Below are 55668 nucleotides of genomic sequence, written 5' to 3' on the forward strand. Positions count from 1 at the left end.
CGGCTACGACGTGGCCACCCTCGGTAATCACGAATTCGATCTCGGCCCGGAGGGACTGGCCGCGGCGATGCGCGGCGATGCCGTGGAGATCGCCGGGGTCGGTTACGCGACCGAGTCCATCGGCCTCCCCATCGTGGCCACCAACCTGGATTACGCCGCCGAGCCGGAGCTGGCCGGCGCCAGCTGGCTGCAGGACAGCGTCGTGTTCGAGCGCGGCGGCCGCCGCTTCGGCGTGCTCGGCATCATCACCGACACCACCAGCAACATCGCGAGTCCTGGCCCCAACATCCAGTTCCTCGACTACGTGTCCACTGTCCAGGCCGAGGTGGACCGACTGGAGGCCGAGGGCGTCAACCACATCATCCTGCTGTCGCACATCGGCCACGCCAACGACATCGACCTGGCCACCGCCCTGCAGGGCGTGGATGTCATCGTCTCGGGCCACGACCACCGCCTGGTAGGCGACGCGGCCGCCATCGCCGCGGACCCGCTGACGGCGGATTTCGCCGACGACGTGGCCGGCCCGTACCCGTCGCGGGTGGCCGGGGCCGACAACTCCCCGGTCCTCGTGGTCTCGGCCTGGGAGTGGACCCGCGTGCTGGGCCGGCTGGACGTGACTTTCGACGACCAGGGCCGGGTCAAGGGCTGGTCCGGTGCGCCGATCTTCATCAACGAGAGCATCGCCGAGGACGCCGACGTGGCCGCCAAGGTGGCCGAGTACCGGGCGCCGGTAGACGACCTGGCGGACGTCGAAATCGGCACCGCGGCCGTGCTGTTCGACGGCGGTCGTATCCCGGGGGTGCGTACCCAGGAAACGCCCCTCGGCAACCTGGTGACCGACATCCTGCTGGACTACGCCGGTCCCGCGCTCGGCGCCGACGTGGCGCTGACCAACGGCGGCGGCATCCGCGCCACCATCGAGGCGGGGACCGTGACCTTCGGTGACGCCCTGTCCGTGCTGCCCTTCGGCAACACCATTGCGGTAGTGGAAATCACCGGCGCCGAGCTGGTGGCCGCGCTGGACAACGGCCTGAGCTGGGCCTACGACGCCGCCGCCAACGCGACCCGCTCCAGCGGGTCCTTCCCGCAGGTGGCGGGCATGACCGTGACCTACTGCGGCCAGACGGTGAGCGATATCCAGGCCGGCACCCTGCCGCCGACGCCCTGCGCCGGCGCCCTGCTCACCGGCGGCATCGTCACCTCGGTCGCGATCGACGGCACGGCGATCGACCTGCAGGCGAACTACCGGGTGGCCAGCAATAATTTCCTGGTCAACGGCGGCGATTTCTACGCCATGTTCGCCGAGGCCTGCGCGCGCCCGAACGGGTTCTGCCAGGACAGCTTCGTGCTCATGCTCGACCAGCTGGTGCAGGAGTTCGAGCAGAACTCGCCAGTGAGCCGCACCGTCGAGGGCCGGCTGACGGCACAGTAATCGACGGTCAGCCGGGGCCAGGGACGGCCTCGGCTAGCCGTTTTCGGGCTCCGCCTCGACGCTGGGCCGGCCGTCGGGCCCGACGTTGACGTGGAGCAGGATGGGCCGGCAGCACACGGCGCAATCCTCGACGTAGTCCTGCGCGTCCACGGAGCAGTCCACCAGGACCTCGATCGGCTCCCAGCAGTAAGGGCACTGGACGGTGCAGGTTTCGAGCAAGGGCGGCCTCAGCTGTCGCCGGAGGCAAGCCTGGCTTCGGCCCGGAGCGCAGCCGCCTCAGCCTCCTCCAGGTCGGCCTCGTCCTGCTCTGCGACGATCTGCGCGAGCTCCTCGCGGCGGCGCTCGGCCTCGAGGTCGCTGTCCGCCAGCGGCGCCTTGACGAGGATTTCGTACAAATCCTTGCGCCGGTCCTTGAGGTTGCGGACGCTGCCGATCTCGTGCAGTTCCTTGAGCAGGTCCATGTCGAGGTCGGCGATGATGGTCATCTCCGTATTCGGCGTGGCCTCGGCCTTGATGGAGTTGGTCGGGAAAGCGAAGTCGGCCGGGGTGAAGATGGCGGACTGGCCGTACTGCACGTCCATGTTGTGGACCTGCGGCAGGTTGCCGACCGAGCCGGCAATGGCCACGTAGCACTCGTTCTCCACGGCCCGTGCCTGGGAGCAGATGCGCACGCGCATGTAGGCGCTCTGGGTGTCGGTGAGGAACGGCACGAACAGGATGTGCATGTTCTGGTCGGCGCAGATGCGCGCCAGCTCCGGGAACTCGGAGTCGTAGCAGATCAGGATGCCGATGCGGCCGCAGTCGGTGTCGAACACCGGCACGCGGTCCCAGCCCGACATGCCCCAGATCGAGATCTCGTCCGGCGTCGGGTGGATTTTGCGCGACTGGTCCCAGGTGCCGTCCCGGCGCAACAGGAAGCTGACGTTGTAGAGCCGCTCGTTCTCCACCAGCGGCATGCTGCCGGCGATGATGTTGATGTTGTAGGACACCGCGAGCTCGAGGAAGCGCTGGCGGATCCAGTCGGTGTGCCGGGAGACCTCGCGGATCGCCTTGGGCTCGTCGAGGGCGTTGTACTCCGCCATCAGCGGGGCGTTGAAGAACTCGGGGAACAGGATGAAGTCGGCCTTGTAGGCGGAGATCGCATCGACGAAGAACTCTACCTGGTCCATCAGCGCCTCGCGGTCCTTGAACAGGCGCATCTGCCATTGCACCAGCCCGACGCGCACCACGCTGCGCGGCCGGTTGATCAGCTTCGGCTTTTCCTCGTAGTAGATGTTGTTCCACTCGAGCAGCGTGGCGTAGCCCAGCGACTGCGTGTCGCGCGCCAGGTAGTTGCGCAGCAGCTTCTTGACGTGAAAGCCGTTGGACAGCTGGAAGGTCAGGGTCGGGTCGTAGATGTTCTTGAGGTGAACCTGCTCGATGTACTCGCGCGGCGTCATGCGCTCGGCGTATTTCTCGTAGTTCGGGATGCGGCCGCCGGCCATGATGGCGCGCAGATTGAGGTTCTCGCACAGCTCCTTGCGGGCGTCGTACAGCCGCCGCGCCAGGCGCATGCCGCGGTACTCCGGGTGCACGAAGACCTCGATTCCGTACAGCACGTCGCCCTCGGGATCATGCGTGCTGAAGCTATGGTTGCCCGTGACCTCGCGAAAGGTGTGGAGATCGCCGTACTTGTCATAGTCGATGATGAGCGACAGGGCGGAGGCCACGACCTTGCCGTTGACCTTCACGCACAGCTGGCCTTCGGGGAACAGCTCCAGCAGGCGGGCGATGGACTCGTGCGGCCAGTAGTCGCCGCCGATCCCGGCATAGGCCTCTTCCATGGCCTTGCGCAGTTCCTGGTAGTCCTCGAGCTTCAGGTGCCCGAGTTCGATTTTCATGCCGGATTCTTCGCTCACGCGATAGGTTCTCTTTTCGCCAGGTTGCCTACAAGGGTAGTGCCGGCGGCAACGGGCCGCCAGTAGGGGCGCTGGTCAGACCAGGTGATCGGCGACATAGCGGGCCATGGCCTCTTCGGCGAACAGCACTTCGACCTTGCCGAGCTTGCGCAGGATCTTGGCGTGCAGGGCGTCGATGCCCTTCACCAAGACCCGCTTCGCGCCCAGCTCCAGCACGAACATGGTCGCCACGATGCTGCGGTTGGCATGGTCGCCCAGCGAGATGAACACCGCATCCGCGTTCGGCAGGTCGAGGGCCTTCAGCACCTCCTCGTCCGCGCCGTCGGCTACCAGAGCGTCGGCCAGGCAGTCCTCGATCGCCTGCACGGCTTCCTCGTCCACGTCGACCCCCGTCACCCGATGGCCGTTCGAGGCCAGTCGCCTCGCCAGCGCCGAGCCGAAGCGGCCGAGGCCGATGACTACGAACCTGGAATGTTTTTCAGCCAACGATCACCTCGCTTTGCGGATACCGGATTTTCGGCCCCTCCGGCCGGCGGAGCAACAAGGAGGCCAGCGCCAGCGGGCCGACCCGGCCGACCAGCATCAACACGACCAGGACGAGCCGCGAGCCTGTGCCCAGGTCGCCGGTGATACCCGTCGACAGACCCACCGTGCCCAGCGCCGAGGTCGCCTCGAAGGCCAGGTCCATGAACAGCCCGGTGTCCGCTGCGTGCGCCTGGTTGCGGGACTCGAAGACCAGCAGCAGCAACAGGCCGCCGACCAGCGCCAGGGTATAGACCGACAGCACGGCGGTCGCCGTGCTCAGCACGCGCTCCGGCACCCGGCGGCCGAAAGCGGCGGCCTGCCACTTGTGCCGGGCCAGGGCCAGGCCCTGCAGCGTCAGCACGCCGAAGGTAGTGACCTTGATCCCGCCCGCCGTCGAGCAGGGGCCGCCCCCGACGAACATCAGCAGCAGCAGCACGAACAGCGACGGGTAGGCCAGCTCGCTCATCGGCAAGGTCGAGAAGCCCGCCGTGCGGGCGGTGACGCTTTGGAACAGGGCGGCCAGGGCCGTCTCGCCCCAGCCCATGCCGGCGAAGGCACCGTTGCGCTCGACCAGCCACAGGAACAGCATGCCGCCGACGATGAGCACGGCCGAGACCAGCAGCACCAGCCGGGTATGGAAGCGGAGGCTCCGCCGGTCCCGCGCTGCGCGGCGCAGGTGGAACAGGTCCAGCAGGACCGGGAAACCCAGCCCGCCGGCCACGACCAGCGCGGTCATGGTGAGGATCACGGCCGGGTCCCCGGCCCAGGGCGCCAGGCTCGCGTCCTGCAGGGAGATGCCGGAGTTGCAGAAGCCGGAGACGGAGTGGAAAACCGCCCACCACAAAACCTCGAGCATTGGCCCGTCGCCGAGGCGCGCCAGGAACAGGGCCAGCGCCCCCAGCGCTTCCAGCGCCAGCGTCAGCCCGATGACCAGCATGATGAGCCGGCTGATGTCGGCGCCGAGCGGCGCGCCGAGCGTCTCCTGGGTCAGCACGTGATAGCGCACCGGCTGGCGGCCGGTGAGGCTGACGAACAGCAGCGTGCCGATGGACATGATGCCCAGGCCGCCCAGCTGAATCAGCAGGAGCACCACGGCCTGGCCGGCGAAGCTCAGCTGGGTCTCGGCGGAGATCACCATCAGGCCGGTGACCGTGCCGGCGCTGGTGGCAGTGAACAGCGCCTCGGACCAGGTGAACGAATCGACGCCGGCGGCGCGGCAGGCCGGCAGCATCAGCAGCAGCGTGCCGACCGCCACCAGCACTGCGTACCAGGCGAACAGGGTGCGCGCCGGGTAGGCGGCCAGCGTGCCGGCGAACTTCACGAAATGGCGCTGCATGGCGCCCTAAGTGTAGTCCCTGCTGCGGTTCACCGGGCGGCGCTTAAGGCGTGATGACCTCTGCGACGCGGTACAGGTCGACCGGCACGCACCGGTCGCCTTCGGGCCGCGCGTAATCGACGCCGCGCGCGAAGGCGGGCGTGACCAGTTCCAGCCGCAACCGCAGCGTGCCGAGCACTTCGTCGACATGCTTGGGCAGGGCGGCTTCGAGTTCCCCGCGGAAATCGGCCGGCAGCGCCAGGCGGCTGGTGCGGAGGGTCATCTCCAGGGCCTGGTCGGCCAGGCGAACCGTCGAGGCCTCCAGGATGATCGGCGCAAAAGGATCTGGCGTGCTGGTCATAGCCAGGATCTCCTGTTCCGGGAGACCGAGCAGCGTGTCGGGTTCCTCGACCGCCAGCCGCGCCCCCTCGGCGCCGGGGAAACGGCAAAGGTTGGCCCAGCGGTAGCGCATGTCGTCGGCCCGCGCCCCGCAAGCCGGATCGCCGCCCAGTGCTTGTCGATAGCGGTTGTCCAGGGTGGCAGCCCAGAAGACCAGTCCGGGCTGTTCTGCGGCGAGGCCGCTGAGGAGGGCCCGGAATTCGGGGTTGGCCGCGAGGTCGATGGTGAAGTAAATCGGATCGACGGTCGCCGGCGGGTGTTGCAGGTCTGCCGCATCCGGCGCCCGCGGTGAAGATGGGGCGCCAGGCCCGGCGCACCCGGCGCACAGCAGCACGGTGAGGAGCCAGGCCGGCCTCATTCGGCAGCCGGAGTGATCGCCTCGTCGGCCAGCATGATGGGGATGCCGTCGTGCACCGGGTAGATGCGGGCGCCATCCTCGGTCTCGAGCGCCTCGCTGAGCGGCGCCTCGACCTTGCGGCCGTCGGCGTGCTTGAGTTCGCCGGCCTCGATGGCGGCGTTCAGTTCCCGCAGCCGGTCGCGGCTGGCCACGTGCACCGCTTCCCGGCTCACGGGGCAGCGCAGGATTTCAACGAGCTTGCGATCGATCATGCTTGGTCTCCGCTTGGGTTCAGCGTGCGCCGCGCCGGAAGAACGCGGCCGCGAGATAGCTCAGCCCGGCGAGCAGGATGATAACCGGTCCGGAAGGCAGGTCCGGGGCGTAGGACAGCGCCAGCCCGCCAGCAGTGAAGGCCATGCCCAGCAGCACGGCGATGCCCATCATGGCGGCGAGGGAATTGATGAAGCGCCCGGCGATGGCGGCCGGCAGGGTCATCAGCGCGATGACCAGGATCAGGCCGACCACCTGGATCAGCATCACCACCGTCAGCGCCACCAGCACCAGCAGCAGCAGGTAATAGCGCTCGACGTGCAGCCCGCGCACGCGCGCGAACTCGGGGTCGAAGCACACGGCGAGGAACTGGCGGTAGAACAGCCCGACCAGGGCGATGATCACCAGGTCCAGGGCGAGGATCAGCCTGATGTCGCTGCTCGACATCATCAGCAGGTTGCCGAACAGGTAGCCCATCAGGTCCACGCTGTAGCCCGGTGTGCGGGCGATGAACAGGATGCCGATCGCCATGCCCAGCGCCCAGATGGCGGAAATGGCGGTGTCCTCGCGTTCGGCGAAGCGCAGCTTCACCCAGCCGATGATCAGCGCCGCGATCACGGCGGCCACCAGTGCGCCGATGATCGGCTCGGCGCCGAAATACCAGGCGATGCCCATGCCGCCCAGCACGGCATGCGCGATGGCGCCGGCCAGCAGGCTGATCCGCTGCACCACCACGTAGCTGCCGACGATGCCGCAGCCGATCACGGCCAGCAGCCCGCCCGCCAGCGCGCGCTGCAGGAAGTCGTGCTCGACCAGGGCGGCGAAGAACTCCATCACTTCACGTCCCGGCGCGAGTGGCCGTGCCCGTGTTCGTGCGCATGCTCGTGCTGCACGGCTCGGACGGGGTGGCCGTAGAGCTCGTTCATCACCTCGCCGCTCAGCTCGGCGGTGCCGTGGCAGATCAGGGTGCGGTTGATGCAGGCGACGCGATGGACGAAATCGGTGACGAAGCCGACGTCGTGCGACACCAGCACCACTGCCATCCGGTCGCTGAGCCGGCCGAGCAGGGTGAACATGTCCTCCTCGGCGCGCTGGTCGAGGTTCGAGGTCGGCTCGTCGAGCAGCAGCAGGCGCGGCTCGGCGGCCAGCGCGCGCGCGATCAGCACCCGCTGCAGCTCGCCGCCTGACAGGGCCCGGATCGGGCGCTCCGCCAGCCCGTCGAGCTCGGTTTCCTCGATGGCGCGCGCGGCGGCCGCCCGGTCGGCGGCATTCCAGCGCAGGCGTGAGCCGCTGCCGATCCGGCCGAGCAGCACCGCCTGGGCGACGGTGATGGGAAAGTCGCGGGAGAAATGGGCGAACTGGGGGACATAGCCGATCTCGTCGCGGGCCTCGTGCGGCGGGCGGCCGAATACCCGGACCTGGCCCCGGCCAGGCTTAAGCAGGCCGGCGGCGAGCTTGAGCAGGGTGCTCTTGCCACCGCCGTTCGGGCCGATCAGGCCGATGACTTCGTGTTCGCCGATCTCGAGATCGACATCCTGCACCACGTCGGGCCCATCGCCGAAAGCGAAACTGACGCCCTTGAAGGACAGCGCGGTCGTCACGGCGCTGCCTCCGGGGCCAGCGCCTCGGCCACGCGGATCGAGACTTCCCGGAGGTTCTCGATGTAGTCCAGCGCCAGCGGGTCGGCTTCGACGATCTCGGCGCCGAGCGCGTCGGCGACCGCGCGGGCGGTCCGCTGGCTGAACTGCCGCTGCACGAACACGGCGCGCGCATCCGTCTCGCGGCCGAGCTCGATCAGTTCGGCCAGCCCGCGCGGGCCGGGCTCCCGGCCGCCGATCTCGATCGGCAGCTGCTGCAGGCCGTAGGCGTCGGCGAAATAGCCCCAGGAGGGGTGAAAAACGATGAAGGCCTGGCCGCGCACGGGCGCCAGCCGGGCCGCGATCTCCTCGTGCAGCTCGAGCAGCTCTTGCTGCAGGGTGTCGCTGCGGGCCCGGTAGCCGTCCGCGCCGGCCGGGTCCAGGCGCGCCAGCGTGTCGGCGATGGTTGCCGCCATGCGGGCCGCCAGCCGCGGGTCGGTCCAGGTGTGCGGGTCCGGCATCCCGGCATGGCCATGATCGTGATCATGGCCGTGCCCGAGGCTGGCCCAGCTCTGCTCGACCTGCCGGCGCTGCAGGCCCGCGGCGAGATCGACCACCTCGAGCTCCGGCCGGTCGCGGGTGATCCGCTCCCGCCAGACTTGCTCGAAATGCACGCCGAGCGTGAACCAGACCTGTCCGTCGTCCAGCGCTGCCAGCGTGGCGGGGCCGGGCGAATAGGTTGCCGGGTTGTCGCCCGGCTGGACCAGCGTGAGGATATCCGCGCGGGGACCGGCGACGCGCTCCACCAGGAACTGCTCGGGGAGGATGCTGACCACCACCTGCAGCGGCGCCTCCTCCGCCCGCAACGAACCGGGCAGGGCCAGCAGGGCATAGAGCAGGAAAAGGAGCTTGCCGGGCATCACGCTATTCTACCCTGCAGCCGGCAGCCCGGGCCCCCGGGCATCCGGTACAATGCGCGCCCCCGACTGGAGTGCCACATGAGCGCCGTGCCCGAACTGTCCGCCACCGCCCGCCGCCTGGAGTCGCGCCTGCGCACGCAGGTGGGCCGGGCGATCGAGGACTACGGCATGATCGTGGCGGGGGATCGCGTCATGGTGTGCCTGTCGGGCGGCAAGGACAGCTACGCCATGCTCAGCCTGCTGCTGGCGCTGCAGCGGGCCGCGCCGGTGTCGTTCGAGCTGGTGGCGGTGAACCTGGACCAGAAACAGCCGGGGTTTCCGGCGCACGTGCTGCCCGACTATCTCGCTGCGCTGGGCGTGCCGTTCCACGTCCTCGAGCAGGACACCTACAGCGTGGTGAAACGGGTGATCCCCGAGGGCAAGACCACCTGCGGCCTGTGCTCGCGGCTCCGGCGCGGCGCCCTCTACACCTTCGCGGCGGAGCAGGGCTTCACCAAGATCGCGCTGGGCCACCATCTGGACGACATCATCGAGACGCTGTTCCTGAACCTGTTTTTCGGCGGCAGCCTGAAGGCCATGCCGCCGAAGCTGAAGAGCGACGACGGCCGCAACGTGGTGATCCGCCCGCTGGCCTATTGCCGCGAGCGCGAGCTGGCGCGCTACGCGACGGCGAAGGATTTCCCGCTCATCCCCTGCAACCTGTGCGGCAGCCAGGAGAACCTGCAGCGCAAGGAGATCAAGGCCATGCTGGCGGCCTGGGAACAGGCCAACCCGCGCCGCATCGAGTCGATCGCCGCGGCGCTCAGGAACGTGGCGCCCTCGCAGCTGATGGATCCGGGCCTGTTCGATTTCGCCTCGCTCGCGGGCCTGCCGGCTGCCGGCAAGGACGGCGCGGCATGAAAGGAACCCTGGCCGCCCGTGTCACGAGGCGGCGGGTTCGCTGAGGTGCGACGCGGGAGGCCCGGGCGGGCCTCCGGTGCGATCAGAACCGCGGGGGCCGGGGCGCCCGCGGGCGAGCCTCGTTGATCTTCAGCGCACGACCGCCCATCTGGTGGCCCTCGAGGGCCTTGATGGCGTTGTCCGCTCCCTCATCGGCCATGTCGACGAAGGCAAAGCCGCGCGGCCGCCCGGTCTCGCGGTCGGTGATGATCTTCACCGACTCCACATCGCCAAAGGGAGAAAAGAGGCCGCGCACTTCTTCTTCAGTGGCGGAGAAGGGCAGGTTGCCCACGTAGATCGACTTCATCTGGACAGGCTCTCAGGATGCTAGGGTTACCGGCCGCCATCCGGCGGCACTGTGCCAAAGCATACGACAGCAGGACGAAGCCGCAAAGCGCCGCCTGCGCCCGGCGCTTCAGGCCGGCCTGGGCCCGTCCTCTTGCTGCGCCGCCGCATCGCTCGCCGCGGCCGCGGCGCCCTCTTCCCCGTCGCCGACCGGCCGCGCCTGCACGGCGCCGATACGGGCCACGGCCGCGGAATCCACGGAGCGGAGGTGCAGGTCGCGCTGCGGGAAGGGAATCTCGATGCCGGCGGCGTAGATCGCGTCGTGCACGGCGAGCGTCAGCTTGCTCTTGGTGCTCAGGTACTCGTCGAAGTTGTCGGTCCAGGCGCGCAGCGAGAAATCCAGCGAGCTGTCGCCGAAGCCGAGGAACAGGGCGTTCGGCGCGGGATCCTCGAGCAGGTTCGGGCTCCGCCGCACGACCTCCAGCAGGAGCTCGAGCACCTGGTGCGGATTCGTGCCGTAGGCCACGCCGACCAGGATCTCGATGCGCCGCCGCTGGTCCGACAAGGTCCAGTTGGTTACCTCGTTGGCAATGAGGTTGGCGTTGGGCACGATCACCTCGGCGCCGTCGAAGGTCCGCACCGTGCTGGAGCGCACGCCGATGCGCGAGACCTGGCCGAACATCGTGCCGAATTCCACCGTGTCGCCGGACTGCACCGGCCGTTCGAAGGCGAGGATCAGGCCGGACACGAAATTGTTGACCACGTTCTGCAGGCCGAAGCCGATGCCGACCGAGAGGGCGCCGACGATCAGCGCCAGCCGGTCCAGCTGGAATCCCGCCGCGGCCACGGCAAGCAGCACGGCGATGCCGATGATGGTGTAGTTCACCAGCATCGAGATCGTGGCCGGGACCCCGCGCGGCAGCGTCACGCGCGGGAACACGTCCGTCTGCAGCACGAAGCGGACCAGGCGCGACAACAGCAGGCCGAGCCAGATCGCCAGCGCGAAGCCGAGAATGTCCCCGAGCGAAATCTGGACCGAGCCGATCGTGGCGTTGCTGAACAGCACGACATTCAGCCACTCGCCCAGCGTGTCCTCCAGGCGAAAGGCCCGCGCGCATGTAACCAGCCAGGTTACGAGCGCAGCCAGCGGCAGGACGCGCATCAGCCAGCGGTCCACCGCGGCCTCGTGCCAGCGCACCAGGTTGAGCCGCCGCACCGGCCCGGTCTGGAGCAGGGCGATGATGGTGGCGCGCGCCACCGTCACGCCGGCGAACAGCACCAGGCTCACCAGCGCCATGGTGATCACGCCGTTGGTCAACAGGCTGGCAAGGCCGACCAGGCCGGCGATGTTGCCGAGAATGGCCACGCCCAGCACCACCACCGAGGCCCGGCCGGCGAAGCGCGCCGCGCGCCACCATGGCCCCGCGTCCAGGCGGCCGCCGACGCCGCTGGGCCGGAACACCAAGACGACGATGGCGGCGGTGGCCGCCGCGAGCAACAACAGGGCGAGCCGCTGGAACTCCGGCCCCGGGCTCAGCAGGCTGCTCAGGCGGACCAGCACGTACAGCACTGCCACGGCGTAGATCGGCAGCCGCAAGGGCGACGCGACCACCACCTGCATCACCCGCAACAGCGGCAGCAGCAACAGCACCGCGAACAGCTCGTCCAGCGACTGCGGGGCGTTCGGATAGAACCAACCGGCCGCGAGGATGGCGAGCAACAGGGCCGCCGCCACCGGCTGCCGGAAGACCCGCAGGTCGTCCTCCAACTGTGGTTTGTGCTCGATCCAGCGATTGACCCGGCGGGAAAGCATGGCGAAGGCGCCCAGCAGGATCAGCAGCAGCAGGACATGGGCAATGACGCCGCCCCGTTCAGCGGCGAGATACTCGATGACCGAGGCCCACTCCTGTGCCCAGGCGGCCCGGGAGACCGAGAAATCGGGTATTGCCGCCTCGATCTGCCACAACGGCGGCAGGTCGGCCCGGAACAGCTCCTCCCTGGCCTGCGCCAGCAGCGTATCCACCTCGGCGGCCTGCTCGTCCAGCAGCGAGACCCACGCGCTGATCGTGGTCTGCAGTTCCAGCACCGCGTCCTGCCGGTTGGACAGGTCGTCCCGGGTAGCGCGCAGGAGCGCCTGCACCTCGGTAATGCTGCGCGAAAGTTCCGCCGGTACCGAGCGGTCGCCCAGCTCGGTCCGGGTGAGTTCCCAGGAGGCCAGGGCGCGGGCCACGCCGGCGGCGCTCTCGGCGAGCTGGTTGCTGCGCCGGTTCAGTTGCAGTTGCCACCCGGCGATCGTGCTCCGCAGCGCGCGGAGCTGCTCCCGCTCGCGCTCCAGGCTGCGCAGGTCGGCGGAGCTCGCCCGCTCGGCCGGCGTGCTCTGCCCCAGGGCGTCGAGCCGGGGCCGGAGCGCATCGGCCTGCCGGCGGACCTGTTCGATATCCTCGCTCAGGCGGGCGGTCTCGCCGGCCCGGCGCGCCAGCGCCCGCGACCGCTCCAGCTCCAGCGGGACCTGCTCGAGGGCGAAGGCCGCCGGCTCCTGGGGCTGCTCCGGCTGCGCCGACGCCGCCGCCGGGGGCGTTTCCGCCGGGCGGGGCGGCACCAGCTGGGCCTGCGCCGTGGACGCTGCCAGGAAGCCGGCTATCAGTAGCCCCAGTGTCGCCAGGGTGGAACGCATCTCGTCACAAGTCCTTAACAATTGCTCGCCAGGTTATCGCTCCGACCCGTGCCGTCGCTGACATCCGAAGCCGCGCCGGCCGCGAAAACCTCTCTGAACGCTGCCGACAATCCTACTCCTTTCCATGGCCGACGCCTCCCACTGCACCCCTGCGCTCGCCCGTTTCGAGCGGCCCGTCACCGCCCTCGTCTCCGGTGCGAGCCGCGGGATCGGCCTGGCTTTCGTGCGCCGCCTGCTCGCCGAAGACGGGTTGCGCCGGGTCTGGGCCGGCTGCCGCCGGCCGGAGCAGGCAGCCGAGCTGCAGGCGCTCGCGCGCGAAGACGAACGCGTTCGTCTGCTTGTCCTGGACGTGACCGACGAGGGTGTCCTGGCGACCGCCGCGCGGGTCATGGCGGAGGAAGCGGAGCCCCTCGATCTCGTCATCAATTGTGCGGGGTTGCTCCACGCGCCCGGCGGCCCGCAGCCGGAGCGGCGCCTGGCCGACATTCGCGCCGACTGGCTGGCGGAATCCTTCGCGGTGAACGGCGCCGGGCCGCTGTTGCTGGCAAAGCATGTCGAGGGGCTGCTGCCGCGACGCGAGCGTGCGGTCTTCGCCAGCCTTTCCGCCCGGGTCGGCAGCATCGGAGACAACCGGCTGGGCGGCTGGTACGCCTACCGGGGGGCGAAAGCCGCGCAGAACATGTTCCTCAAGACGCTCGCCATCGAGCTGGCGCGCCGGTCGCGGGGGATCGTCTGCGTGGCCCTGCACCCGGGCACTACCGACACCGGCCTGTCGGCGCCCTTCCAGGGCGGCGTCCCGCCGGAGAAGCTGTTCAGCGTAGAGCGGGCCGCGGAGCAGCTGCTGCGGGTGATCGACGGCCTGGGCCCCCGCGACAACGGCGGTTTTTTCGCCTGGAACGGGGAACGCATTCCCTGGTAGCGACCTAGCCGAGGAGCCAGACCAGCAGCAGCCCGAGTGCGGCCGCGAAGCCCATGCCGAGCGCGACCGCGAGGTACGGCCGCCCTTCGACGATGGCCGCCAGGAGGCTGCGCCGGCCGGCGGCGCCGGTGGGTTCGCCGTAACGGGCCAGCTCCGTCTCCGCCGCCAGGACCCGCCGCGCCTGGTCCGCCGCTTCCAGCGCGCCTTCGACCGTCATCTCGGGAAACAGCCCGAGGGTGCGGCGCCGCAGGAAGCCGTCCACGGTGTAAGTCAGCACCCAGCACTTGGTGCCGTTGGGAAACACCGAGAACAGCAGGCCGTCTTCGACGCTGGTGTCGTAGCGCCGGGCCTGCGGTGGCAGGTCGCGGCAGTGATCGTCCGTGAGTCGCATCGGTAGTCCCTGGCAATGGCATGGCGTCGAGTCGATTATTATGCAGGGACCATGGACTACGACAACGCACGGCGACCCGAACCCTGGCTGCTGGCCCTCGCCGGCCTGGCCTGGCTCGGCTATGGCGCGGATAGCGGGCTGGCGGGCCTGCTCGCCGCGGCGCTGCCGGGCGCGCTGTTGCTGGCGGGCGCCGTCGGAACGCTGTTTTTCCCCGGCGACCGGCTGATCTCCCGTACGGCGGCCATCGGCGCGCTGCTCGGGCTGGTGTTCGCGGTGCTGATGTTCCTGTTTGCGCCGCTGGCGGCCCTGCTGCTGGGCGCCCTGTCGGCGCTGGGCGGCCTGGCGGCCGGGCGGCTGGCGGACGAGGACCTGGCACCGCCGGCGGGCTACGAGACGCCGCCCCTGGACGCTGCCCTGGCGGCCGAGATTGCGTTCGACGAGTCGGTGGTCGGCATCCTCGGCGCCTCGATGGGCGTCTATAACCGCTCGATCCAGGCGCGGGTGGGCCGGGAACTGGACGAGACGCTGGACTGGCTGCGCGCCCGTGGCTGGACGGAGGCGCCGGCCGGCTTCCACGAGGATCCGCCGCCGCTGGGGCCGGTGGCCATCGGCTCGGCGCGTACCGCCGGGCTCGACTACGAGGTGCTGCGCTTCGACAGCGAGTTCGAGCCACGCGCCGGGGCGCCCGGCCGCGACCGCTGGCTGGCGGCTGTCAACAACCGCCAGGCCGAGCTGCGCATCGTCCGCTCCCCGGGCAGCCGCGACTGGCTGATCTGCATCCATGGCCTGGCCATGGGCCGGACCTGGTTCGACCTGCGGGCGATGGGCGCCGGCTGGCTGCACCGCCTGGGCGTGAACCTGGCCTTCCCGGTGCTGCCCCTGCACGGCTCGAGGTCCAACGGGATAATGAGCGGCGCCGGTTTCGTCGTCGGCGATGTCGCGAATACGCTGCACGCCCTGACCCAGACGGTTTGGGACGTCCGACGCGCCATCGGCTGGCTGCGGGAGGGGGGCGCGGAGCGGATCGGTGTTTCGGGCCTGTCGCTGGGCGGTTACTCGACCGCGCTGGTGGCTTCGCTGGAAGACGGCCTGGACTGCGCCATCGCCGGCATTCCGCCAGCGGAGCTTGGCGAGCTCACCCTCTACCACGCCACCGGCCGGGCATTACGGCTGGCGGAGGCGGAGAACATCACGCCCGAGCGCATCAGCGCGGCCCTGCGGCCGGTATCGCCGCTGGCGCTGCAGCCGCGCGTGCCGCTCGAGCGCCGCTTCATGTTCGGCGGGCTGGCCGATCGCTTCGTGCCGCCCTCCCAGGTCGAGACGCTCTGGCACCATTGGGAGCGGCCGGAGATTCACTGGTACCCGGGCGGTCACCTCGGCTTCCGCTTCCACTCCAGCGTGCGCGGATTCGTCCGCGAGGCGCTGCAGCGGACGGTGCTGGCCGGCCGCTGAGGAAGGAAAGAATGAACGCCGCCACCGAAGCACTGGAACTCACTGTCAAGGGCGCGCTGCGGCTGGGCCAGACGGGCCGCGTGCTGGCCGGGACCGGCGTGGGCTGGCTGCTCGGCGACCGCCCGCCGACCCCGCAGCTGGCGCGCCGCACCTTCGAGCGCCTCGGCGCGACTTACATCAAGCTCGGCCAGTTCATCGCCAGCTCGCCGTCCATGTTCCCGGACGACTGGGTGGAGGAGTTCCAGCATTGCCTGGACCGCACCACGCCGCTGCCCTGGAAGACCGTCCGCCGGGCGCTGCAGGAAGAACTCGGCAAGAAGCTGGAGTCGGAGTTCCTGTGGGTCGACCCGGAACCGCTGGCTGCGGCCTCGATCGCGCAGGTGCATGCGGCGCGGTTGAAGACGGGCGAGGACGTGGTGCTGAAGGTCCGCAAGCCCGGCGTGGAGAAAGTCATCCGCACCGACCTGAACCTGCTGCACCTGGTGGCGAAGGTGATCGAGCGCGTCACGCCGGGGGCGGCGCACGCCTCGCTGGCGGCCATCGTAGAGGAGATCCAGGGCTCGATGATGGAGGAGTGCGACTTCGTCCGGGAGGCCGCCAACATCGAAGCCTTCCGCCAGTACCTCGACGAGACCCTCAACGACCTCGCCGTGGCGCCGCGCGTCTACCCGGAGCTGAGCACGGCGCGGGTGCTGACCATGGAGCGCTTCTTCGGCGCGTCGCTGACTGACCCGGTGGCGCTGAAGCGCTGCACCGATGATCCCGAGGGGTTGCTCGTGACGGCGCTGAACACCTGGTTCGGCAGCCTGATGCACTGCCGGACCTTCCACGCCGACCTGCATGCCGGGAATCTCATGGCGCTGCGCGACGGCCGCATCGGCTTCATCGACTTCGGTATCGTCGGCCGCATCCGCGAGGAGACCTGGAAGGCCATGTTCGCCCTCGCCGACGGCCTGCCGCGCGGCGACTTCAAGGTAGTGGCCGAAGGCCTGGCGGTGATGGGCGCGACGAAGGAGGGCGTGGACACGGCGGCCCTCGCGGCCGACCTCGAGGCGCTGTTCCGCCGGCTCGAGCTGGCGCCGGGCGCGGCCGCGCAGCCGGTCGACCGTGGCGGCGGCTACGCTGCTCGCGGCGACGACGACTGGGGCGCGGTGTACCCGGAGGAGGCGCCGGACGACGACGACCTCAACCGCGCGCTGATGGACCTGGTGCGGGTCGGCCGCCGCCACGGTATCCGCTTCCCGCGCGAGTTCACGCTGCTGGTGAAGCAGTTCCTCTACTTCGACCGGTACATCCGCATGCTGGCGCCGGGCATGGCGCTGTTCGGCGACGACCGGCTGACCGGGTTGCCCGGGCCGGGCTGAAGCCGCCCTCGACAGTTCCAGCGGGTTTCCCACGACTCCACGGCTCGATGCGGGCTGCCTCCGGGGCGCAATGACCGGGGGTGTTGAAATGTTTTGCGTAAAGAGTATTATGTTTACCGTTATATTTGTTACGTCATACATTAATATCAACTGTGGGTTTCGAGCATGAGCATTCGCATCAACCTCGATGTCGAGCTGGCGAAGAAGAAGATGTCGCTGACCGAGCTGTCGCAGCGCGTAGGTATCTCCATGACGAATCTCTCGCTGCTCAAGACCGGCAAGGTCAAGGCCATCCGCTTCAGCACCCTCGAGGCGATTTGCCGGGCGCTCGAGTGCCAGCCCGGCGACCTGCTCGAATTCGTGCCCGACGACGCCAGAGGAGACGAACGGAATGAAGACTGAACACGCGTTGCCCGGCTACCTGGCCGTGGCCCTGGCCCTGCTGTTCCCCGTGTACTGGGTCTCGGTCCTCGGCGCCGGCGGGGAGTCCCTGTTCGAGACCATCCGCGACGACGTCATGCGGCTCAACGGCTGGGACGCGCTCTTCGTCCTGATCGGGGCGATCGAGATCTACCTCTACCTCAGCCTGCGCAAGATTCTCGCGCAGCGCCTGAACACGGCTCTGCCTGCGGTGCTGTTGCTGATGATGGCTATCGTCGTCGGCGTGTTCCACGCGACCGTGCTGTTCGACCTGGCCTTTGCGGCCGGCCCGGAATTCGACCCGGCTACGGCGGAGCAACTGGTGCTCGCCAGCATGGTGGTCGGTATCGCCGGGCTGTTCGTTTATGCCGTGCTGGCGCTGGTGCTGTCGATCACCCTGCTGCGCGCGAGCGCCGAGTCGCCCACCTTGCTGAAGGTGTTCGCGATCCTGCTGCTGGCCTGCTGCGTGTTGCAGTTCACTATCGTCTTCGGCTTCATCAACCTGGCGCTGTTCCCGGTTGCGCTGCTGGTCCTGGCCGCGTTCTTCCTGCGCGGCGAACATGCGGTCGAAGTCGTGTGAACGCTGGCATGCGCGCTAGTTCGAGCCTTCCTGCAGCCAGCGCGAGAGGTATCCGGCGATCAACGCGCCCACGATCGGCGCGAGCCAGAACAACCACAGCTGCGGCACCGCGCCGGCATCGGCGAAGAAGGCCACGCCGGTGGACCGGGCGGGATTCACCGAGGTGTTGGTCACGGGGATGCTGACCAGGTGGATCAGGGTCAGGCACAGGCCGATCGCAAGCGGGGCAAAGCCGGCCGGGGCGGCCTTGCTGGTGACCCCGATGATCACCAGCAGGAAGAACAGCGTCATGACGACCTCGGTCAGGAACGCAGCGCCCAGGCCGTAGCCGCCCGGCGAGCGCTCGCCATAGCCGTTGCTGGCGAACCCGCCGATCTCCACGCCCGCCTTGCCGGTGGCAATGAGATACAGCACCAGACCCGCGGCCAGGCCGCCGACGACCTGCGCTGCGAGGTAGGGCCCGAGGTCCTTGCCGGGGAAGCGGCCCGCCGCCCACAAGCCGCAGCTGACGGCCGGGTTGAAGTGTCCGCCGGAGATATGGCCGACGGCGTAAGCCATGGTGAGTACGGTCAGGCCGAAGGCCAGCGACACGCCGACCAGTCCGATGCCCAACGGGTTGCCGTCGCCGCCGAACTGCGCCGCGAGCACGGCGCTGCCGCAGCCGCCGAGTACCAACCAGAACGTGCCGAGGAACTCGGCACCCAAACGCTTGCTCATTTCCATGACTGGTTTTCCCTTGTTATTGCTTATTGCCGCCACGGTCGCGGCCGATCATGCCCGGGCCGATCTCATGGTCTTTCCGACTGGCCTCGGCGGAGCATAAGCTAAAACGGCTTGATTGCAGACTGGTTGCTGGCATTGGTTGCACTGCAATACAGCATGGCACTCAGAACTTCGCCCGCACCCGCGCCCCAGTGATCGGGCGGCGGCGGCTTTCGCGCCAGATGATGAGCGCGTTGGAGGCGATCACGATGGCGGCACCGGCCAGCACGTGCGGCAGCGGCCAGTCGTTCCAGATCAGCCAGCCGAACAGGGTGGCCCAGACGATGCCGCTGTAGTTGAACACTGTAACCACCGCCGCCGGCGCATTGCGGAAGGCGGTGGACAAGAGCCACTGCGCCGCGGCGCCGGAGAGCCCCACGCCGAACAGCAGCGGTATTTCGGCGAGCGTCGGCGTCACGGCGACGAAGGGCAGCGGCAGGGCGGTCACCAGCGTGCCGATCACCATAAAATAGAAGGTCACGGTCTCGGGGCTCTCGTAGCGGCCGAGGTAGCGCAGCACCACCTGCAGCGTGGCGTGCATCAGCGCGGCGACCAGCGCCACCGCTACGCCCAGCATGTACACGTTGCCCGTCGGGCTGGCCATGACCGCCACGCCGGCAAAGCCGATCACCACCGCCGACCAGCGCCAGGGCCCGACCTTCTCGCCGAGCACGAACACGCCGAGCACCGGCAGGAACAGCGAGGCCGTGAACAGCAGCACCGTGGTCTCGGCCATGGGCATGAGCGAGAAGGCGAGGAAAGTGGTCATCAGCGAGACCGCGCCCAGCACCGCGCGCAGCCCGACCAGCGACGGCTTGCTGCGGATCACCAGGATCTCGCGCCGGCCGAGCACGAAGACCATGAACAGGAAGGGCAGGCTGGCGATCAGGTTGCGGTAGAAGGCGATCTCGATGACGGAATGGTTTTCGCTCAACAGCTTGGCGAACACATTCATCACCGTGAACATGAAGAAGGCCCCGAGCGCGGCGAGCATGCCGCGGACGATGTGTTCCCGGTGAGCGAGGGGTTCGGAATTCATGATTCCCGTTACGCTACCAGCGGAAGCGGTCGAAGTTGTGCGGGTTGGCCCAGTCCTCGGGGTTGTTCCAGCGCCGCTCCGGGTTGTAGCGGTCGAGGTCGTAGCGCCAGGCGACGCGGCCGTCGGCCAGGTGCTCGAAAGGGGCCAGCGCCAGCGCCAGCAGCGCGTCGTGCCCAAGTGAGGCCCGCGCCGGGTCCGCCAGCAGCAGGAAGCGGCTGGTGTGCAGGTTCTTCAGCCGCCCCAGCACGGCCTCGGCGTCCGCGGCCTCGATCTCCTCGAGCAGCCCCGACACGATGGCGAAGTCGAAGCGGCCGACCGCTTCCAGCTTCCGGGGCGCCTCGGTGGCCGCAACGCGGGTCACCTCGGCTGCTGTCTCCGGCGCCGCATCCCCGATCACCAGCACGCTCGCCGGCGCGTACTCGGCCAGCAGCGCCGCGATACAGTCTTCGGCGGACACCGTCACCAGCCGCGCATCCTCACCCGGCCGCGATCACGCGCAGGATCTGCCCGCACAGCCAGGCGCCGTAGGTGCCGACGGCATAGCCCAGCACGGCCAGCAGCACGCCGACCGGCGCCAGCGAGGGATGAAAGGCCGAGGCCACGACCGGCGCCGACGCCGCGCCGCCGACATTGGCCTGGCTGCCGACCGCGAGGTAGAACAGCGGCGCCTTGATCAGCTTGCCGACGATCAACAGCAGCGCGGCGTGGAAGCCGATCCAGATCATGCCCACCGCAAACAGCCCCGGGTTGGACAGCACGGCGGTGATGTCCATCTGCATGCCGATGCTGGCGACCAGGATATAGAGGAAGGCCGAGCCCACGGTCGAGGCGCCGGCGCCCTCGAGCTTGCGCGCCGGGGTGAAGGACAGTATCAGCCCGCCGGTGGTGGCGATCACCACCAGCCAGAAAAAGCCGCTGGTAAGGCTGAAGCGGTCCAGTCCCGGCGCGGTGGCGGCGATCCAGGGCGCGAGCGTGTCGGCGCCCATGTGCGCCACGGCGGTGACGCCGAAGCCGATGGCGGCAAGGAACATCAGGTCCGCGAGGCGCGGGATGCGCGCGTGCTGGGCGTGGTACAGCTCGATGCGACGCTTCAGGTCCTCGATGGCCGTGGTGTCGGCGCCGGTGCGGGCGTCGATCTCCTTCGCCCGCGAGGCGAAGAACAGCAGGATGGCCAGCCACACGCTGGCGCACAGCACGTCCACCGCGATCATCTGGCCGAACAGGTTGTCGCCGACGTCGAACACTTCTTTCATGGCCGCCTGGTTGGCGCCGCCGCCGATCCAGCTCCCCGCAATGGTGGTCATGCCCCGCCACACGGCGTCCGGGCCGTCGCCGCCCACGGTCTCGGGCGAGATCGCGCCGACCACCAGCAGCGCCAGCGGGCCGCCGACGATGATGCCGAAGGTGCCGGTGAAGAACATGATCACGGCCTTGTTGCCGAGGCGCGCCACCGCCGGCAGGTCGATGGACAAGGTGAGCAGCACCAGGCAGGCGGGCAACAGGTAGCGCGAGGCCACGTAGTAGAGATTCGAGGCCTTGCCGTCGATGATGCCGAAGGTGTTCAGCAGCGAGGGCAGGAAGTAGCACAACAGCAGCGCCGGCACATAGGTGTAGAAGCGCTGGAAGAAGGGGATGCGGCTCTGCTGGGTCCAGAACACCCCGCCGAGGATCAGGGCCAGCAGCCCGAGCACGACGGCGTCGTTGGTGATCAGTGGTCCGTCCGACATCGCTTCCCCCTCGAGCGCGTGGTCGGGCGATTCTACCTGAGCCATGCCACGGGAGGCCCCGGCGCGGTATGCTGCAGGCCGCCTGCGCGACGAGACCGAACCCATGCCCGAACTCGCCGATGCCCTGCGCCTGCCCTGCGGCGCCACCCTGCCGAACCGGATCGCCAAGGCCGCCATGACCGAGGGCCTGGCGGCGGCCGACGACCAGGCCAACCAGCGCCATGCGCGGCTCTACCGGCGCTGGGCCGCCGGCGGGGCGGGACTCCTGGTTACGGGCAACGTGATGGTGGACCGGCGCTGGCTGGAGCGGCCGGGCAACGTGGTCATCGAGGACCGCCATGGCTGGAGCGAGCTCGCCGCCTGGGCCAAGGCCGGCACCGCGGCCGGCAACCACCTGTGGATGCAGATCAGCCATCCGGGCCGGCAGTGCTCGCGCATGAGCTCCTCGCAGCCGGTCTCGGCCTCGACCGAGGGCCTGGACCTGCTCGGGCTGTTCGCCCGCCCGCGGGCGCTCACGGGGGAGGAGATCCAGGACGTCATCCAGCGCTTCGCCACCACCGCGGCAATCGCGCGCGAAACCGGCTTCACCGGCGTGCAGGTGCATTCCGCGCACGGCTACCTGCTGGCCCAGTTCCTCTCGCCGGTGACCAACAAGCGCGAGGACGAGTGGGGCGGGCCGCTGGAGAACCGCGCGCGGCTGCTGCTGGAGATCGTGCGCGCCACGCGTCGGGCAGTGGGCGACGACTTCCCCGTCGGGGTGAAGCTCAACAGCGCGGACTTCCAGAAGGGCGGCTTCGACCTGCCGGACTGCGTGCAGGTGGCGCGCTGGCTGGCGGCGGAAAAGATCGACCTGCTGGAAGTCTCCGGCGGCACCTACGAGCAGCCGAAGCTGTTCGGTTACCAGGGCCGCGCAGAGACGGCCGCCGAGCCGCAGCGTGCCAGCACCCGCCGGCGCGAGGCCTACTTTCTCGAGTACGCGCGCGAGATTCGCGCCGCCTATCCGCTGCCGATGATGGTCACGGGCGGCTTCCGCACCCGCGCGGCCATGGCCGAGGCGCTGGCCGGGGACGAGCTGGACGTGATCGGGCTGGGCCGGCCGGTGTGCATCGACCCGGACCTGCCGGGCCGCCTCGCCGCCGGCACGGTCGAGGCCGCGACGCCGCCACCGGCGCTGCGTTTCGGCCGGGCCCGCTGGGCCGGGCCGGCCAGCCCGCTGATGCTCTTGAAGTTCATGAACGTGCAGGGCGAGATGGCCTGGTACTACCGCCAGATCCTGCGCCTGGCCGACGGGCTGCCGCCCGACCCGTCCATCAGCATCGGCGCGGCGCTGGCCGCTCATGCCCGCGACGAGTTCCGGCTTTCACGCGCCCGGGCCCGGCGCGGTTAGAATGCGCCCAACAACCAGGTTCGCGCCGGAGTGACGGATGAGCAACGAAGACAACGGCAGCAAAGACAAGCTGAGCGCCGAGATGAAGGCGATCATGCAGCGCTACCAGTCGCTGGGCGACGTGCCCGGCGGGGCCGCGGGGCAGGCCGAGCACGGCAAGCTGAAGTTCCAGCTGGAGAAGCCGCCGGCAGAAGAGGACCAGCGCGACCAGGAGGTGATCGACCGCGAGTTCCGCGGCGTGGTCGACAAGTTCATTGCCCTGGCCAACGAGGAAATCGAGACCGTCAAGCGGGAGCACGTCAGCATGGCGCTGCTCTACGCTGCGGCGCGGTTCAATTCATTCGTGGTCGCGGCCCATGCCGGCAGCCTGGACAAGTTCCGCGCCGACCGCCCGACCGCAACGAAGTTCTTCAAAAGCGAATACGAGCGGATGCTGCAGGAGAATCTCCAGGACTATGAGCGCGTCTTCAAGTAAGCGCAGCGGCGCCTAGCGCGGGCGTCCGTCGGCGTCCAGCACCACGACCTCGCCGAGGTCCAGCGCGCGCACCTGGGGCTCGATCTGCGCCAGGTCGCCGACCACCACCCAGGTCAGGGCGTCCGCGTCCAGCGCCCGGGCCGCCGCACGCACCTCCGCAAGGCTCATGGTCTCGATGCGCTGCTGCTCGCGGACCACGTGATCGTCCGGCCAGCCGTAGCGCACGATCTCGCTGACCGCGCCGAGCACCGCCGAGGCGGTCTCATAGCGGCCGGGCAGGCTGCGAACCCGGTTGGCGCGAATCTTCTCCAGCTCCTCGGGTTCGGCGGGGCGGTCGCCGGTGAAGGCCTCGATCTCCGCAATCAGTTCGCGCATCGAGTCGCCGGTGCGCGCGATATCCACCGGGGCCGACAGGATCCAGGGCCGCTGGCCCTCGGTGTCCGACGCCGAGCTGCGCACGCCGTAGGACCACCCCTTGTCCTCGCGCAGGTTCATGTTGATGCGCGAGGTGAAGGTGCCGCCGAAGATGCCGTTGGCGAGGTCGAACTCGAGCGAGTCTTCGTCAGCTGCAGGGGCCACCAGCAGGCCGGCGAGGATGTTCGCTTGCGGCGAGCCCGGCTGGTCGACCAGGTAGATGCGGGGACGGTCGGGCCGCGCCACCGTGGTGACGTTCTTCGCCGGCCGCGGCGTCGCGGGGGCTTCCCAGCCGCCGAAGTGCTTCTCCAGCAAGGGCACGATCTCTTCCATGGAGATGTCGCCGACGACGATGAAGCGGGCGTTGTCCGGCCGCAGCCAGTCGCGGTGGAAAGCCACCAGGTCGTCACGAGTGAGGCTGGCGATAGCCTCCTCGGTGCCGCTGCCCGTGAAGGGGATGGCGTAGGCATGGCCCGCGCCGTAGAGCAGCGGCGGGAGCAGGCGGTAGGCGACGCTCTGCGGCCGGGTCTTTTCCTGGGCGATGCCTGCCAGCCACTGGCGCCGCACGCGCTCGATTTCGTCCTCGCCGAAGCGGGGCCGCAGCGCCACGTCGGCGAACAGCGCCAGGGAGGGATCGAGCCGGTCCCGCAGGGCGCTGAGATACACCGTGGCGGAGTCGAGGCCGGCGCCGGCGCCGATCATCGCGCCTTCCGACTCGATGGCGGCCGCCAGCTCCAGCGCGCCACGCTTGCCGGCGCCCTCGTCGAGCATGCTCATGGTGAAGCTGGCGGTGCCGAGCTTGCGGCCGACGTCGGCGGCATAGCCGGCGTCGAAGGCCAGCTGCACCTGGACCACCGGGATCTCGCGGCGCTCGGCCAGCACCACCTCGATGCCGTTCTTCAGCGTGGCGCGCTCGAGGCCGGGGAAAGTCACCTGCGGGAACTCGTCGACCTGCGGCACGCCCTGGCTGCGGTCCACGTCGGTGGCGACGGTCGCGTGCGGCGGGAACGGCAGGATGGTCAGGGTGTGGTCGCCCTGGCCGAGGCGCTGGCGGGCGGCGCCTCGCACGTCCGCGGCGCTGGCTGACTCGATGCGCTCGGCGCTGGCGCGGAAGCAGCCCGGGTCGCCGGTGTAGACGGCACAGCCGGCGAGCACGTCGGACTTGCCGCCGAAGCCGCCCACGCGCTCCACGCCGCGGACGAAGTTGGCGCGGAAACGCGTCTTGGCCTGCGCCAGCTCGGCGCGGGTCGGCCCCTTGTCCAGGAACTTCGCGAGCTCCTCGTCGATGACCGCCTCGACCTGCGCCGGGTCGACGCCGTCCTTCACCGTGGCGACGATCATGAACATGCCGGAGAGCTCCAGCGGCATGGCGCTGGCGAAGACGTTGGAGACCAGCTGCTCCTCGTGGACCAGCCGGGCCTGCAGGCGCGAGGAGGGGCCGCCGCCGAGAATCTGGGCGGCCAGGGCCAGGTAGTCGGCCTCGGCGGTGCCGTAGTTGCCGATGTTCCAGGCGCGGTAGACCCGCGCCTGGGCCACGCGGTCGTGCATCACCTCGCGGGTCGACTCCGTGCGCGCCGCGACCCACTGCTCGGGGCGGCTCAGCGGGGGGCCGGCCGGGATGTCGCCGAAGTAGCGGGTGACTTTCTCCTTCGCGGTCGGCACGTCGATGTCCCCGGCCAGCACCAGCACGGCGTTGCTCGGGCCGTACCAGGTCTGGAACCAGTCCTTGACGTCGTCCAGCGTGGCGGCATCCAGGTCCTCCATCGAGCCGATGGGCATCCATGAGTAGGGGTGCCCCTGGGGGAAGCTGGCCTCGAACAGCCGCTCCCACGCCTGGCCGTAGGGCTGGCCGTAGCGCTGGCGTTTCTCGTTCTTCACCACGTCGCGCTGCTCGTCCAGTCGCTCCTGGGTGATGGCGCCCAGGAAATGGCCCATGCGGTCCGATTCCATCCACAGCGCCATGTCCAGCGCCGTGGTCGGCACGTTCTGGAAGTAGTTGGTGCGGTCGAAGCTGGTGGTGCCGTTCTGGCCGGTGGCGCCGACCTGCTCGAAGGGCTTGAAGTACTCGTCGTCGTAGTTCTCCGAGCCCTGGAACATCAGGTGCTCGAACAGGTGCGCGAAGCCGCTGCGGCCTTCGGGCTCGTTCTTCGAGCCGACGTGGTACCAGACGTTCACGGCCACGATCGGCGCCTTGCGGTCGGTGTGGACGATCACGCGCAGACCGTTGTCCAGGGTGAACGCCTCGTAGGGAATGTCCACCGTGGCGCTGGCCGCGGCTGCCAGCGGCAGGGCGCAGCAGAGCACGGCCAAAAGGCCTCTGAGCCGTTGGATCATGGCAACTCTCTCTCTCGGCGAGGTGCCCGGGCGCCGCCGCGACGCGGCGCCCGGGACCCCTGGTTATTCGCCGGAGCCGGCCGCGGTCAGGCCGCGGCGCTCCAGCAGGTGGCGGATCTCGGGATCACGGCCGGCGAAGTCGCGATAGAGCTCCATCGCGTCCTTGCTGCCGCCGCGCGCCAGCAGGCTGGCGCGGAAGTGCTCGCCGTTCTCGCGCGTCATGCCGCCGTTTTCCTTGAACCAGGCCACGGCGTCGGCATCCAGCACTTCGCTCCAGATGTAGGAGTAATAGCCGGCCGAGTACCCGCCCATGATGTGGGAGAAGTAAGTACTGCGGTAGCGCGGCGGCACCGGGGCGAAGTCCATGCCGGTGTCGGCCAGTACCTGCTGCTCGAAGGCCACGGTGTCGGTCGGCACGTCGCCGGCCTTGCGCTGGTGCCAGGCCTGGTCGATCAGCGAGGCGGCCACGTACTCGGTGGTGCGGAAGCCCTCGTTGAACTTCTGCGCTTCCAGCGCCTTCTCCAGCATCTCCTTGGGCAGCAGTTCGCCGGTCTCGTAGTGGCGGGCGTAGTTGGCCAGCACGGTCGGCCAGTCGGCCCACATCTCGTAGACCTGCGAGGGGAACTCGACGAAGTCGCGCGGCACGCTGGTGCCGGAGAAACGCGGGTAACGCACGTCGGAGAACAGGCCGTGCACGGCGTGGCCGAACTCGTGGAACATCGTGACGACCTCGTCGAAGGTCATCAGGGTCGGCTCGCCCTCGGGCGGCTTCGGAATGTTCTGGTGGTTCGCCACCACGGCCTTGTTGCCCTCCAGGCCGTTCTGGGGGACATAGGCGTTCATCCAGGCGCCGCCGCGCTTGGAGTCACGCGCGTAGAAATCGCCGATGAAGATCCCGAGCGGCGTGCCGTCTTCCTCGAACACTTCCCAGGCGCGGGCGTCGGGATGGTACAGCGGCAGGTCGGGGCGCGGCTTGAAGGTCAGGCCGAACACCTTGTTGGCGGCATAGAAGACACCGTTGTTGAGCACGCTCTCGAGCTCGAAATAGGCGCGCAGCTCGTTCGGGTCCAGGTCGTAGCGGGCCTGCTTCACCTGCTCGGCGTAGAAGTCCCAGTCCCAGGCCTGCAGCTCGAAGTCGCCGCCCTGGGCCTCGATCAGCGCCTGGATGTCGGCCGCTTCCTTGCGGGCGTTGGCGACTGCGGCCGGGGCCAGCCCGCCGAGCATCTCGTTCACGGCGTCCGGCGTGCCGGCCGTGGCGTTTTCCAGCACGAAGGCCGCGTGGTTCGGGTAGCCCAGCAGCGCGGCGCGCTCGGCGCGCAGCGCGGCGACACGAGCCACCACCGGGCGGTTGTCGTGTTCGTTGTCCCGCGCGCCGCGGTTCAGCGAGGCCTCGTGGATGCGCTGGCGCAGGGCGCGGTTGGTGAGCAGCGCGAGCGGCGGCTGCCCGGAAGTGTTCTGCAGCGAGATCAGGTACTTGCCCTCATGGCCGCGGGCGGTCGCCGCCTCGGCGGCGGCGCGAATCTGGGCGTCGGAGAAGCCGTCCAGCTCCTCGGCGGTGTCCACGATCACCGCCGAGTCCAGGGTCTCGCGCAGCACGTTCTGGGCGAAGGTGGTGCCCAGCGAGGCGAGCTCGGCGTTGATGGCGCGCAGCTTGTCCTTGTCTTCCTCGGAGAGGCGGGCGCCGGCGCGCACGAAGTCGATGTAGTAGCGCTCCAGGAGGCGCAGCGACTCGGGGTCGAGGCCCAGTTCGGCGCGCTTGCCATGCAGCGCCTCGACCCGGGCGAACAGCGTCGGGTTGAGGAAGATGGCGTCGCGATGCGCCGCCAGCTGCGGCGACACGGTCTTCTGCACGTCCTGCATGGCCGGGTTGGTGTGGGCGGAGTTCAGGTTGAAGAACACGCGCGACACGCGGGCCAGGATCTCCCCGGTCTGCTCCATGGCGACGATGGTGTTCTCGAAGGTCGGCGCCTCGGGGTTGTTGGCGATGGCCTCGATCTCGGCCAGCTCCTCCGCCATGCCGCGCTCGAAGGCCGGCAGGTAATGCTCGTCGCGAATCTGGTCGAAGGGCGGCACCTGGTAGGGCAGCGCGCTCGCCGTGAAGAACGGGTTGGCGGCGGCGTCGGCCGCGGCCGGCTGCTCTGCGGCCAGCTGTGAGGCGTAGCCGCCGAACGCGGCGGCGGCGGCGAGAGCGAAGGGAAGCGCGAAACGTCGGCTCATGCGTGGTCTCCTGGAGTACTTCCGGGCCTTGATGCCCGGCGCTGAAAAACGGCCATTCTAACCGCTCGAGGCGGTATTTCCCTCTGTTATAGTCGGCGGCATGTCCCCTGCCGCCGTCCTCGAGGGCCTCAACGAGGCCCAGCGCCGCGCCGTGACCCATGGTGCGCCGGTGCGTCGCGGCAGCCCGCCAGGGGCAGGGCCGCTGCTGGTCATCGCGGGCGCCGGCACTGGCAAGACCATGACACTGGCGCACCGGGTCGGACACCTGGTGCTCGCCGGAGTTCCGCCCCAGCGGATCCTGCTGCTGACCTTCAGCCGCCGCGCGGCGCGGGAAATGACTCGCCGGGCGCGCCGGGTCGTGGGCCAGGCGCTGGCCGACCAGGGCCGCGGCGAGGCTGTGCACCTGCCCTGGGCGGGGACTTTCCACTCAGTGGCCAACCGGTTGCTGCGGGAATTCGCGCCGAACCTCGCGCTGGATGCGGGCTTCTCGGTGCTGGACCGGGGCGACGCCGCCGACCTGATGGACGTGGCGCGCCAGGAGCTCGGCCTCGCCGACGGCCGCCGGCGCTTCCCGCGCAAGGACACCTGCCTCGCCATTTACTCCCGCGTGGTCAATGCGCGGGCCGAGCTGGCGGACTGCCTCGAGGCGCACTGGCCCTGGTGCGGCGACTGGACCGACGAGCTGCGCACGCTGTTCGGGCGCTACGTGGAACTCAAGCAGTCGGCCAGCCTGCTCGACTACGACGACCTGCTGTTGTGGTGGCACGCCCTGATGGAGCCGCCGGCGCTGGCGGCGGCCATCGGCGAGCGCTTCGATCATGTGCTGGTGGACGAGTACCAGGACACCAACCTGCTGCAGGCGGAGATCCTGCTGCGGCTGAAGCCCGAGGGCCGCGGCCTGACGGTGGTGGGCGACGACGCCCAGGGGATTTACTCCTTTCGCGCCGCCGAGGTGGAGAACATCCTGCGTTTTCCGGGGCAGTTCGAGCCGCCGGCGGCGATCGTCACGCTGGAGGAGAACTACCGCTCGGTGCAGCCGGTGCTGGATGCCGCCAACGCGCTGATGGCCGGCGCGGAGCGGCAGTTCCGCAAGGCGCTGCGCTCGGCCCGGCCGTCGGCGCAGAAGCCCTTCTATGTCACCGTGCCGGACGACGAGGCCCAGGCCGACTACGTGATCAATGCCATCCTCGTCGCCCGAGAAGCCGGCCAGCTGTTGCGCCAGCAGGCGGTACTGTTCCGCGCCAGCCACCACAGCGACCGGCTGGAGCTGGAACTGGTCCGGCGCAACATCCCCTTCGTGAAGTACGGCGGGCTGAAGTTCCTCGAGGCGGCGCATGTGAAGGACCTGCTGGCGGTGCTGCGCTGGGCGGACAACCCGAAGAACCGTGTCGCCGCGTTCCGCTGCCTGCAGCTGCTGCCCGGGGTCGGACCGGCGCTGGCGGCCCGGGCCTTCGGCTGGCTGGAGTCGCACGGCTTCGAACCGCCGGCGCTCGGCGCGTGGCAGCCGCCGCCGGCGGCCGCGCCTTACTGGGCGGGCCTGGTGGCGCTGCTCGCGGAACCCGGCCCGGCCGCGGGCGACTGGCATGGGCAGGTCGGGCGGGCCCGGGAGTGGTACCGGCCGCAGCTGGAGCGGCTCTACGAGGAATGGCCGGTGCGCCTCGGCGACCTCGATGCGCTGGAGCAGATTGCCGGCAAGTTCGCCACCCGCGAGCAGTTCCTGACGGAGCTGTCGCTCGACCCGCCGCAGGCCACCGGCGATCTCGCGGGCCCGCCGCTGCTGGACGAGGACTACCTGGTGCTTTCCACCATCCACTCGGCGAAGGGCCAGGAATGGGACTCCGTGTACATCCTGAACGTGGCCGACGGCAATTTTCCCTCGGAGTTCGCCACCGGCAAGCCGGCGCTCATCGAAGAGGAGCGCCGGCTGCTGTACGTGGCCATGACCCGGGCGAAGTCGGACCTGCACCTGGTGGCGCCGTTGAAGTACTGGGTGCCGCAGCAGCCGCGGCACGGCGACCGGCACGTGTACGGCGCCCGCAGCCGCTTCATCGACGAGGCCATGATGGCCCGCCTGGAGCCGCGCTTTCACGGCCCGGCGGAGCCGGGCGCCGGCGGCGCCACGCGCCCCGGGGAAGTGATCGACGTGGCGGCGCGCATGCGCAACATGTGGTGAGGAGCAGCATATGAACATCATCGGCATCGACATCGGCGGCTCGGGCATCAAGGGCGCGCCGGTGGACCTCGGAGCCGGGCGGCTGCTGACGGAGCGCCACAAGCTCCTGACCCCGCAGCCGGCGACGCCCGCTGCCGTGGCCGCGGCGGCGGCCGGGCTGGCGCGGGAGTTCCCGCCGGCGATCCGCTACGGGGTCGCGGTGCCCGCGGTGGTCAAGGATGGCGTGGCTCATACCGCGGCCAACATCGACCCGGAGTGGGTCGGCTGCGACATCGGGCGCCTGTTCGCGGTCGCGCTGGGCGCTCCGGTGACGGTCCTCAACGACGCCGATGCGGCCGGGCTGGCGGAAATGCGCTTCGGCGCCGGCCGGGACGAAGCCGGCACGGTGGTGATGCTCACCTTCGGCACCGGCATCGGCAGCGCGTTGTTCCTGGACGGGCGGCTGGTGCCCAACACCGAGTTCGGGCACATGGAAGTCAACGGCGCCGAGGCCGAGCACCGGGCCGCGGCGCAGCTGCGCAAGAGCCAGGGCCTGTCCTGGGACAAGTGGGCCGCGCGCGTGTCCGAGGTGCTGGTGGCGCTCGAGAATCTCGTCTGGCCTGACCTGTTCATCGTCGGCGGGGGCGTCAGCCGCAAGGCGGACAAGTTCATGCCCCTGCTGGAGTGCCGTACGCGCGTCGTCCCGGCCGCGCTGGGCAATGATGCGGGCATCGTCGGCGCCGCGCTCGCCGTGGCGGGGGACTGAAGCCGGGTGAAGGGCGTGGCTGCGGTGCTGGTGGTGGTGGCGGCGGTCTACGCCCTGCTGGTCGCCCTGCTGTGGGCGCGGCAGGAAAGCATGCTGTTCCTGCCCTCGATCCCCTCGCGCGAGCTGGTGGCCACGCCGGCGGCCCTCGGCCTCGAGTACGAAACCCTGGCGCTCGAGACCCGCGACGGCGAGACCCTCCACGGCTGGTTCGTGCCCGCGCCCCGCGAGCGCGCGGTGCTGCTGTTTTTTCACGGCAATGCCGGGAACATCTCGCACCGGCTGGACTCGCTGCGCATTTTTCATACGCTCGGACTGTCCGTGCTGATGATCGATTACCGCGGCTACGGCCGCAGCACCGGCCGTCCGTCCGAACAGGGCACTTACGAGGATGCGCTCGCCGCCTGGCAGCACCTCGTCGACGGGCGCGGCATCGAGCCCGGCCGGATCATCCTGTTCGGCCGCTCGATGGGCGGCGCGGTCGCCACCTGGCTGGCGGCGCAACAGGCGCCCCGGGGGCTGATCGTCGAGTCCGTCTTCCGTTCCGTGCCGGACCTCGCCGCGGAGATCTACCCGTTCCTGCCGGTGCGCCTGCTGGCGCGTATCGACTATCCCGTCGAGGACCTGCTGGCTAGGGTGAACGCGCCGGTGCTGGTCGTCCACAGCCGCGACGACGAGATCATCCCGTTCAGCCACGGCGAGGCGCTGCATACGGCGGCCGGCCGCGAAGGCGAGTTGCTGGTGCTGGCCGGGGATCACAACACCGGTTTCCTGCTCGACGAGGCGCGCTACCGGGCCGGGCTGGACGCTTTCCTGGCCGGCCTCGGGCTCCCCGCGCCGCGCTGATCAGCCTGGATCCTGCGCCAGGTCCAGCTGCGCCACGACCGGCAGGTGATCCGAGGCGTCGCGCGCCAGCGGGCTGGCGTGGACCTCGAGACTGCGCAGGCAGCGGAGCGGCTTCACCCAGATCCGGTCGAGCGCAAACAGCGGCCGATGCGCCGGAAACGTCCGCGGCGCCGGGGTCGGGCCGAAGTGGGCATGCAGGCGGCGCAGCGGCCGCCCCCACATGAACCACTCGTTGAGGTCGCCCATCAGCACCGTCGGCCCGGGCACGCCGGGATCCATCGCCGACAACAGCGTGGTGATCTGTTGCCGTCGCTCGTAGGGCCTCAGGCCCAGGTGCGTGGCGAACACCTGCAGCGGGGCGCCCGGCGTATCCAGCAGCGCGTCCAGCGCGCCGCGGGGCTCCCGTCCGGGCGTGCTGAGATCGAGCCGGTGCAGTTCCAGTACCGGGACGCGGGTCAGCAGCGCGTTGCCGTAATCACCGACCGGGCGGAGCATGGTGGCACCGGCAAGCGCGCGCATCCCGGTCAGTTCGGCCAGCAGCGACAACACTTCGAGATCGCCGTGGTGGGACTCGACCTCCTGCAGCGCCACGACGTCGGCATCCAGCTCGCCGATCACCGCCGCGATGCGCTGCGGATCGCGCCTGCCGTCCCGCCCGACGCCGCTGTGGATGTTCCAGGTGGCCAGGCGCAGTTTGCCGTCGCTGCTCATTCCGCCGCTGAGCTGCCCTGCTTGCTGGCGCGGCGCCGGCGCAGTAAGCGCCGCAGCCAGGCCATGCCCACGACGATCACGATCACCGCCGCGCTGAGCAGGCCGAGAGTGACCGGCTGGGGGTCGCGCAGCGTCGCCAGGATCCGATCGATGAAGAGCGCGATGGCCGTGATCCCGGGCGCCATGCCGAGCACCGTGCCGAGCAGGTAGTCCCGCAACCGGATGTGGGTGGCTCCGGCCACCAGGTTGATGATCGTGAACGGCGCGACCGGAATGATCCGGACCGTCGTCACCGCCAGCACGCCGCGCCGGCCCAGCTCCCGGCTGAGCCGGTCGAGCCGGGAGCCGGCGATGCGGCGCACTGTGCCCCGGCCGAATACCGTGCCCAGCCAGTACGTGGCCATCGCGCCCAGGAGGCAGCCGAGGGCGGCGTACACGGCGCCCTCGAGGGGGCCGAAAACCAGGACCACCACTGCGATCATCAGGGTCACGGGGACCACCAGCAGCGTGCCGAGCAGGAACGCTCCCAGCACGGCCAGCGGTGATGCCGGCAGGGTCTCGAGCATCTCTACGAACTGTTGCAGTCTCGCCGGCGACAGCCATTCGGCCAGGTCGGTCCAGCGCCAGGCGATGGCCAGCCCGATGAAGAACGCCAGCAAGCCGCCCATCATCAGCATGCGCCCCACGCTGGAGGCCTGGGTCTCACCCGGCAGCAGGCGGGCGGCCAGCCGGGCGGGCTCGATGGGCCGCTCCGGGTCGATGATGTCGCCTTTCGGGATCATCACGTCCAGGCTCTCGGAGAGATGGGGTTCCAGCGTGGCCAGGCTCCGGCCCTCGCCGCGGAGCGACTCGATGGCGCCGACCAGCGAGCCGGTTTCCTTCTCTGCCTCCGCCACGCGTTCCGTATCGGTATCGAGATGCTCCGCCAGCAGGCGGCGGCGCAGTCCCGCGATGGCCCGGCTGATGCGTTGCTCGCCACGCGCTTCGAGCACCAGGTTGCACTCGGTGTCGAAGCCCATGGAACGGTTGTTGAGGTTGGCCGAGCCGATGGTCAGCAGTTCGTCGTCCATTACCAGCACCTTGGAGTGCAGGTTCAGGCGGTACTCGCTGGCGGGCCCGAGATCGGCGTAATAACTGCCATAGCGCTCCGGCGGCGCGATGTCACGTAGGCGCCGGTGGAGGCGGGCGCGCATGACGCCGATGGTATAGGTCTCGAGCCAGCTGTTGTCGTCGCTGCGGGTCACCAGCGCGATCTCGGGACCGTCCTCCTCCCGCAGGCGTTCGGCCATTGCGTCGGCTATGGTCGCCGCGCTGAAATACTGGTTTTCGAGGTAGAGCTGGCGCCGCGTCGCCGCGATCGCGTCGAGGTGGAGCTGCTTGATCTCCTGTACTTCCGGCCAGTCCTCGTGTTCCGGCTCGGTGCGCGCAATGCCGACATCCACGTCCTCGAGGTCGGGCTCGAGGTCTGCCGGCCAGGGGTCGTCCGGCCGCGAGGCTTCGACAGGCTTGAGTTCGTTGCCGGTAGCGCGCCGCCAGCGTTCCCGCGCCAGGTCCCCCAGCGCGGCGGCGGCCGGCCCGTCGACAGCCATCTGCACGTCGTGAAAGGGGGGGCAGGGATCGCCCGAGGGATGCTTGCGCAGCGGGTCGTCCGGGCGGTGTGCCGGCGTGTCCCAGCGGCAGTGAGTCAGGTCCAGTCCGCCGACGAAGGCGATGGCGTCGTCCACCACCAGCACCTTCTGGTGGTGCGAGGCGCCCACGGGATGGCAGCCGTCGAACTCGAACCGCACACGGCGATGCGAGCGCCAGCCCAGCTTGTAGCTCGGCAGGACCTCGCGATCGGGCGCATAGAGCATTGCGTAGTCCCAGTCGAGAATGTTGACCCGGAGCTTGCGCCGGCGCTTCACCAGCGCATTGAGGAACTCGCCAAGCGGCGCCGGCAGGCCGTCGTCGGCCCCGCCCGGCAACAGCTCCATGCGGCTGTCGATGTCCCAGGCCAGGATCAGGATGGAGCGCTGCGCCCGCGCCATCGCGGCGCGCGCGGCGGCGAAGTAGGCGGCGCCGTCGACGAGGAAAGAAACCCGGCCGGCGCGTTCGATCCGCCAGCAGTTCGTTCCGGGCCGCAGCAGCCCGATCTCGCTTGACATGCCCCAATTATAGGTCCCCGGGTCCAGCCGAAAGCCCGCTTGCGTTTTTCAATGGTTGCAGAGTACTCTAAAAAACAGAGACAGACGGAGATGCCCCATGGCCCAGTTCAGAGAAGACCTCGCTTACGTTCGCCGCATTGTCGAGGACAGCCGCGCGGCAATGAGAATCGATATGCTGCCCTTGCTGGTGTGGGGCGGGCTGACGGTGATCGGCGTCACCCTGGCGTATGCCTTCGACTCGGTGGACAGTCCCTGGTTGTGGGCGGTGCTGGTCGGCGTGGCCTGGCTCTATACGGCCCGCCGCGCTTCGAGCGGCCGGGCTGAGGCCAGGCTGTTCGCGCACCGGGTGCTAGGCACCACATGGTTCGCGGTACTGACGTCCATGACCCTGATCGGATTCGTAGGGGCTTTCTCGGGCGTCCTGCCGACCCAGGCCATCACGCCGGTGCTCGCCTCGCTGTTCGGCGTGGGCTACCTGGCAAGCGCCATCCTGATAGACCGCCGGGCCCTGGCGTGGCTGGCGGCGAGCTGGTGGGTCGGCTCCGTGGCGCTGTTCTTCCTCCCGGGGGGACTGCGCCTGCTGGTATTCGGCCTCCTGGTAGCCGCGCTCCTGATGGTGCCGGCGCTGCTCATGCACCGAGGCACCCGGTCACGATGAAGCGGAGTCACGATTACCGCCAGCTCGATCCGTTGCTGGTATCGCGCATCAGGCTGGCCGTGATGACGCTGCTGGCGACGGTCGCCCGGGCTGATTTCAGTTTCCTGCGCGACCAGATCGGCGCCAGCGACGGCAATCTCGGGGCTCATATGCAGCGGCTGGTGGCCGCCGGCTACGTGGAAGAGAGCAAGCGCTTTATCGAGCGGAAACAGAACACGAGCTACCGTCTTTCCCGGCGTGGCCGGTCCGCCCTGGAGAGTCATCTCGCCCTGCTGCGGTCCCTTGTCGAACGGGACGATTCTTCATGATCGGCACCGGCGCTGCGCTCGTTGGGCTGGTGCTGGCGGCGCTTCTCGCCGCCGAGCCGGCAGTGGTGCTCGACGACCAGTTCGGGCGGCGGTCCGCGGTGTTGCCGGTCACCGGCGCCCCCGCCGTCGTCGTCTACAGCGACGGCGCCGGTGCCATCGAAGCCGGTCCCTGGCTGAAGCGCCTGCGCAGAGGGTCGTGCCACGTCATCGAAGTGGCGAATCTCGTCGAGGTGCCCGCGATTGCGCGCCCTATCGTACGGCGCCGGTTTCGGGCCGCCAGTCGGGTGCTGCTCGACTGGCGGGGCGAACTGGCCAGTGTCCTGGGGTTCGTGTCCGGGCACGCCAACCTGTACCTGTTCGGCGCAGGCGGGCAGCTGCTGGTTCACTTTCACGCCGCGCAGGACGAGGCGGGACGCGCGTTGTTCGTGGGCCTGTTGCTGGAGGTCTGCGGCGTTGATGCTTGAGCGACGACCGCCGCGGACGGCGTTTGCGGGCGCCCTGGTCACCGAGCTCCATCGGCGCGGCCCGGGCTTGAGCCGCGTGGGCCTGGCTCACCTCGGGCTGTTTGCGGTCCTGCTCGTCTGCATGGTTTTCGACCCGCGGCAGGTCGCCGGCTTCAACGTCTGGCTGAAGCCTGCCAAGTTCGCGCTCTCCATCAGCGTCTATCTCCTCACGATGGCGTGGCTCATGGGCGAGATTCAACGGGCGCGGCGTGCAGCAGCGCTTCTGGCCGGGGTCATCATCGCCACGATGATCCTGGAACAAACCCTGATCACGATGCAGGCCGCGCGCGGCACGACCTCCCATTACAACAACGCCACGCCTTTCGACAGCGCCGTATTCAGCCTGATGGGGCTGGGAGTCGCTGCCAATTCGGCGGCGGCTTTGGGCGTGTTCCTTCTTTTCATGGCCGAGCGCCGACCCGTGGTTACCGCTTATATCATGGGAATACGGCTCGGCCTGCTGATCTTCCTGCTGGGCAGCGTCCAGGGTTTCGTCATGATCGCCCACGGCGGGCATACCGTCGGCGCGGCCGACGGCGGTCCCGGGATGCCCCTGGTCGGCTGGAGTTCCGTGGCGGGGGACCTGCGAGTCGCCCATTTCATCGGCATCCACGCCCTGCAGGTGCTGCCGATTCTGGGCCTGATCATTGACCGCTGGTCCGCGGATCCCCGCTTACGGGTCGGTGCGGCGCTGCTTGCCGCCGCAGCGTACCTCGGCGTCGGCCTGGCGGCCTTCGACTCTGCGGTGCGCGGTCGATCCTGGGCGTGAGCCACATCGCGCCGGCTCGCTGCGGCGGCCCGTGACCTCGCCTATTGCTCGCTCGGCCTGCCGACTCCCATCGCCCAGGCAAAAAACGCGTACAGCTCGGCGAACTCGTCGATCAGCAGGTGGCGCGGCTTGGCCCCGCCGGAGGCGTGGCCGGCCCGCGTCTCGGTGCGGAGCAGGATCGGGCGGTCACAGCCCTGGGCATGCTGCAGTGCGGCGGCGAACTTGTAGCTGTGCCAGGGCACGACGCGGTCGTCGAACTTGCCGGTATGGATGATGGTGGCCGGGAAACAGGTGCCCGGCCGGACGTTGTGCACCGGCGAGTACTCCAGCTGCGCCCGGAAGTCGGACTCGATCTCGGACAACCCGTAGTCGCCCATCCACGCCCGCGCATTGGCGCTCGGCGTGTGGTAGCGGAGCATGTCGAGCACGCCGACCGCCGGGCCCGCGGCGATGAACAGGTCCGGCCGCTGCAGCATCACCGCGCCCACCAGCAGGCCGCCGTTGCTGCGGCCATAGACCGCCAGCTTCTCCGGCGAGGTCCAGCGCTCGGCGATCAGCCACTCGGCCGCAGCGATGAAGTCGTCGAACACGTTCTGCTTGCGTTCGCGCGTCCCGGCCGCGTGCCAGTCGGCGCCGTACTCGCCGCCGCCGCGCAGGTTGGCGATCGCCAGCACGCCGCCCATGTCCAGCCAGCCCAGCAGCCGCAGGTCCCAGCCCGGCAGCATGGATACGCTGAAGCCGCCATAGCCGTAGAGCATCGTGGGGTTCATGCCATCGAGCTCGACGCCCTCGCGGTGGACGATGAACATCGGCACGCGGGTGCCGTCCTTGCTGGGGTAGAACACCTGCCGGGTCACCAGCGTGTCGGTCTCCAGCGCCGTGCTCTTCTGGTAGAAGGGCATGACCGCGGCGTCCTCGACCTGGAAGCGCAGTACGCTGCCGGGATTGGTGAAGCTCTGGAACGAGAAGAAGGTCTCGGTCGACATGGGTGAGCCGACGAAGCCGGCGACCCGGCCGATGCCGGGCAGGCCCAGGGTCCGGCGATTGCTGCCGTCCAGCGCGAACAGGTCGACCCGGCTCTTGGCGTCCTCCAGGTAATGCACGATCAGCTGGTCGCCGACCAGCGAGACGCCTTCCATCGGCAGCGCCGATTCCGGCACCACGTCGTGCCAGTGCGCCAGATCGTTGAGGTCGACCGCCACCACCCGGCCGCGCGGTGCGCCGATGTTGGTGGCGAGATACACCGTGTCGCCGATGGTGCCGAGATAGGAAGCCCGGCCGTCCCAGCTGTCGACCAGGCGGACGACTTCGGCGTCCTCTTCCTCCAGCGGCAGCAGGTAGATGCCGTTGGTACGGCTGTTCTCGTAGATGCTCAGCACCAGGTGCCGGCCGTCGGAGGACATGATGGCGAAGGGCGAGCGGGTCGGGTGGTCCGTCACGGCGAACACGTGGGTGTCTTCCGACTGCGGCGTGCCGATGGCATGGAACCAGATCTCGGCCTGCTGCTGGTCGTCCCACTCGCCGGCGTCGTTCTTCGGGTAGCGGGCGTAGTAGAAGCCGCTGCCGTCATGGCGCCAGGCCGCGCCGGTGAACTTGGTGCCCTCGAGCACTTCCGGCAGGTCCTCGCCGGTGGCCAGGTCGCGGACGCGCCAGATGGTCCAGTCCGAGCCGCCCACCGTGGCCGCCCAGGCCATGTGAGTCGCCTCGCGATTGACGCTCCAGCGCGCCAGCAGCGTGGTGCCGTCCTCGGACAGCGTGGCCGGGTCGAGCACGACCTGCCACTCCGCGTCGGCGCCGGCGGCCACCATCAGCCGGCTCAGGGTCGCGGTGCCGTCGTTGTACTCGAAGAAGTACTTGCCGCCGTGGACGCGCGGCGTCGTCAGGCGCTCGGTGCGCCACAGCTCGTCGAGGCGCGCCCGGGTCCGCTCGAAGCCGGGCAGCGACTGCAGGAAAGCCGCGGAGTGGGCGTTCTGGGCCGCGATCCAGGCATCCAGGTCCGGCGTATCCAGGGCCTCCATCCAGCGGTAGGGGTCGGGCACCTCGACGCCGAAGTACTCGTCCACCTGGTCGACGCGCCGGGTCTCCGGATAGGCCGGGGCCGCCGGCTGCGGGCCCATGGAGCTGCAGCCCGCGAGCAGCAGCCCCAGGGCAAGAACGATGCCTTGCCTGAACATGTGTAGTCTCCGCGTTGGCTGGCGGCCGGCGTTCAGCGCAGGCCGGTTTCCTGGCGGGCGATGACCATCCGCTGGATCTCGCTCGTGCCCTCGTAGATTTCCGTGATCTTGGCGTCGCGGAAGTAGCGCTCGATCGGCATTTCCTTGCTGTAGCCCATGCCGCCGTGGATCTGCACCGCCGCGTGCGTGATGAACATCGCGGCCTCGGAGGCGAACAGCTTGGCGCAGGAGGACTCGGTGGTGTTGCGCAGGCCGGCCGCGGCCGCGACCTTCTTGTTCCAGGCCGCTTTCAGCGTCAGCAGGCGGGCGGCCTCGAGCCGCATCTTCATGTCGGCGACCTTGGCCTGGATCATCTGGAAGCTGCCGATCGGCGTGCCGAAGGCGTGGCGCTCGCGCACGTAGTCGAGGCTCGCCTCGTAGGCGGCGCGGGCGATGCCCACGGCCTGGGCGGCAATGCCGATCCGGCCGGCGTCGAGGATGCTCATGGCGATCTTGAAGCCGTCGCCCTCGTTGGCGATCCGGTCCTCCGCCGCGCAGCGGTAGTCGGCGAGCTCGATCTCGCAGGTGGCCGAGGCGCGGATGCCCAGCTTGGGCTCGGTCTTGCCGCGGTGGAAGCCTTCCTTCTCGGTGTCGATCATGAAGGCCGAGACGCCCTTCGGGCCGGCGTCCGGGTCGGTCATGGCGAACAGCAGGATGTACTTGGCGACGGGGCCGGAGGTGATCCAGGACTTCTTGCCGTTGATGACGTAGTGGTCGCCCTCGCGCACCGCCCGGGTACGCATGTTGGCGGCGTCGGAGCCCGACTGCGGCTCGGTCAGGGCGTAGGCGGCGAAAACTTCGCCCGAGGCCACCGGCGTCACGTACTTCTGCTTCTGCGCCTCGGTGCCGTACTGCAGGATGCCGTTGCAATAGAGCGAGTTGTGCACCGAGATGATGGTCGAGTGGGCGGCATCGGCCGCGGCGATCTCTTCCATCATCAGCGCGAAGCCGACCGCGTCCAGCGCCGAGCCGCCGTACTCTTCGGGCACCTCGACGCCCATGAAGCCCAGCTCGCCGGCGTTGCGCAGGGTTTCTTCCGGGAACTTCCCGCTGATGTCGAACTCGGCCGCGATGGGGGCGATCTCGCGCTGGGCGAAGTCGCGGGCGGCTTCCTGGATCATGAGCTGTTCTTCGGTAAACGAGAAGTCCATTGCGGGTCTCCCGGGGGGTGCGCTTGGTAAGCCCGCAATTTTACCCCACCGTGGGTCGGACCGCGCACGGCTCCCCTCGCTCAAAAAGTTTCAATATCGCTCGGTGAGCCGTGCGCGTCCCGACCCGCTGCCGGGAAATCCCGCGGGCACTGGCCAGCGCCGCCCCGGAGACCGCATGTCGCTCGGCCCGGAACGCTTGCGGGCGGTCCCGGGGTCCTTGCGAGGCGCTGCTGGGTATACCCGTGGTGGCGCTGCAGTGGCCGGGACATGACAGGGGTCCCTCGAGCGGCATAAGAATTCCAAGCGAGGGGGACCCCTGTCATGGTCCGGCCACGGACCGGTTCCCAGCCGGAGGTTCAGCCGGGACGCTCGTAGCTGACCTCGAGCAGCACCCAAGTCTTCCGCCCGGCCGCGACCTCCAGCGTGACCTCGTCCCCGGGGCTGCGCTTCATGAGCGCGCGCGCCAGCGGCGCGTCCATGCTGATGTACTCGGGCGCGTGGTCGAACTCGTCCGGGCCGACGATGCGAAAGCGCGCGACCGTGCCGGCCTCGTCCTCCGCCGTCACCCAGGCGCCGAAGAAGACCTGCTCGGTGCCGGCCGGGCTGCGGTCGACCACCTTGAGCACGGCCAGGCGCTTGCGCAGGAAGCGGATGCGCCGGTCGATGCCGCCGAGCTGCTTCTTGCGGTAGGTGTACTCGGCGTTCTCCGAGCGGTCCCCCTCGGCTGCGGCCGCGGCCAGCGCGCGGACTACCTCGGGACGCTCGACGCGCCACAGCCGATCGAGTTCCTCGCGCAGGCGGGCCGCGCCCTCCGGGGTGATATAGGGCGAGGAGGGCGGCGCGGGCGGCCGGTAGCGGCTCATGCCTCCGGCGCGGCGGTCACCGAGCGCAGCAGTTCGCCCACGGTGCAGTGGCGCTCCAGCGGGTGGCGCAGGGGCGCGTCGAGGTTCAGGTGGTAGTGGTTGCGCCGGCCGTGGCGCTCGCGCCGGACCACGCCGCCGGCCTCGAGTTCGGCCACGATCCGCTGCACGGCCCGCTCGGTGATGCCGACCTGCTGCGCGACTTCGCGCAGGACCTGGTCGGGATTGCGGGCCAGGCACACCAGCACGTGGGTGTGATTGCTGAGGAAAGTCCAGCCGACCGCCTCGCCGGCAGGGGCGTTGCCAGCAGGGGGGTTGCTTCCGGCCATGTTTTGCGTTTTACTATTCACGAAACGTACTTCGTATATCAGGAGCCTTCAATGTCTGCCGTCCTCGCGCCTCTCAGCCACGCCGCCCTGCCGCAGGCCCTGCCTGCCCGGACCATCGCCGTCGCGGCCGGCGACGGGATCGGCCCCGAGATCACGGCCGCCGTGCTCGGCGTCCTGGCTGCGGCCGATCCGACCCTCAGCTTCCAACAAGTCACCGTCGGGCTCAAGGCCTACCAGTCCGGCGCGAGTTCGGGCTTCGGGCCGGAAGCGCTCGATGCGGTCACCGGGCACGGGGTGATCCTGAAGGGCCCGGTGATGACGCCCTCCGGCGGCGGCTACAAGAGCGTCAACGTCAGCTTCCGCAAGCTGCTCGGCCTCTACGCCAACGTCCGGCCCAGCATCGCTTACCACCCCTTCGTCACCGCCATGCATCCCGAGATGGACGTGGTGGTGATTCGCGAGAACGAGGAAGACACCTACGCCGGCATCGAGCACCGCCAGACGGACGAGGTCGTCCAGTGCCTGAAGCTGGTCACGCGCCCGGGCTGCGAGCGCATCTGCCGCTACGCCTTCGAGTACGCCCGCGCGCACGGCCGGCGCAAGGTCACCTGCATGACCAAGTCGAACATCATGAAGCTGACCGACGGGCTGTTCCAGCAGGTGTTCGAGGAGATCGCCCGCGACTACCCGGAGATCAAGGCCGAGCACATGATTATCGACATCGGCACGGCCCGCATGGCCGCGCGGCCCGGCGATTTCGACGTAGTCGTCACGCCCAACCTCTACGGGGACATCCTCTCCGACGTCGCCGCCGAGGTGTCCGGCTCGATCGGGCTGGCCGGCTCGGCCAATATCGGCCGCGACTGCGCCATGTTCGAGGCCGTGCACGGCTCGGCCCCCGACATCGCCGGCAAGAACATCGCCAACCCCTCAGGCCTGCTGCTGGCCGCGGTCATGATGCTGCGCCACCTCGGCCGCCACGAGCCGGCGACGCTGATCCACAATGCCTGGCTGCGCACCCTCGAGGACGGCGTGCATACCGGCGACATCTTCCGCGCCGGCATCAGCAAGCGCCGGGTCGGCACCCAGGGCTTCGCCGAGGCGGTCATCGAGCGCCTCGGGCTGCGGCCGCGGCATTTCCCGGAGGTGGCCGAGGGCAACACGATGCCTGCCTTGCCGGCGACCGGGGCGGCCGCGCCCAGCCGGCCGCAGCGGAAAGAGCTGGTCGGCGTCGACGTGTTCCTGCACTGGGACGAGCAGGCGCGCGACCCGGCGGTGCTCGGGCGCCGGCTCGAGACCCTGCGCACGGCCGGCCTCGGCTTCGAGCTGATCACCAACCGCGGCGTGAAGGTCTACCCCGGCGGCTGCCCGCAGACACTGCGCTCGGACCATTGGCGCTGCCGCTTCTCCGGTGACGGCTCGACGGTAGACCGGCGCGAGATCCCGGAGCTGCTGGTGCTGCTGGCCGAGGCGGGCTTCGACGTCGTCAAGACCGAGAACCTGTACGCCTTCGACGGTGAGCCGGGTTACTCCCGGGCGCAGGGGGGCTGACCACGGGGGTTGCCTGTTCGAGGCTCAGTTTCCCCGGGGCGGCAGCGGCAGCCGAGGGTCCGCGTAGCCCAGGGCACGCAGTGCCTCGAGTGTCTCGCGCGCCTGGTCCTCGCGCCCCAGCCAGGCCGCCAGCCGGCAGAACAGGACATCGTGGTCTATCCCTCGCGCCCCCCGGGGCGGCAGCGCGTCGAGGCCTGCCTGCCAGGCGCGGCTCGCGGCCGCATCGTCACCGGCCGCTGCCAGCGCAAGACCGAGCGTGTCCTGGACCATGATGGCAGTCACGCCCTCGGCCGCCAGCACAGGCCCGCCTGCCAGGAGAACCTCGCGGGCCTCTGTTGCCCCGGCTACGGCCGCCCGCGTCCGTCCGGAGCGAAGATCGGCCATGGCCCGGACGCGGAGCGACATGGCCAGGCTGCGCCGGAACTCGACCGAGGTAGGTTCCTGCTCTACCAGGGCTCTATACCCCGCGATGGTCGCATCCAGTACCGCCTGGTCGGCTTCGCTCCCGCCTGTAACCATGTCAAGTTCCGCGACCTGGCGCTGGCTCTTAAGCTGGGACGAGCTCCAGCGGGCGTTAGTGGGGTCGTGCGCGACCAGGCTGTCCCGGATCGCCAGGGCTGCGGCCAGGCTTTCGCGCGCGGCCGCTACTTCGCCGCGCCGCAGGCGCACGTCGGCGAGGAAGTAACTCATGGTGCCGACTTGTTCGTGATGCACGGGGCTCGCACTCAACCGGTGCGCGCGCTCCGCATAGTCCAGCCCTCCGGCAAAGGCGTTCTCCGCCTCAGTGAGCTGCCGCAGGTCGAGCAGGGTGGAGCCGGCCCAGGACCAGTTGTCGCTCATCAGCATCAGCAGCTGGGTGTCTTCCGGGGCGGCATCGACCAGCGGCTGAGTCGTGGTGATCGCGTCCCGGAAAAACTGCAATGCAAGTTCCTGGTCGCCCTCCTGCCGTGCGATGGCGCCGAGGTTGCCGAGGGCGTAGGCCAGCTCCAGCCGGTAGTCCTCCTTGTCCGGGTCGCGCTCGAGGAGGGTGCGCGTGTGGGCCATGTAGGTCTGCATGGATTCCCCTGCGGCCGCCAGCCGGCCCCGCTCCCAGGCCACATAGCCGACCCAGAACTCGGCCTGGCCGAGCTCGAACAGGTACCGCTCCTGCGCCGGGTAGCCCTCATGCAGGGCCGCGGTGATGTCGCGCGACTCGCTGAAGGCGTCCAGCGCCTCCTCCAGCTGTCCCTGGTGGAAGCGGACTTCGCCGATCTGGCGCAGCGCCATGGCGCGCGCCAGGACCTCCTCTTCGCTGCCCTTGTCACCAAGCTCGGCGAAGTACTGCATGGCCTGCTCGCCGACGGCGTCCAGCATGTCGAGCTGGCCGAGCGGTTCCAGGCGCGCGCGCAGGTCGCCCAGCATGAACCCGATCAGGTTCTCGGCCTGTCCGCGGCGCAGCTCCGCTTCCTCGCGCGCCAGCTGGGCGTTGATGGCCAGGCCGATAGTGACCACTGCCACCACCGAGGCCAGCGCCGCCAAGCCCGAGGCGACCCGCAGGCGGCGTTGCTGGTCCCGCTGCCGCAGGGCGTCGACGCCCACGCCGAGCAGTCCGGCGGCAATCTTGAGCAGCGCCCCGCGGCGCCCGTCGGCCTGCTCGCGCGGGTCCGCGGCGAGGGGCTCGGGTAACGGGTCGCCGGCGTCGTCGCGGAGCAGCGCAGGCGGGAAGGCGCAGTCCGCGGCGGCCGGCTCCGGGCTGCCGGCGACCATCAGGCACAGTACGGGCCGGTCCGGGGCCATGCGGCGAAACGACCGGATCTCCTCGTTGACCCACCGCGAGGCGGCGGCGGCCGGCGAGCAGATCACGACCAGGGCCTCGGCGCGCGCCAGCGCCGCGCGGATGGAATCGCCCAGGTCGCCGCTGGAGGCCAGCTCCTCGCGGTCCCGGAACACCGGATAGAGCCGTCGGGGCAGTTCCGGGCGTGCCGCCCGCAGGCGGCCGGGCACCCGGTATCGCTCCAGCCCGAGCTGGAGCCAGCCGGCCCAGGCCTCGTCGGCATGGCTGTAGCTGATGAAGGCGCGATACCGGTCAGACATGCGCGACAACCTCCTGCATCCCGCCCCGCTGCGTCACAGCTTGCCGTGCTCGGGCGGTCGCTCGCGATGCATCAGGATCCACTCCGTATGCTCGTCCAGCGCGGCGTCGCCCAGCGCCCGCAGGATGCCGCGCCGCTCGGCGTCGTTGGTAGCGGAGTCCAGGCGCCGCCGGGCGTTCGAGAAGATGCGGTGCATGAAGCGATACTGCTTGACCAGTTCCTTGTCCGCCGAGCGGAAGGCGTAGGCCTCGCGCACCGCGGCGGCGAGCGTCAGCGCACCGACGGTGAAGAGCAGCACGTCGTGCCAGGTCTCCGGCAGCCATGCCGCGGTGACGGCGAGCACGGCGGCCACGCCGATACCGGTGCATAACGCGATGCGCCCCATGCGCTCGGTCAGCACGTTGCGGTGCGAGCGCTGCAGTGCCCGGTTGGCGTAGTAGCCGATCTGGCCGCTGTCGGGACGGCCGATCCATTCGCGGATCGCGAACTCGACGCCATCCGGCGAGCGCGGCCGGATACCGTCGGGATCGGCATCGCTCTTGATGGCGGCGTTGCGCATGACGTGCCGGATCCACGACAGTTCGACATCCTGCTTCTGCAGGAAGACGTCATGCGCGAACCGGCCGCCGCCCGGGCTCGAGAGGCCGGCCATGCTCCAGTACACCTGCACCCGCAGGCCCTCGGCGAGCGCCCGGTAGTCGAGGTAGCGCCGGTGCCAGGCGCCGCGCTCGGCCTGGCGGTGCAGGTAGACGCCGGCCGCGAACAGCGCGAGGAAGGCCCACAGCACGAAGCGCGCGGGGTACAGGTCCGAATAGAGGACGAAGGCGAGACCCATGAAGAAGCCGAGGGTGTAGAGCGTGCGCAGCGAGCGGCGGACCCGTTTCTGGTAGATGTTCGCCAGCCAGTCGGCCGCGATGAAGAGGTGATCCACGTGCTCCACGGCCGGCGGGAACGGCCGGTTCTCCAGCAGCGACCGGCCATGGTGCTCGATGGAAGCGCGGTGTTGCAGGCATTCGCCGGCGAAGGACTCCATGTGCGTGAAGATGTTGCGGTAATGAGCGGGCAGGTCGCTGGTGCGCGGCTCGTCCGGGTCGTCCGTCAGCCAGCCGATCTCGCCCGGCACCCGCTCCTCGACCGGGCTGCCGTCCGGTTGGGCGCGTGAACAGGCGATGTGGTAGACGAGATCGTTCTCGTTGTCCGCGAGCAGGTCCTCGGGACCGACCTCGTCCGGGTCGGAGCCCGGCAGGTAACCGGTGATACGGTAGTTGACGATGTCCGCAGTCCCGCCGCGCAGTACCGGCGGCTTGCCGTCCCACAAGGCGACCAGCACCTGGCAGTGGCTGGCGATGAAGACGCCGGCCCCGGCATAGCGACCCTCGCGGCCGGCCTCGGTGTCGGGCGGCGGCAGCCCGCGCACCGGAGCCAGCTCCATGACCTCGGAGCGCGCCAGCAACTGGTGGAACCTTTCGCGGGAGGCCGGCTCGATGAAATCCTTCTCGTACTCCGCCACCGGCATGGGCAGCACCGCCACCAGCGGGATCCCGCGCTCCAGGGCGACCTCGGCGAACAAGCGGTCGGCGCCTTCGGCCAGGGAGGAAAGCGCTTTCAGTGGCAGTCCCGGGAATTCCCTGCCGAGGTAATCCAGCAGTTCCGCGATCCGGGCTCGCAGCACGGGCAGCTCGACGTCCACCAGGTCTCGGTGGCCCGTCACGCCTATGGCCAGCGATATGGGCGGTCGCGGCTCGTCGCTCAATGCCGGTATATCCCCGTTCGGCAGGCTTTGCCAACGCCCGAGGCTACCACGGGCCGCCCCCGGCGACGACGGTGGGGCTTGTCACAGGCCCGGTGGCATAATCACGACTCTTGCCCCCTTCCCAGGAGTCCCGCCATGCCCCAGGTCAAAGCCTACGCCGCCCAGTCGCCGGACTCCGGTGTCGCTCCCTTCCCGATCCAGCGCCGCGCGCCGCGTCCCGATGACGTGGTGATCGAGATCGAGTACTGCGGGGTCTGCCACAGCGACCTGCATACCGCTTACAACGACTGGGGCATTACGACGTATCCCATCGTCCCGGGGCACGAGATCGTCGGCACGGTGAAAGCGGTCGGCGAGGCCGTGACAGGCTTCAAGCCCGGCGACCGCGTCGGCGTCGGCTGCCTGGTGGATTCCTGCCGCGCCTGCGGCTCCTGCGAGCAGGGGCTCGAGCAGTACTGCGAGCAGGGCTGGGTCGGCACCTACAACGGCGTCGACCTCCACGACGGCACGCCGACCTACGGCGGCTATTCCGAACAGGTCGTGGTCAGCGACCGCTTCGTGCTGCGCATGCCGGAGGGGCTGGATCCCGCCGCCGCGGCGCCGCTGCTCTGCGCCGGAATCACCACCTGGTCGCCGCTGAAGCATTTCGGTGTCGGCAAGGGTCATCGCATCGGCGTGGTCGGCATGGGCGGGCTCGGCCACATGGGCGTCAAGTTCGCCCGGGCGCTGGGCGCCGAGGTGACGGTCTTCACGCGCTCGGAGTCCAAGGTGGCCGAAGCGAAGCAGCAGGGCGCGCACCATGTCATCGTCTCGACCGACGCGAAGGCGATGGAGGCGGCGGCCGCGAGCTTCGACTTCATCCTCGACACCGTCCCGGTGCCGCATGACCTGAACCCCTACGTGAACGTGCTCAAGCGCGACGGCACGCTCATCCTCGTCGGCCTGCTCGGTCCGGTGGAGCCGGCGCTGCACACCTTCCCGGTCGTGCTGGGACGCCGCCGCATCGCCGGCTCCCTGATCGGCGGCCTGCCGGAAACCCAGGAGATGCTCGATTTCTGCGGCGAGCACGGCATCACCTGCGACATCGAGATGCTCGACATCAAGAACATCAACCAGGCCTACGAGCGCATGCAGCGCAGCGACGTGCGCTACCGCTTCGTCATCGACATGGCGACGCTGCAGGGCTGATCATGGTGCGCCGGAGACGCGTGTGCACATCCTGATTCTCCTCGCCGTGCTCGCGGCCGTGGTGTTCGGCCCGTCGCTGTGGGTGAAGCGCGTCATGGAGAAGTACGCCAGTCCGGCGGACCGCTATGGCGGCACGGGCGCCGAGCTGGCGCGCTTCCTGCTCAAGCGCGAGGGCGTCGAGGGCGTGCGCGTCGAGGAAACGGAGCAGGGCGATCATTACGACCCGGTCGAGAAGGTGGTGCGGCTCAGCCCGGACAACTTCCACGGCCGCTCGCTCACCGCCATCACGGTGGCGGCCCACGAGGTGGGCCACGCGGTGCAGGACCATACCGCCTACGGGCCGCTGCGGCTGCGCCACACCCTGGTGCTGCTGATGTCGCCGATGGAGCGGCTCGGCGCCGGCATCCTCATGGCGTCCCCCTTCATCGGCATGCTCACCCGGGCTCCCTCGCTGGGCCTGCTGATGCTGGTCGGCGGGCTGCTGACCCTGGCCACCTCGACCCTGGTGCATTTCGTGACGCTGCCGACCGAGGTCGACGCCAGCTTCGGCCGGGCGCTGCCGCTGCTGGAGAAGCACAACGTGCTGTACGAAGCCGACGCGCCGCATGCCGCGCGCATCCTGCGGGCGGCGGCCATGACCTATGTGGCGGCGTCGCTGATGAGCCTGCTCAACGTCGCCCGCTGGTGGGCGATCCTCATGCGCCGCTGAGCGGCCGCCGGGGGATCAGCCGGTCGGAGCCGGGGTGGCCGGGGTATCCATGAGAATCCGGGCTTCGCTGCGCGCGCGCCGCTTGGCCGGCTTCGACACCTGGCGCGCCAGCAGGATCACCGGGATCAGCCCGGCCACGACGATGGCCAGCGACGCCGTGGAGGCCTCGGCCAGGCGTTCGTCAGCAGCCAGCTTGTAGGCCTGCACCGCCAGGGTGTCGAAATCGAAGGGGCGCAGGATCAGCGTCGCCGGCAGTTCCTTCATCACGTCGACGAAGACGATCAATCCGGCCGTCAGCAGGTTGACCCGCAGGATCGGCAGGTGCACCCGCCGCAGCGTGTGGCCCGGGCCGTCGCCCAGGGCCCGGGCGGCGTCGTCCATGGCCGGGGTGATGCGGGCCAGCCCGGCGTCCACGCTCTGCAGCGACACCGCCAGAAAGCGCACGAGGTAGGCGAACAGCAGGCCGAGGATGCCGCCCGTGAGCAGCAGGCCGGCCTCGATGCCGAACCAGGACGCGAGCAGCTCACGCAGGCCCCGGTCCGCCGCCGCCAGCGGAATGAGCACGCCGACGGCGATGACGGAACCGGGGATGGCGTAGCCGAGCCCGGCGAGGCGGTGCGCGCCCCGCATCAGGCGCCCCGGCTGCAGGCGCAGGCCGTAACCGACGATCACCGCCGCGGCGACCGCCACGACGGCACTGATGGCGGCCAGGCTGACGCTGTTCCACAGCAACCCCAGGTAGCGCGCCCCGAACTGGGCGTCGCCTGCCACCCAGCTTAGCCACCCCAGCCGCGCCGCCGGCAGCAGGAAGCCGAAGCCCAGCGGCACCATGCAAGCCAGCACCGCGAGCAGCGCGCGCCAGCCGCGCAGCTGGTAGGGCTTGTGCTGGGCAGCCGGCGCGCCGACCTGGTGGAAGCGCATGGCGCCCCGGTTCCAGCGCTCCAGCGCCACCAGGACGAGCACGAAGGCCAGCAGCACCGCCGACAGCTTGGCGGCCGAAACCGGGTCGCCGAGAGAGAACCAGGCGCGGTAGATGCCGGTGGTGAACACCGGCACGCCGAAGTAGGCCACGGTGCCGAAGTCGGCTAGCGTCTCCATCAGCGCCAGCAGCAGGCCCGCCACGAGCGCCGGCCGCGCCATCGGCAGGGCGACCTTGAAGAACGCGCCCCAGGGGCCGCAGCCCAGGGTCCGCGCCGCTTCCAGCACGCCGCTGGACTGCTGCACGAAGGCGGCGCGCCCGAGCAGGTAGACGTAGGGATACAGCACCAGCGACAGCATCGCCACGGCGCCGCCCAGCGAGCGGATGGGCGGGAACCAGTAGTCGCGCGCCGACCAGCCGGTGAGCTCCCGGATCCAGGTCTGCACCGGGCCGGAGACCTGCAGCAGGTCGGTGTAGGTATAGGCGATGACGTAGGCGGGGAAGGCGAGCGGCAGCACCAGCGCCCATTCGAAGATCCGCCGGCCGGGGAAGCGGCAGACCGAGACCAGCCAGGCGGTGGTCAGGCCGAGGGCGATGACGCCGAGCGCCGTGCCGACGACCAGCAGCAGGGTATTGCGCAAATAATCCGGCAGCAGCACGTCGACGATATGCCGCCACGCGCCCTCGTCCGGCAGGAACACGTGCAGCGCCACCGTCAGCACGGGCAGGGCGACCAGCCCCGCCACGAGCAGCGCGGCGAGCGGCAGCGACAGCAGCCGTCGTCTACCGCTCACCGCCTGGGATCCCGGCTACTTCCAGCCGGCGCGGTCGAGCGCGCGCTGCGCCTCGGCCTGGTTCTCGCCGTAGACGGTGGCGTCGACCGGGTCGACCTTGAACTCGCCGAGGGTCTCCAGCGCCGGGTTGTCCAGCGCTGCGCCTTCCACCACCGGGTACTCGTTGTTGCCGCGCGCGAAGAGCGTCTGGGCCTCGGGCGAGGCCAGGAACTCGAGGAACCTCAGCGCCCCGGCGGCGTTCGGCGCGTTCGCCACGATGCCGGCGCCGGAGATGTTCACATGCGTGCCGCGCTCGTCCTGGTTGGGGAACACCCAGCCCACGCGCTCGACCACGGCCTGGTCGGCCGGATCGTCGGACTTCATCAGCCGGGCGAAGTAATAGGTGTTGGCCAGGGCGATACCGCACTCGCCGGCTGCGACGGCGCGAATCTGGTCGGTGTCGCCGCCCTGCGGGTCACGCGCGAAGTTGGCGACGACGCCGCGAGCCCATTCCTCGGCCGCCTCGAGGCCGTGGGCTTCGATCAGCGAGGCCATCAGCGACAGGTTGTAGATGTTGCCGCCGGAGCGGATGCAGAGCTCGCCCTGCCAGCGCGGGTCGGCGAGATCCTCGTAGCGGGTGATCGCACCCGGCTCGATGCGGGTCTTGTCGTAGTAGATGATCCGGGCGCGAGTCGAGAAGCCGAACCACTTGCCCTCCGGGTGCCGCAGCTGCGGCGGGATGCGCTCCTCCAGGATGGGCGAGGAGACGGCCTGGAAAATGCCCGCCTGCTCGGCACGCCAGAGACGGCCGGCATCGACGGTGAACAGGATGTCGGCGGGCGAGGCGTCGCCCTCCTGGAGAATCCGCTCGATCAGCGCGTCGTCCTTGCCCTCGATGCGCTGCACGCGGATGCCGGTGGCGTCCGTGAAGGCCTGGTACAGGTCCTCGTCGCTCTGGTAATGGCGCGCCGAGTAGATGTTGATGACGCCGGCATCGGCCGGCGCCTCGGCCGGAGCCTGGGCCTGGGTCCCGGGAGTGCCCTCCCGGCTGCAGCCATACAGCGCCAGCGCGGCCAGCGTGACGGCGAGAACCGGACCGGAAAGATCGCGGAAGCGGAGGGACATGGTGACTCCTGCAAGTCTCAGGTGAAATGGCCCTTCAGAATAATGCGAATCGTTCGCATTAACAAGCCGCCGGCTCCCGGTTCGGGTGAGCCCGTGCGAGAATTGCGCGCCATGGACACCAACTTCAAGGGCATCCCCATCGTGCAGCCGGCTCGCGTCCCCAGCGGGGCCAAGTTCCGCACCGAGCAGGGCTTTGCCGCGATCAAGAACGGCGTGAAGCAGAACCCGCGCGCCGAGGCCGCGCCGCACGGGCGCAAGCCGCCGTGGCTGCGGGCCAAGATGCCGAGCGGCGAGCGCTTCGCCAGGGTGAAGCAGAACGTGCGCGAGCACCGCCTGGCCACGGTGTGCGAGGAATCGATGTGCCCGAACATCGGCGAGTGCTGGAACAACGGCACCGCGACGCTGATGATCATGGGCTCGGTCTGCACCCGCGCCTGCCGGTTCTGTGCGGTGGATACCGGCAACCCGCGCGGCTGGCTGGATGCCGAGGAGCCGGCCAACTCGGCGCGCTCGGTGCAGCTGATGGGCCTGCGCTACGTGGTCATCACCAGCGTGGACCGTGATGACCTCGACGATGGCGGCGCGGCGCACTATGCCGCCTGCGTGCGCGAGATCAAGGCGCTCAATCCGGACACGGCGGTCGAGGCGCTGACGCCGGATTTCCGCGGTGACCTGGCCGCGATCGAGACGGTGGTGGACTCGGGGCTCGAGGTCTACGCCCAAAACCTCGAGACGGTGCGGCGACTGACCCACCCGGTGCGCGACCCGCGCGCCGGCTACGAGCAGACCCTCGACGTGCTGGAGCACGCCAAGCGCCACCGGCCCGAGGTGCTGACCAAGACCAGCCTGATGCTCGGCCTCGGGGAGACCGAGGCCGAGATCCTCGAGACGCTCGAGGACCTCAAGGCGCGCAACGTGGATATCGTGACCTTCGGCCAGTACCTGCGGCCGACTGCGAACCACCTGCCGGTGGAGCGCTTCGTCACGCCCGAGGAGTTCGCCGAGTACCGCCGCATCGGGCTGGAGATGGGCTTCCTCGAGGTCGTGTCCGGGCCGCTGGTCCGCTCCAGCTATCGCGCCGACCGGGTGTTCGAGCAGAACAACGTCGGGTTGTGACGGTGGCTGGGGCCACGCGCCGCAGATGAGCGTTTTCGGGGCGCTCGCGCACGTCCTGTGCGCGAGCGCCCCGAAAACGCCCATTCTGCGTCGCGCGGCCCGAGACACCCCGCCATGTCTGAGCCGAAGGGAAACTCGATGGCTCGCGGTGCCTTTAAAGGCCGCGGCGCAGTCTCGAACCCGCAGGGGCGCTTCGAGCGCGTCGGGCGCGAGGCGGTGGACGACGGCTGGTTCCCGGACCCGGAGGACGAACCCGGCCGGCCGGCGACGACGGTGACGGAGGAGCGGGCGCGCAGCATCGTCTCGCGCAACCAGTCGCCCGACATTCCCTTCGACGCCTCCATCAATCCCTACCGCGGCTGCGAGCACGGCTGCGTGTACTGCTACGCGCGGCCCAGCCACGCTTACCTCGACCTCTCGCCCGGGCTGGACTTCGAAACCAGGCTCTATGCCAAGACCAACGCCGCCGAGCTGTTGCGCGCCACGCTGTGCAAGCGCGGCTACCAGCCGACGCCCATCAACCTCGGCGCCAACACCGATCCCTACCAGCCGATCGAGAAGCATTACCGGGTGACGCGCGAGCTGCTCGGGGTGCTGGCCGAGGCGCGCCATCCCTGCACGATCATCACCAAGAGCGCGATGGTCGAGCGCGACCTCGACCTGCTTACCGCCATGGCGCGCGACGGGCTGGTGGCGGTGCTGGTCTCGGTCACCAGCCTCGACAACCGGCTGGCGGCAAAACTCGAACCGCGGACCTCGGCGCCGGCGCGGCGATTGCGGGCCATCGCCAGCCTGGCGGCGGCCGGCGTGCCCGTCGGCGTGCTGGTCTCGCCGGTGATTCCGGCCGTGACCGACGTCGACCTGGAGCAGATCCTGGCGCAGGCCGCCGCGGCCGGCGCCAAGCGCGCCAGCTACGCCCTGCTGCGGTTGCCGCACGAGGTCGCACCGCTGTTCCGCGAATGGCTGGACGAGCACCTGCCGGAGCGGGCAGGCCACGTCATGAGCCTGGTGCGGCAGATGCGCGGCGGGCGCGACAACGACAGCCGCTTCGGCGTGCGGCTGCGCGGCGAGGGTGTGTTCGCCGAGCTGATCGCCCGGCGCTTCAAGGTGGCGGTGCGGCGCCACGGGCTCAACCAGGGCGAGGGGTTTGGCCTGCGCAGCGACCTCTTTCGCGCGCCGGTGCCGCAGGGGGAGTTGTTCTGATCGGCCTCGACCGGCGCGACGAGCGACTGGGTCGCGACCTGGAGTTCGAAGTCATGATCGACCGCTTCGACGATTCATCGTCTTGCGGAGAATGATGCCTGTCAAAGCGGCTCGGTCCCTGCCGCAAGAATGGCCATGTATTCCCGATACGCGAACACTCGATCTCGTCGTTTACCCGTGACCTCGCTGAGGATCCCGAGATCGACCAGGTGGCCGACCGACTTGCGCACGGTTGGCGTCGAAATGGACAAGGAACGCGAAGCCGCTGCCACAGAAGTAATCGGATGGGCCTGCATGAACTGGTGCACCTGAAGCGCCGAACCGGCAGGACGGCCCAGCCCTTGGATCATCGCCCTGTCGCGCTCGAACAAGGCGAGGATGTCGCCCGCCGTAGCGGCGGCCTGTTCCGCTGTTTGCCTTACGCCGTCAAGGAAGAACTCGAGCCAATACTCCCAGTCGCCATCTGTCCGGACCCGCTGCAGCGCTTCGTAGTAGTCTTGCCGCCGCGTCTTGAAGTACAGGCTCAGGTAGAGAACAGGCTCTCGCAATGCGCCTTCGGCAACCAGCAGGAGCGTGATCAGCAGGCGCCCGAGGCGTCCATTTCCGTCGAGAAACGGATGGATGGTCTCGAACTGGACGTGCACCATCGCTGTACGCACGAGCAGCGGCATCCGATCGGCGTGGTTGTGAATGTACTTCTCGAGGGCGCTCATCTGCTCGGCAACCAGCTCGTACGGCGGGGGCACGTACCTGGCGTTGGCCGGCCGCGTCCCGCCGAGCCAGTTCTGCGAACGCCGAAACTCTCCGGGCTGCTTCGCACTGCCGCGGCCGCCGCGGAGCAGCACCCCGTGCAGCTCGCGGATGAGGCGATTCGACATCGGCAGTCCCTCGCGCATTCGGTCGATGCCCAGCTGCATCGCCGCGACGTAGTTCGATACTTCTTCGACATCGTCGATCGGGACGCCGGGGACTTCGTCGCTCTCGAACAGCAGCAGGTCGGACAGCGAGGACTGCGTGCCCTCGATCTGGGCCGATAGCAGGGCTTCCTTGCGGACATACATGTAAAGGAACAGTGGCGTATCCGGGAGAATCGAGGTCACGCCGTCCAGCCGCCCCAGTGCCCGGTTCGCGGCCTCCAGCTTGGGGTAAAGGCCTTCCAGGCGAACGGGGGGATTCGGCGGCAGAGGCGGCGGCACGTAGGCCCGAACCTCCTCGCCTGCGACGGTGGTCGATGCGTAGCGGCCAATCCGGTTGGATCGTTGCTTAGCCGAAGCCACTGAGAAAGGATCCTTGCTTAGCCCTGACTGCTAAGAAAGGATAAGCTCGCTCCCTTTCTTAGTCAAATGGGTTCAAGTCGCGGCTGGGGTTTCCTCGAACCCCTCCAGGAACTCCGCCACGTTCGCGCCGATGGTCTCCACCGCGTAGCCGCCCTCCATGACGACCACGGTGGGCAGCCCGAGTGCGCCGATGCGTCGGGCCATGCGGCGGTAGTCGGCGGTCTGCAGCTTGAAACTCGAAATCGGGTCGCCATCCCAGGTATCCACGCCGAGCGAGACCACCAGCGCGCCCGGTTCCTGCTCCCCGATCCGCGCCAGCGCGGTCTCCAGCGCCGGCAGGTAGCGCGGCCAGTCGGTGCCCTTGGGCAGCGGCAGGTTGAGGTGGGTGCCGCCCTCGGTCTCGTCCGCATGGCCGAGGAAGAAGGGGAAACAGAAGCTCGGGTCGGCGTGCAGCGAGACGGTGAAGACGTCGGGCCGGCCGGCGAAGATCTGCTGCGTGCCGTTGCCATGGTGGTAGTCCACG

At 69.5% G+C, this 55668-nt stretch carries 51 protein-coding genes (2 of these 51 running past the window's edge); 21 read left to right on the top strand and 30 right to left on the bottom strand.

Annotated elements, in window-relative coordinates:
• Positions 1-1432: the 3' portion of a 5'-nucleotidase C-terminal domain-containing protein gene (locus G6N75_RS05760; protein WP_165347399.1), read on the top strand. It extends 320 nt beyond the left edge of the window; only the last 1432 of its 1752 coding nucleotides appear in the window; its start codon lies beyond the left edge, outside the window; it ends in the stop codon at positions 1430-1432.
• Positions 1433-1465: 33 nt separating this feature from the next.
• Here G6N75_RS05760 and G6N75_RS05765 read toward each other — a convergent pair whose 3' ends face one another.
• The 9 genes from G6N75_RS05765 to G6N75_RS05805 all read right to left on the bottom strand — a co-directional run bounded on the left by G6N75_RS05765 (position 1466) and on the right by G6N75_RS05805 (position 8673).
• Positions 1466-1651 carry a CPXCG motif-containing cysteine-rich protein gene (locus tag G6N75_RS05765; RefSeq protein WP_165347400.1) on the bottom strand — a complete coding sequence of 62 codons (186 nt, stop codon included), beginning with the start codon at positions 1649-1651 and terminating at the stop codon, positions 1466-1468.
• A gap of 8 nt (positions 1652-1659) precedes the next feature.
• Entirely contained in the window at positions 1660-3330 is a 1671-nt protein-coding gene (locus tag G6N75_RS05770; protein ID WP_165347401.1) for a bifunctional GNAT family N-acetyltransferase/carbon-nitrogen hydrolase family protein, read from the bottom strand.
• Between the two features lie 75 nt (positions 3331-3405).
• Entirely contained in the window at positions 3406-3816 is a 411-nt protein-coding gene (locus tag G6N75_RS05775) for a TrkA family potassium uptake protein (RefSeq protein WP_165347402.1), read from the bottom strand.
• Positions 3809-5191, bottom strand: a complete 1383-nt coding sequence (locus tag G6N75_RS05780; protein ID WP_165347403.1) for a potassium transporter TrkG — start codon at positions 5189-5191, stop codon at positions 3809-3811. Before G6N75_RS05780 ends, G6N75_RS05775 begins: the two co-directional genes overlap by 8 nt.
• Positions 5192-5234: 43 nt before the next feature.
• Complete coding sequence (locus tag G6N75_RS05785) at positions 5235-5927, bottom strand: hypothetical protein (RefSeq protein WP_165347404.1); 693 nt, start codon at positions 5925-5927, stop codon at positions 5235-5237.
• The gene (locus G6N75_RS05790) at positions 5924-6178 is read right to left on the bottom strand and encodes a hypothetical protein (RefSeq protein ID WP_165347405.1); all 255 of its coding nucleotides are present in this window, start codon (positions 6176-6178) and stop codon (positions 5924-5926) included. The genes G6N75_RS05785 and G6N75_RS05790 overlap by 4 nt, the downstream gene beginning before the upstream one ends.
• A gap of 19 nt (positions 6179-6197) precedes the next feature.
• Entirely contained in the window at positions 6198-7010 is an 813-nt protein-coding gene (locus G6N75_RS05795) for a metal ABC transporter permease (protein WP_165347406.1), read from the bottom strand.
• Positions 7010-7777 carry a metal ABC transporter ATP-binding protein gene (locus G6N75_RS05800; protein ID WP_165347407.1) on the bottom strand — a complete coding sequence of 256 codons (768 nt, stop codon included), beginning with the start codon at positions 7775-7777 and terminating at the stop codon, positions 7010-7012. The genes G6N75_RS05795 and G6N75_RS05800 overlap by 1 nt, the downstream gene beginning before the upstream one ends.
• Positions 7774-8673: a zinc ABC transporter substrate-binding protein gene (locus G6N75_RS05805; protein WP_165347408.1), complete on the bottom strand. Its 900-nt coding sequence runs from the start codon at positions 8671-8673 to the stop codon at positions 7774-7776. The genes G6N75_RS05800 and G6N75_RS05805 overlap by 4 nt, the downstream gene beginning before the upstream one ends.
• Positions 8674-8751: 78 nt before the next feature.
• Here G6N75_RS05805 and ttcA point away from each other — a divergent pair, with 78 nt between their 5' ends.
• A complete protein-coding gene (gene ttcA / locus G6N75_RS05810) occupies positions 8752-9573 on the top strand; it encodes a tRNA 2-thiocytidine(32) synthetase TtcA (RefSeq protein ID WP_165347409.1) in 822 nt (273 codons plus the stop codon).
• An 82-nt stretch (positions 9574-9655) separates the two neighbouring features.
• Here ttcA and G6N75_RS05815 read toward each other — a convergent pair whose 3' ends face one another.
• Both G6N75_RS05815 and G6N75_RS05820 read right to left on the bottom strand, forming a co-directional pair.
• Positions 9656-9919: an RNA-binding protein gene (locus G6N75_RS05815; protein WP_165347410.1), complete on the bottom strand. Its 264-nt coding sequence runs from the start codon at positions 9917-9919 to the stop codon at positions 9656-9658.
• A 108-nt stretch (positions 9920-10027) separates the two neighbouring features.
• A complete protein-coding gene (locus G6N75_RS05820) occupies positions 10028-12571 on the bottom strand; it encodes a mechanosensitive ion channel domain-containing protein (protein ID WP_165347411.1) in 2544 nt (847 codons plus the stop codon).
• A gap of 124 nt (positions 12572-12695) precedes the next feature.
• On the opposite strand from G6N75_RS05820, the gene G6N75_RS05825 reads away from it, so the two are divergent.
• A complete protein-coding gene (locus tag G6N75_RS05825) occupies positions 12696-13490 on the top strand; it encodes an SDR family oxidoreductase (RefSeq protein WP_165347412.1) in 795 nt (264 codons plus the stop codon).
• A gap of 4 nt (positions 13491-13494) precedes the next feature.
• Here G6N75_RS05825 and G6N75_RS05830 read toward each other — a convergent pair whose 3' ends face one another.
• Positions 13495-13881, bottom strand: a complete 387-nt coding sequence (locus tag G6N75_RS05830; protein WP_165347413.1) for an Arm DNA-binding domain-containing protein — start codon at positions 13879-13881, stop codon at positions 13495-13497.
• Between the two features lie 51 nt (positions 13882-13932).
• On the opposite strand from G6N75_RS05830, the gene G6N75_RS05835 reads away from it, so the two are divergent.
• From G6N75_RS05835 to G6N75_RS05850, 4 genes are all read left to right on the top strand, one after another.
• The gene (locus G6N75_RS05835) at positions 13933-15333 is read left to right on the top strand and encodes a hypothetical protein (RefSeq protein WP_165347414.1); all 1401 of its coding nucleotides are present in this window, start codon (positions 13933-13935) and stop codon (positions 15331-15333) included.
• An 11-nt stretch (positions 15334-15344) separates the two neighbouring features.
• Entirely contained in the window at positions 15345-16697 is a 1353-nt protein-coding gene (locus tag G6N75_RS05840) for an AarF/ABC1/UbiB kinase family protein (protein ID WP_165347415.1), read from the top strand.
• A gap of 165 nt (positions 16698-16862) precedes the next feature.
• Positions 16863-17099 carry a helix-turn-helix transcriptional regulator gene (locus G6N75_RS05845; protein ID WP_165347416.1) on the top strand — a complete coding sequence of 79 codons (237 nt, stop codon included), beginning with the start codon at positions 16863-16865 and terminating at the stop codon, positions 17097-17099.
• The gene (locus G6N75_RS05850; protein ID WP_165347417.1) at positions 17089-17697 is read left to right on the top strand and encodes a hypothetical protein; all 609 of its coding nucleotides are present in this window, start codon (positions 17089-17091) and stop codon (positions 17695-17697) included. Before G6N75_RS05845 ends, G6N75_RS05850 begins: the two co-directional genes overlap by 11 nt.
• Positions 17698-17712: 15 nt before the next feature.
• Here the strand turns inward: G6N75_RS05850 and aqpZ are convergent, their stop codons facing one another.
• The 4 genes from aqpZ to G6N75_RS05870 all read right to left on the bottom strand — a co-directional run bounded on the left by aqpZ (position 17713) and on the right by G6N75_RS05870 (position 21270).
• Positions 17713-18420: an aquaporin Z gene (gene aqpZ / locus G6N75_RS05855; protein WP_165347418.1), complete on the bottom strand. Its 708-nt coding sequence runs from the start codon at positions 18418-18420 to the stop codon at positions 17713-17715.
• A gap of 163 nt (positions 18421-18583) precedes the next feature.
• Positions 18584-19498, bottom strand: coding sequence for a DMT family transporter (locus G6N75_RS05860; protein ID WP_165347419.1), 915 nt, complete (start codon positions 19496-19498; stop codon positions 18584-18586).
• Between the two features lie 13 nt (positions 19499-19511).
• Positions 19512-19961 carry a DUF6231 family protein gene (locus G6N75_RS05865; RefSeq protein WP_165347420.1) on the bottom strand — a complete coding sequence of 150 codons (450 nt, stop codon included), beginning with the start codon at positions 19959-19961 and terminating at the stop codon, positions 19512-19514.
• Positions 19962-19974: 13 nt separating this feature from the next.
• Positions 19975-21270 (bottom strand): DUF819 family protein, encoded by a 1296-nt coding sequence (locus G6N75_RS05870; protein ID WP_240900966.1) that lies wholly within the window; start codon positions 21268-21270, stop codon positions 19975-19977.
• 58 nt (positions 21271-21328) lie between these two features.
• On the opposite strand from G6N75_RS05870, the gene G6N75_RS05875 reads away from it, so the two are divergent.
• On the top strand, positions 21329-22612 hold the full coding sequence (locus tag G6N75_RS05875; RefSeq protein WP_165347421.1) for an NADH:flavin oxidoreductase/NADH oxidase family protein: 1284 nt from the start codon (positions 21329-21331) through the stop codon (positions 22610-22612).
• Between the two features lie 37 nt (positions 22613-22649).
• Complete coding sequence (locus G6N75_RS05880; protein ID WP_165347422.1) at positions 22650-23087, top strand: DUF3144 domain-containing protein; 438 nt, start codon at positions 22650-22652, stop codon at positions 23085-23087.
• A 12-nt stretch (positions 23088-23099) separates the two neighbouring features.
• Here the strand turns inward: G6N75_RS05880 and G6N75_RS05885 are convergent, their stop codons facing one another.
• Positions 23100-25835: a pitrilysin family protein gene (locus G6N75_RS05885; protein ID WP_165347423.1), complete on the bottom strand. Its 2736-nt coding sequence runs from the start codon at positions 25833-25835 to the stop codon at positions 23100-23102.
• Between the two features lie 63 nt (positions 25836-25898).
• On the bottom strand, positions 25899-28052 hold the full coding sequence (locus G6N75_RS05890; RefSeq protein ID WP_165347424.1) for a M3 family metallopeptidase: 2154 nt from the start codon (positions 28050-28052) through the stop codon (positions 25899-25901).
• A 100-nt stretch (positions 28053-28152) separates the two neighbouring features.
• On the opposite strand from G6N75_RS05890, the gene G6N75_RS05895 reads away from it, so the two are divergent.
• From G6N75_RS05895 to G6N75_RS05905, 3 genes are read left to right on the top strand one after another with little or no spacing between them, the layout of a single operon-like run.
• Positions 28153-30225, top strand: a complete 2073-nt coding sequence (locus tag G6N75_RS05895; RefSeq protein ID WP_165347425.1) for an ATP-dependent helicase — start codon at positions 28153-28155, stop codon at positions 30223-30225.
• Positions 30226-30235: 10 nt separating this feature from the next.
• Positions 30236-30970: a polyphosphate--glucose phosphotransferase gene (gene ppgK, locus G6N75_RS05900; protein ID WP_165347426.1), complete on the top strand. Its 735-nt coding sequence runs from the start codon at positions 30236-30238 to the stop codon at positions 30968-30970.
• Between the two features lie 6 nt (positions 30971-30976).
• On the top strand, positions 30977-31813 hold the full coding sequence (locus tag G6N75_RS05905; RefSeq protein WP_346765499.1) for an alpha/beta hydrolase: 837 nt from the start codon (positions 30977-30979) through the stop codon (positions 31811-31813).
• Here the strand turns inward: G6N75_RS05905 and G6N75_RS05910 are convergent, their stop codons facing one another.
• Together G6N75_RS05910 and G6N75_RS05915 are read right to left on the bottom strand one after the other, a co-directional pair.
• Positions 31814-32524, bottom strand: coding sequence for an endonuclease/exonuclease/phosphatase family protein (locus tag G6N75_RS05910; protein ID WP_165347427.1), 711 nt, complete (start codon positions 32522-32524; stop codon positions 31814-31816).
• Entirely contained in the window at positions 32521-34668 is a 2148-nt protein-coding gene (locus tag G6N75_RS05915) for a VTT domain-containing protein (RefSeq protein ID WP_165347428.1), read from the bottom strand. Before G6N75_RS05915 ends, G6N75_RS05910 begins: the two co-directional genes overlap by 4 nt.
• Positions 34669-34765: 97 nt before the next feature.
• Between G6N75_RS05915 and G6N75_RS05920 the strand changes: the two genes are divergently transcribed.
• The 4 genes from G6N75_RS05920 to G6N75_RS05935 all read left to right on the top strand — a co-directional run bounded on the left by G6N75_RS05920 (position 34766) and on the right by G6N75_RS05935 (position 36906).
• On the top strand, positions 34766-35326 hold the full coding sequence (locus G6N75_RS05920) for a hypothetical protein (RefSeq protein ID WP_165347429.1): 561 nt from the start codon (positions 34766-34768) through the stop codon (positions 35324-35326).
• Complete coding sequence (locus tag G6N75_RS05925) at positions 35323-35634, top strand: transcriptional regulator (RefSeq protein WP_165347430.1); 312 nt, start codon at positions 35323-35325, stop codon at positions 35632-35634. The genes G6N75_RS05920 and G6N75_RS05925 overlap by 4 nt, the downstream gene beginning before the upstream one ends.
• Positions 35631-36098, top strand: coding sequence for a hypothetical protein (locus G6N75_RS05930; protein ID WP_165347431.1), 468 nt, complete (start codon positions 35631-35633; stop codon positions 36096-36098). The genes G6N75_RS05925 and G6N75_RS05930 overlap by 4 nt, the downstream gene beginning before the upstream one ends.
• Positions 36099-36165: 67 nt before the next feature.
• The gene (locus G6N75_RS05935) at positions 36166-36906 is read left to right on the top strand and encodes a hypothetical protein (RefSeq protein ID WP_165347432.1); all 741 of its coding nucleotides are present in this window, start codon (positions 36166-36168) and stop codon (positions 36904-36906) included.
• A 41-nt stretch (positions 36907-36947) separates the two neighbouring features.
• On the opposite strand, the gene G6N75_RS05940 is transcribed toward G6N75_RS05935, so the two are convergent.
• The 4 genes from G6N75_RS05940 to G6N75_RS05955 form a co-directional block, all read right to left on the bottom strand.
• Complete coding sequence (locus G6N75_RS05940) at positions 36948-39080, bottom strand: prolyl oligopeptidase family serine peptidase (protein ID WP_206202955.1); 2133 nt, start codon at positions 39078-39080, stop codon at positions 36948-36950.
• Between the two features lie 32 nt (positions 39081-39112).
• A complete protein-coding gene (locus tag G6N75_RS05945; protein ID WP_165347433.1) occupies positions 39113-40270 on the bottom strand; it encodes an acyl-CoA dehydrogenase family protein in 1158 nt (385 codons plus the stop codon).
• Positions 40271-40626: 356 nt separating this feature from the next.
• On the bottom strand, positions 40627-41133 hold the full coding sequence (gene greB / locus G6N75_RS05950; RefSeq protein ID WP_165347434.1) for a transcription elongation factor GreB: 507 nt from the start codon (positions 41131-41133) through the stop codon (positions 40627-40629).
• Positions 41130-41459: a winged helix-turn-helix domain-containing protein gene (locus G6N75_RS05955; RefSeq protein WP_165347435.1), complete on the bottom strand. Its 330-nt coding sequence runs from the start codon at positions 41457-41459 to the stop codon at positions 41130-41132. The genes greB and G6N75_RS05955 overlap by 4 nt, the downstream gene beginning before the upstream one ends.
• A gap of 51 nt (positions 41460-41510) precedes the next feature.
• Here G6N75_RS05955 and G6N75_RS05960 point away from each other — a divergent pair, with 51 nt between their 5' ends.
• Entirely contained in the window at positions 41511-43010 is a 1500-nt protein-coding gene (locus G6N75_RS05960; protein ID WP_165347436.1) for an NADP-dependent isocitrate dehydrogenase, read from the top strand.
• 24 nt (positions 43011-43034) lie between these two features.
• On the opposite strand, the gene G6N75_RS05965 is transcribed toward G6N75_RS05960, so the two are convergent.
• Together G6N75_RS05965 and G6N75_RS05970 are read right to left on the bottom strand one after the other, a co-directional pair.
• The gene (locus G6N75_RS05965; protein WP_165347437.1) at positions 43035-45083 is read right to left on the bottom strand and encodes a toll/interleukin-1 receptor domain-containing protein; all 2049 of its coding nucleotides are present in this window, start codon (positions 45081-45083) and stop codon (positions 43035-43037) included.
• A gap of 33 nt (positions 45084-45116) precedes the next feature.
• On the bottom strand, positions 45117-46793 hold the full coding sequence (locus G6N75_RS05970; protein ID WP_165347438.1) for a hypothetical protein: 1677 nt from the start codon (positions 46791-46793) through the stop codon (positions 45117-45119).
• Positions 46794-46970: 177 nt separating this feature from the next.
• On the opposite strand from G6N75_RS05970, the gene G6N75_RS05975 reads away from it, so the two are divergent.
• Entirely contained in the window at positions 46971-48023 is a 1053-nt protein-coding gene (locus G6N75_RS05975) for an NAD(P)-dependent alcohol dehydrogenase (RefSeq protein WP_165347439.1), read from the top strand.
• 22 nt (positions 48024-48045) lie between these two features.
• Entirely contained in the window at positions 48046-48732 is a 687-nt protein-coding gene (locus G6N75_RS05980; protein ID WP_165347440.1) for a zinc metallopeptidase, read from the top strand.
• A 15-nt stretch (positions 48733-48747) separates the two neighbouring features.
• On the opposite strand, the gene G6N75_RS05985 is transcribed toward G6N75_RS05980, so the two are convergent.
• Positions 48748-50445, bottom strand: coding sequence for an iron ABC transporter permease (locus G6N75_RS05985; protein WP_165347441.1), 1698 nt, complete (start codon positions 50443-50445; stop codon positions 48748-48750).
• 15 nt (positions 50446-50460) lie between these two features.
• Positions 50461-51549 (bottom strand): Fe(3+) ABC transporter substrate-binding protein, encoded by a 1089-nt coding sequence (locus G6N75_RS05990; RefSeq protein WP_165347442.1) that lies wholly within the window; start codon positions 51547-51549, stop codon positions 50461-50463.
• 111 nt (positions 51550-51660) lie between these two features.
• Here G6N75_RS05990 and lipA point away from each other — a divergent pair, with 111 nt between their 5' ends.
• Both lipA and G6N75_RS06000 read left to right on the top strand, forming a co-directional pair.
• Positions 51661-52665, top strand: a complete 1005-nt coding sequence (gene lipA, locus G6N75_RS05995) for a lipoyl synthase (RefSeq protein WP_165347470.1) — start codon at positions 51661-51663, stop codon at positions 52663-52665.
• A 138-nt stretch (positions 52666-52803) separates the two neighbouring features.
• Entirely contained in the window at positions 52804-53868 is a 1065-nt protein-coding gene (locus G6N75_RS06000) for a PA0069 family radical SAM protein (RefSeq protein ID WP_165347443.1), read from the top strand.
• A gap of 101 nt (positions 53869-53969) precedes the next feature.
• Here G6N75_RS06000 and G6N75_RS06005 read toward each other — a convergent pair whose 3' ends face one another.
• The gene (locus G6N75_RS06005; protein ID WP_165347444.1) at positions 53970-55145 is read right to left on the bottom strand and encodes a Fic family protein; all 1176 of its coding nucleotides are present in this window, start codon (positions 55143-55145) and stop codon (positions 53970-53972) included.
• 72 nt (positions 55146-55217) lie between these two features.
• Positions 55218-55668, bottom strand: the 3' end of a protein-coding gene (locus G6N75_RS06010; RefSeq protein ID WP_165347445.1) for a histone deacetylase family protein. The gene runs 584 nt beyond the window's last position; 451 of the gene's 1035 nt are visible here — the last part of the coding sequence; its start codon lies beyond the right edge, outside the window; it ends in the stop codon at positions 55218-55220.

The sequence above is a fragment of the Thioalkalivibrio sp. XN8 genome (assembly GCF_011058255.1).
Classification (GTDB): Bacteria; Pseudomonadota; Gammaproteobacteria; order Steroidobacterales; family XN24; genus XN24.

What these genes read in the sequence shown, in the direction of transcription:
- G6N75_RS05790 (WP_165347405.1), bottom strand. Translation starts at nt 6,178, where the DNA reads ATGATCGATCGCAAGCTCGTTGAAATCCTGCGCTGCCCCGTGAGCCGG.
- G6N75_RS05850 (WP_165347417.1), top strand. Translation starts at nt 17,089, where the DNA reads ATGAAGACTGAACACGCGTTGCCCGGCTACCTGGCCGTGGCCCTGGCC.
- G6N75_RS05875 (WP_165347421.1), top strand. Translation starts at nt 21,329, where the DNA reads ATGCCCGAACTCGCCGATGCCCTGCGCCTGCCCTGCGGCGCCACCCTG.
- lipA (WP_165347470.1), top strand. Translation starts at nt 51,661, where the DNA reads ATGGACACCAACTTCAAGGGCATCCCCATCGTGCAGCCGGCTCGCGTC.
- G6N75_RS05890 (WP_165347424.1), bottom strand. Translation starts at nt 28,052, where the DNA reads ATGAGCCGACGTTTCGCGCTTCCCTTCGCTCTCGCCGCCGCCGCCGCG.
- G6N75_RS05805 (WP_165347408.1), bottom strand. Translation starts at nt 8,673, where the DNA reads ATGCCCGGCAAGCTCCTTTTCCTGCTCTATGCCCTGCTGGCCCTGCCC.
- G6N75_RS05960 (WP_165347436.1), top strand. Translation starts at nt 41,511, where the DNA reads ATGTCTGCCGTCCTCGCGCCTCTCAGCCACGCCGCCCTGCCGCAGGCC.
- G6N75_RS05910 (WP_165347427.1), bottom strand. Translation starts at nt 32,524, where the DNA reads ATGAGCAGCGACGGCAAACTGCGCCTGGCCACCTGGAACATCCACAGC.
- G6N75_RS05940 (WP_206202955.1), bottom strand. Translation starts at nt 39,080, where the DNA reads ATGTTCAGGCAAGGCATCGTTCTTGCCCTGGGGCTGCTGCTCGCGGGC.
- G6N75_RS05880 (WP_165347422.1), top strand. Translation starts at nt 22,650, where the DNA reads ATGAGCAACGAAGACAACGGCAGCAAAGACAAGCTGAGCGCCGAGATG.
- G6N75_RS05955 (WP_165347435.1), bottom strand. Translation starts at nt 41,459, where the DNA reads ATGGCCGGAAGCAACCCCCCTGCTGGCAACGCCCCTGCCGGCGAGGCG.
- G6N75_RS05945 (WP_165347433.1), bottom strand. Translation starts at nt 40,270, where the DNA reads ATGGACTTCTCGTTTACCGAAGAACAGCTCATGATCCAGGAAGCCGCC.
- ppgK (WP_165347426.1), top strand. Translation starts at nt 30,236, where the DNA reads ATGAACATCATCGGCATCGACATCGGCGGCTCGGGCATCAAGGGCGCG.
- G6N75_RS05830 (WP_165347413.1), bottom strand. Translation starts at nt 13,881, where the DNA reads ATGCGACTCACGGACGATCACTGCCGCGACCTGCCACCGCAGGCCCGG.
- G6N75_RS05920 (WP_165347429.1), top strand. Translation starts at nt 34,766, where the DNA reads ATGGCCCAGTTCAGAGAAGACCTCGCTTACGTTCGCCGCATTGTCGAG.
- G6N75_RS05860 (WP_165347419.1), bottom strand. Translation starts at nt 19,498, where the DNA reads ATGAATTCCGAACCCCTCGCTCACCGGGAACACATCGTCCGCGGCATG.
- G6N75_RS05795 (WP_165347406.1), bottom strand. Translation starts at nt 7,010, where the DNA reads ATGGAGTTCTTCGCCGCCCTGGTCGAGCACGACTTCCTGCAGCGCGCG.
- G6N75_RS05785 (WP_165347404.1), bottom strand. Translation starts at nt 5,927, where the DNA reads ATGAGGCCGGCCTGGCTCCTCACCGTGCTGCTGTGCGCCGGGTGCGCC.
- ttcA (WP_165347409.1), top strand. Translation starts at nt 8,752, where the DNA reads ATGAGCGCCGTGCCCGAACTGTCCGCCACCGCCCGCCGCCTGGAGTCG.
- G6N75_RS05845 (WP_165347416.1), top strand. Translation starts at nt 16,863, where the DNA reads ATGAGCATTCGCATCAACCTCGATGTCGAGCTGGCGAAGAAGAAGATG.
- G6N75_RS05895 (WP_165347425.1), top strand. Translation starts at nt 28,153, where the DNA reads ATGTCCCCTGCCGCCGTCCTCGAGGGCCTCAACGAGGCCCAGCGCCGC.
- G6N75_RS05825 (WP_165347412.1), top strand. Translation starts at nt 12,696, where the DNA reads ATGGCCGACGCCTCCCACTGCACCCCTGCGCTCGCCCGTTTCGAGCGG.
- G6N75_RS05885 (WP_165347423.1), bottom strand. Translation starts at nt 25,835, where the DNA reads ATGATCCAACGGCTCAGAGGCCTTTTGGCCGTGCTCTGCTGCGCCCTG.
- G6N75_RS05815 (WP_165347410.1), bottom strand. Translation starts at nt 9,919, where the DNA reads ATGAAGTCGATCTACGTGGGCAACCTGCCCTTCTCCGCCACTGAAGAA.
- greB (WP_165347434.1), bottom strand. Translation starts at nt 41,133, where the DNA reads ATGAGCCGCTACCGGCCGCCCGCGCCGCCCTCCTCGCCCTATATCACC.
- G6N75_RS05835 (WP_165347414.1), top strand. Translation starts at nt 13,933, where the DNA reads ATGGACTACGACAACGCACGGCGACCCGAACCCTGGCTGCTGGCCCTC.
- aqpZ (WP_165347418.1), bottom strand. Translation starts at nt 18,420, where the DNA reads ATGGAAATGAGCAAGCGTTTGGGTGCCGAGTTCCTCGGCACGTTCTGG.
- G6N75_RS06000 (WP_165347443.1), top strand. Translation starts at nt 52,804, where the DNA reads ATGGCTCGCGGTGCCTTTAAAGGCCGCGGCGCAGTCTCGAACCCGCAG.
- G6N75_RS05915 (WP_165347428.1), bottom strand. Translation starts at nt 34,668, where the DNA reads ATGTCAAGCGAGATCGGGCTGCTGCGGCCCGGAACGAACTGCTGGCGG.
- G6N75_RS05930 (WP_165347431.1), top strand. Translation starts at nt 35,631, where the DNA reads ATGATCGGCACCGGCGCTGCGCTCGTTGGGCTGGTGCTGGCGGCGCTT.
- G6N75_RS05820 (WP_165347411.1), bottom strand. Translation starts at nt 12,571, where the DNA reads ATGCGTTCCACCCTGGCGACACTGGGGCTACTGATAGCCGGCTTCCTG.
- G6N75_RS05840 (WP_165347415.1), top strand. Translation starts at nt 15,345, where the DNA reads ATGAACGCCGCCACCGAAGCACTGGAACTCACTGTCAAGGGCGCGCTG.
- G6N75_RS05965 (WP_165347437.1), bottom strand. Translation starts at nt 45,083, where the DNA reads ATGTCTGACCGGTATCGCGCCTTCATCAGCTACAGCCATGCCGACGAG.
- G6N75_RS05870 (WP_240900966.1), bottom strand. Translation starts at nt 21,270, where the DNA reads ATGGCTCAGGTAGAATCGCCCGACCACGCGCTCGAGGGGGAAGCGATG.
- G6N75_RS05975 (WP_165347439.1), top strand. Translation starts at nt 46,971, where the DNA reads ATGCCCCAGGTCAAAGCCTACGCCGCCCAGTCGCCGGACTCCGGTGTC.
- G6N75_RS05780 (WP_165347403.1), bottom strand. Translation starts at nt 5,191, where the DNA reads ATGCAGCGCCATTTCGTGAAGTTCGCCGGCACGCTGGCCGCCTACCCG.
- G6N75_RS05925 (WP_165347430.1), top strand. Translation starts at nt 35,323, where the DNA reads ATGAAGCGGAGTCACGATTACCGCCAGCTCGATCCGTTGCTGGTATCG.
- G6N75_RS05990 (WP_165347442.1), bottom strand. Translation starts at nt 51,549, where the DNA reads ATGTCCCTCCGCTTCCGCGATCTTTCCGGTCCGGTTCTCGCCGTCACG.